The following is a 56,162-nucleotide window of genomic DNA, read 5'->3' on the forward strand; positions in this document are numbered from 1 at the left end:
ACCCGGCTCCACCAAGGGTCGTTTGGGTCAGGTTGACCAGCGTTTGCAGGGGAATCAACGTCGAATCGTTGGTGGCGGGGATGTTGATGCCCCGCGCATACTGGTAGATCTGGACGTGTTCGTTAATGGTCTGGGTTTTGTCAGGGACACCTACGCAGGCTTGCAGGTCCTCGCTGGTCATGCCCAGAACGGCCAGTTGGCCCTTGTGTGCAACGCGGGATGAGTAATAGCCACACCCCCCAAGAGCAAGAAGAGCACTTATGGTCAGGCACGGCATAAGGCGGGCAAATGGGGCGAAAAAACCGGGAAGAGGGCAGACAGACATGCCCTTCAGTCTCTGGTCCTTGCAGGGGTAATGTCAATATAGAGAATGGCCAGCCATGGCAGAGGCCATAAAAAAGGCAGGGGTGCGCCCCATAGCAGGGCCAGTGCGCCCAGTACGGCTCCACAGGCAAATCCGCCCCAGGCCAGTGCGGGCAACACAATGGCGCCAGGTGGCGGTGGTTCGGCCTTGCCAGCTTTGCAGCGTAAGGCAAAAGCGGCCGCCAGAGCAGATGCACATTTGAGCATGTTGCTGGTGATCACCACAGTCTGGATGGCGTTGCCCGAAAAACGGGCAATACTTTCCCCCTGCACAGCCATCAGGGCTGGGAGCAGTATCAGTTCGGCACTGCGCGCAAAACTGGAGAACTGCGTGACCTGCACCACAAGGAGCATGAACACCATAAGCTCAATGCCTCTGGCGGCACCCCAGCGCAGGCGGGCAAGGCTTGCACAGAAGGCCGTGCCAAAAAAAATGGCCAGTACGCAGGCCAGTAACGCTGCGTGGTGCCAGTTCCCATGTGCGAGAGAGGCAGAGAGGTGGGTGGTGTTGCCGGTCATGGCGCTGGCAAACAGGCCGCCCAGATGGGCAAAGCTGAGTGCATCAATATGCCCTGCCAGAATGCCAAGTACCAGAATGCGGCGGGCCGAGGTGGGTATGGGGGTTGTGATGGCAGGGGTATCTGGCATGGTGCTCGGGGGCTGGAGGGAAAGATTTGTGGGTATGGGGTGTGCGGGTGTGCAGCTGCATACTGCCCTATGGCGCAAAACTGTGTAAACTCCACCCAGCATGGGGGAGCCTGCCATGGTCCGGCAGGTGCGCCACAACGGTCAGCCCTTGCCGCGTGGTGGTTTTTTTCCGTATTTTGCTGCACGAACTGAGCAAGGAAACGATAAGAATGGTGGGATTCCGTCCTGTGTGTCTGGCGCTGGGCCTGTGTGCCATTGCTGGCATTCTACCTCCGGCCATGGCGGCCGAGCGGGAAGGGGCGCATCCTGCGCTGCGTATTCTCAAGGTCAAACCCGGTCCGGCTCCCATGACCGTGGCAACGGCTACCCCCGGGATTCTGGATTATGATGGTATTCCCACCGTGGAAAATACCAATGCCGCCAATGTGGGTGGGTTGATGTACTATTGTTACCATCACCATCTGGTAACCGATACGACGGTGCGTGCGCTGGGCCGCAAACTGGCGGAATGGCCCGCTATTCAGAACGACCCGGATTACGCATGGGGTGGAGCAGGCCAGCTCAGGATTGGTCCCCACCAGATGTTTGACCTTAAATCCCTTAATCATGACCAGCAGGCGGCAACCTGCTCGCGCTCTGCCCTGCGTGGACCCGATCTGCTTAAGGAAAAAAAGGACCGCTGAGTATCTGGCGGTATTGGTCGCACGGCCATGGGCACAATAATGCCAAGGCTTTAAAAACCATAATGCTGACACCAGATACAGCCATACAGGGAACAGGCCCGTAAAACATTGGGCCGGTCTGGAAGAGAAAAGAGACAAGCGTATGACACTGCACCGCGTGACAACACTGGGACTGGCAGGCTTTATGGCCGTAACGGTGGGAGCAACCGTTGTTCAGGCCGAACCGGGTGGGTGCCTTAAGTATGGTGCAGCAGGTGCTGTTGGGGGGCATCTGGCCAACCACCATGCCGTGCTGGGTGCCACCGCAGGGTGCATAACGGGCATGTACCGCAGGCACGAATACCGCAAGGAAGCCAAACAGAAGGCCAAACTGTACGATCAGGAACACCCCGGCGCAAAAGGTACCTACGAGCAAAAAGCCACGGCTTATGATGTGGAGCATTCCACAACACCCGGCAGCACCACGCCTCAGCCGGGCCAGCAGTCTGCTCAGCAGTCAGGCCCGCAGGCGGTGCCAGCCCAACCGCAGCAGGCCGCTCCCGCACAGGGTGAGGAACATCTGTAAAATTTTTTATATGCCCGATATAGGGTAGCAGGTGTGTGGAGGCACTTTTGCATGGCGCAAAGGTGCCTCTTTTTTGCTTAATGGGTCTGGTCAGGTGGTGGTGCTGATGCCTGCCTGCTGGACAGGGTTCTGACCGTATCCAGCACAAAACCACTGACGTACAGCATAATCCGCTCGAATTCTTCCTGTACATCCTCAAAAGTAAGGAGCTGGTTGCGAAGGAGAATGTGCATAATATGCGTATGGCAGTCCATATCGGGCGATGTGTCCAGCCATTCGGTTTCATTCAGGCGTCGGGCGTTGGCCTGACAGATTGTGAGCAAAACAATTTCCAGCGCAATGTGCCCACCCAGAACACGGCCAAATGGCTGGGCCGGGTTGTAAATGGTGGGAATAAGTGTTTCTGCGTTATAGGTCTCTTTGCAGTTTTCGTAATGAATTGAGTAATAAAGATATTCGGCAAAAGTAATTTTGGTGTAAATGCCCGTATCGCGCGCAGTCGCTTTGAGAAAGTTTTTATACAGGCAGGCGCTGACCTCAAATGGGAGTGTGCCGTTCAGATCGGCAAAGCGCTTTGCAACACTGAGAATACTGGCAACGCGCAGTTGTGCCCCTTTAAAGGCCCGCAGCGTGATGGCCAGAAGTTCCTCATGATTGATGCTGTGAATAATTGTGCGGAATTTTTGGCTTTGATCGTGGGTCAGTTCTACAAATTTATCATAAAATCTGGCTTTGGTCAGAATAAAAGGCCCTGAAAGATGGGTATTGGGCATGGTAGGGCTTTAGAGAATGGGGGCTGAAACAGAAAGAGTTTTAAAAACAAGGCGCACCATGGTGATAGCCTGAGTCCTTTTGCGTAAGGTATGCATAAAATACGCTCATGCTTGTTGCACAAAACCGTAAATTTTTCATTAACACTCACCGGCTGCGATTTGCACAAATCTTCAGTTGGTCAGGGGCAGGGCAGTTTTCCAAACCATTCTGGTGCTGGAACCGCCCTGTGCATATTTTATGCAAGCCGCAGGATGCACCATAAACCCCGCGCAATGGATGTTTATGGTGCATTATTTTTTAAAAAGTTTGCCGCAGATTTAAGGTTTTCCCATTTTTTGTTTGCAGGACAAGGGTGCCACCTTCAATACGCCAGGACTGCACATCTTTCAGCAGGCCGTTAAAGACGCTGGCAACGTGGTCATGCGCGCCGGGGCAGGCCATAAGTGTGCTTATGCCCGCCTGTGGTGCGCGGCTGACCGTGCCATTGCTACCAAAGACCAGCCCGCCAGCGTAGCGGTTGCAGCCATCCGAACCGGATATTTTTCCACTCTCGTTAATATCCAGCGTGGGAGTAAACATGTCTGCTGCGGGGTTTGGGTTTTCATCCGTAGCACTGTCATGGCTGTCGGGCAGAAAGTTGCCATTCTTCAGCTTATGGCCATCCAGTTCCGTGGCAATCCAGCGTGTGGCATTGAGCTGTGTCGGGGGTACAAGGTTGCCGCCGCACCCTTTGAGCGTGCGGCCCTGAGCAGTAATGTTCACGGTTTCTGTAAATTGCTGCCCGCTCATGCTGTCCTGGCAGGGGGTGGGGGTCATTGTTACGGTCATATCCGGGGCATCGTAATAACGGGTGTGGCCGCGGGTGTAGGCATGGCTGACTGTGCGCGTCAGGCGGGGGCCATCCGGTGTGGTCAGCGCCAGCGTGCCTGCTGCCATGCTAAAGTTCCAGAATGGCTCGTTCCCGCGTGCCTCGTACACGCTGGTATCATTGCCGGTTGCGGCAATGGGCTGAGGTTGCGTGGCACACCCCGCCACAAGGGCGAGCGCAGCGCCGGGAGCCAGAAAAGAACACATGCGTGGCAGGGCCATGGAGTGGCTCCTCATCTTGGTTGCAAACCTGTGCAGTATGGCGGTTTGGCGCGCAGGCACAACGGGTTTCTTTTTTTATGCGAACGGGCGGGTAAAGCCGGGGCGGGACTGTTCCTTCCCGCATGGGGGGATTAGAAGCAGGACATGATTATTCAGGGTTATAATTTTTTTTGCGATCTGCCGGAGGATGCGCGCTACGTGCGCAGCCCCCAGCCCGATGAACGCTTTATTGAAGAAAATATGGTGTTCATTCTGCCAGACAGGCTGCGCAAGTTCCGCAGGCATCTGTGGCATGTGCGCCGTAACCCCGGACCTGTGCATGTTTATGTGCCGTTGTTCAGGGTTAATACGGTTCTGGCATCGGAGCCGCTACCGGGTGGGTATGGTCCACCGCAGAACGTGTACCCATTTTATACCCACACCACCCGCAGGCGCGGGCGGGCGCTGGATTATTATGTGCTGTTTATTTTTAGGGACAAAGATTCCTTCGTCCGCTGCCAAAGTGCCGTGGAACTGGCTGGCCCGCAGGAATAATGCTGCGGGCCAGTGTTATACCCCTCAGGGTTTGCTGGCTGGGGCAGCCGCAAGCGCTTGTGGCGCGGGAATACGGATTTTGGCCTGCCGGGCCTCTTCCATGGGGAGGGGAGTATTGCTGGTGGCGGTTACACCGTTGTGGTGCAGCACAAAGGCTACAAGCGCTGCCGTGTCCTGCGGGGGCAGGGTGCCGGGGGCCATAAGGGGCATGGCGTGGGTAATGTACCCTGCCAGCCGGTCCAGCGGCGTGTTGGCCCAGCGCGCCATGAAGTAATTGCCCAGATCTGGCACATCGTGCCCGCCTTCAAGGTCAGCACCGTGGCACATGGCACAGGCCCCGGCGTAAATTTGCGCGCCGTGGGTGACCTGCTCTGCCGAAAACGTGACAGACGGCCCATTATTCCCCCGATTGCTGGCATGGGTGGCAGTGTATGGCGCTGCCCATGCCGCACTGGCTGGGGCAAGGCCCGCCAGTGTGCAGACCATAAGGGCTGTGGCCGCACGCAGGTGCGGGAGGGGGGAGAGGAAAAACGTCATCATACCGCCCTTACCCGTTACGTGGCTGAAAGCGGGCAAAAAGATCCCCAATAATGGCAATGGCTTTTTCCGCCTCCGCACGGTCGGGATGTTCAAAGCTGTTGCCCACGCCATCCATTTCTCCCAGTCCGTTCATGTCATAGCCCTGAATCATTACGCCATCGGATTTGGAGATCATGGCTGCACCCCGGTATTCCACCGCGTATAGGGCATCAGGCTGGGGAGGGAGCCAGCTTGTCTGGCCCCGGACGGGAATAAGGGATTTATCATTCCACAGGTCACGTGCCGCATAACCGGGGCAGTTGATAACCACCCGCTCCGGCAGGTCCGCCAGATCGGATGGGCTATGGAACTCGCGGATAACAATACGCCCCCCCGCCTGATAGAATTCCGAGAGCAGCAGATGACCATAAGCGCCAAAATTATAAATCATCAGCGGGGTACGCCGGGCATATGCCACGGGGAAGGGGTTATCCGCCCCGGCCAGCAGTTCCGCTGCTGGAATAATGTCGCTGATCTGGCTAGCGTATATTGCAAACTCGGCACTATTTTGGGGGGCACCCGTTGTTGCAAATGAGCCTTTGGCCGGGTCCACCTGTTCTGGTGCGTGGTCGGCGGCGTCCAGTGGCGTATCGGATAAGGTGTAGTTATCCCTGAAGTCGATCGGGTTGCCCGGCAGGCCCAGATAGTCGCGGTAAGTCTGCCAGGAGTAACGGGCCATCTGCTCCCATGTTTTGGCAAACCCCGGTCCGGCCTGCTGGGTGAGCGCAATGCGGGAATCCGGAGTCCAGCTTCCGTTGGCGCGCACGGAACGGGTGTGGGGGAGCAGATCGCGGGTGTAAATGGTGACGTCAAATCCGGCGCGCTGTGCGGTCAGGGCGGAGGTCAGGCCAATAATGCCACAACCAATAACTGCCACCTTGCGTTCCAGCGTTGCTGCTGCGTGCCCAACAGCCATATGCGCCGACCCCCAGGAGAGCGACCACCCACTGCCGCCATGGCCGTAATTGTGCACAACGGTTTTGCCCGCCACATGCTCCACTTCCAGCCGGGGGCCAGCAGGGCGGAAGGGCCGTAAACAGACCTTGATGTCCGTAATCTGGTCTGCATGGGCCCGAATGGGAACAAGGCGGGGAATGGTGCCATGCAGGGCCGTGCGTCCAAGGGCTGCGGAGGCTTCGGGCACGGATGCCCAGCCACGGCGCGTAGCGCCCACGATCCCGGCTGCCAGAGAGGCCGCAAACAGGTCTCTACGTTTCAAGCTGCGTATTCCTAATTGTGTTTCAACTGGCGGATAAGCCCCATAGCATAGGGGAGTTTGGGATGCACGCGCTACCCCTATGGGCAAAACGTTCAAAACCGCTCCGATCGTGTGGGAGGAGGCGGGTTTAAGCCTTTTTGGGGGCCAGCAGATGTTCCGCCGCTGCGGTAATGGCCGCATGAGCGGAGGAAAAAATTGTACCAGAACCGTAAAGAACTGTTGCAATCATCAGGTTAACCGGCAGGCCAAACTCTTCCACCACAAGCCCGTGCTCATCAACCCATGTCGGGCGGTGGTCCACGGTTATGCGCGTCAGTGTTCCACCGCAGTCTTTGACCCGGTCGCGGTATGGGGCCGTGGGTGCATTTGTGCAGACATAGCCAAATATGGGCAGGCCGCGTGCGTGGGCATAGCCAATTTCAAAGGCGGTGCCGTCATCTACATTGGGGCCGCGGAAAGGGGACAGGTTGGCAATAACTGCCTGACTGCGCGCAATCAGGTCCATGTTGGCGTGGGCAATGGCGGCGGCAAAAGCCTGTGGGGTGGCGTATGCCTGCGGGTCCAGCTGGGTATCCAGGGGGTAAAGCCCGTTCAGCCCTGCAAGTGCGCAGTCAGTCACCAGATGCGCACCATGCTCCCGGCCATTCTGGCGGAACACGTCTGGGCCAGCCAGATAAACGGCAGGGCCTTGTACTGCGTGCTGGTCGGTCGAGGGGAGGGGCATGGGGGGCTCATATAATCAGGTGGGAGCAGTTCTGAGAGTAGGGTTGGCAGATTTCAGGTCGGTTGTCAGGTGGTCGCCATGTGGCGGAGCGGAATTGTTTTTTGCCACCTCTCGGTCTTTGGCAATGGGGTGGTGCTTTTTTTGCTTATGGGGGATCAGGCAAAAGCGCGGTATCGTTGGAGCATAGACAAGGCCAGATGACAAACCGGAGCCGCCCAGACCATGCTGCACAGTTTTCAGTCCACCCGTGGGATGGTGACATCCCCGCATCATCTGGCCAGCCAGAGTGGTTTGGCCATTTTAAAAAAAGGCGGCACAGCGCTGGAAGCCGTTACCGCTATGGCTGCCACGCTGTGTGCGGTTTATCCCCACATGACCGGCATGGGGGGGGATGCATTCTGGCTTGTTTCATACCCCGATGGGCGAACGGAAGTGCTGGAAGCCTGTGGGGCTGCGGCGCTGCACGCCAGTGCGCACGACTATACGCAGGCCGGGCACAAAAGTGTGCCGTGGCGTGGTGGCTGGGCTGCCAATACCATGGCGGGTGCGGTTTCGGGCTGGCAGGCTGCCTTGCAGCGCAGCGCCACCTTACAACCCGGTTTGCCACTGGAAGCCGTGTTGGAAGATGCCATATGGTATGCCCGGAATGGTTACGCACTGACCCGGAGTGAAGCCTCCCTGCTGGCAGAAAAACAGGCAGAGCTGTTGGGTAATGCCGACTTTGCCGCCGCTTATGCACCACACGGAGTGTTGCCCTGTGCCGGGGATATTCGCAAAAACCCGGCACTGGCCGAAACCTTGCAAAGTCTGGTGCGGCATGGGCTGGACAGTTTTTATGCAGGCGAGGTCGGGCGCAAACTTGTGGCGGACCTCAGCCGCGCGGGTAGTCCGCTCCGTGCGGAGGATTTTGCCCACCATACGGTTGCAACGCCTGCGGCACTGCATGTGCGTGCGGGTGGGGCAACGGTGTACAATACGCCCCCACCCACACAGGGTGTTGCCTCTCTGGCTATTCTCAAACTGTTTGAACAGCTCAATGTGCAGGAGGTGGATGGCTTTGCCTATGTTCATGCTCTGGTGGAAGCGACCAAACACGCTTTTCTCTTCCGTAATGCACATGTGGGTGACCCCCGTTGGATGACGGAAGATGCACAGGCCTTTTTGGATGATGATGTCCGCTTTCATGCCATGGCTGCACAAATAGATCCGCACCGTGCCATGCCGTGGCCTGCCCCATCCCAGATGGGGGATACCACATGGATGGGAGCCGTGGATTCTGCTGGTGTGGCGGTCAGTATGATCCAGAGCCTGTATTTTGAATTCGGGTCTGGCGTGTTTTTACCCCAGACAGGGGTGCTGTGGCAGAACCGGGGGGCCTCCTTCCAATTGGAGGAAGGGGCGTGGAACGCCTTTGTGCCCGGCCGCAAGCCTTTCCATACCCTTAACCCCGCCCTTGCCCGTTTTGATGATGGGCGGGTCATGGTTTACGGCACCATGGGGGGGGAAGGGCAGCCGCAAACGCAGGCGGCCGTGTTTACACGGTATGCCCTGTTTGGCGTGCCCGTGCAGCAGGCCGTAACCGCCCCCCGCTGGCTGCTGGGGCGAACATGGGGGAGCAACAGCCATTCGCTCAAGCTGGAAAGCCGGTTTGATGCAGGCGTTATGGCGCGGCTGGAGCAGGCCGGGCATGAGGTGGAGCGCGTAGCCCCCTTTACCAGCATGATGGGCCATGCAGGTGCAGTAGTACGCCACGCCAATGGCCTGTTTGAAGGCGCGGCAGACCCACGGAGCGATGGATGTGTGGCGGCGTTTTGATGCCGCGGCGCACAAAGGTTCTGAATGGAGCAGCGGAGTGGACCTGCGTAAGACATTTGCAGGAGTAATGACGGCCTTATGCACAGGCCCGAACATTGTGTTGGAAGTGTTATTATCGCAAATTGGCAATTAATAGAAATTTTAGAATTATTATTATAAATCATTGCGTTATGTTTATTTATGGCAGTGCACGCTGGCATGTGCTATCATGCCAGCGTGCTTGGCAGCACGTTTGAAACAAGGCGGTCCCTATGTCGGGTGGCCTGCCGAATATAATACCCGGACCTATGGTTCAGCGGTGAACAGAGATTCCTGTTTGCTGTTCTGGAAATAGGCAGGGCGTGAGTTCACCTTGTTTCACACGCTGCCAACCGCCCGACGCCAGGAGGTGTCGGCTGATCAAACACGTCCTTGGCAGGACGATGAAACATGGTGAATAATGATGCTTCAAAATGTGGCGAAACCACCACCTCTGGTTGTGCCAATTAAGGAACAAAACGTAAACGAACAACCATTTGGCACCTACCCCCCAACCAGAATACAGCAATGGATACGCAAGGTATTTTTTGGCACACCCTTTGGATATATGAGCCTTCGACGCCCCTTTATCGAGCGGTTCAAGCGGGACTGCAAAGGTCCTGTTGATTCATATCTGTTTGGGTTCAGGGTCCGGTTTTACCCCAAGGATAATCAGACGGATGCCAAGTCAGCCGTCTGTGGCACGTGTTACAATGCCAAAGAGTGGCGCTGGGTCGCCAAATATCTGCCTGTTGGTGGCGTTTTTGTGGATATTGGTGCCAACATGGGCTTCTTTTCCCTGTTTTCGGCCACCAGAAAAGCCAGACTTGTCGCTATTGAACCACAGCCCGCTTTGTTCAAACGTCTTTCAGCCAACTTGGCATTTAACAACATTGAAGCATATCTGGTGGAGGCGGCCGTAGGGGAGAAGGAGGAAAACGGCACCTTGGTACAAACCAATCTGGATTATGGCAGTGGCAGAATGGGGCAGGGGGAAGGTGAGACGGTCAGTATCAGGCCATTACTGGATATTCTGGCTGATGCTGGTGTGAAGCACATTGATATGTTGAAAATTGATATAGAAGGATATGAGGATCGGGCGTTGCTGCCTTTTCTGGATAAGGCGCACGAAAGCTTGTTACCCGGATATATTATCATGGAGTATTCCGAGCGCGATTGTTGGCATTCAGACCTTATGGGCAGGCTGAAACAGGCTGGTTACAGTAAAAAAGCCCGTAGTCGCGGCAATATTCTGTTATCACGCAAATAGCAAAGCACGCAGGTAAACTGGCAGGGCAGGAGGCGCGTGCCTCCTGCCTGTATGAAAAATTTATGCAGGATCAACATTTTTTTCATATGCCATTTTACCATTGACCCATGTTGCACGGATGGCTCGGTCATCGCCTAGCACCATCAGGGTAAACAGGCGTTCGCTCAGGCTGGTGCAGCGTGCGTTACGCTGGGCCATAAGTGGTGTGGCATTGGGGTCCATTACACACAGGTCGGCCTCCATGCCCGGTGCAATATGGCCGATCTGGTCGTGCAGATGCAGGGCGCGCGCAGCCCCCGCTGTTGCCAGCCAGAGTGCCTGCGCGGCAGAAAGGCGCGTATCCCCCGCCATCAGAGACACCTTGTAGGCTTCCCCCATTGTGGCCAGCAGCGAGAGCGATGTGCCTGCTCCAATATCTGTCCCCAGTGCAACATGCACAGGGCGGTCGGGGTTGAGCGCATCAAATAGGCGGAAGGCCCCACTCCCGAGGAACAGGTTGGATGTGGGGCAGTGGGCGAGTGTGCAGCCGGAGTGGTGGCAATGCGCAAAGTCGTGCTCGCTCATGTGGATGGCATGGCCAAATATGGCGCGCGGCCCGTCCAGCCCGGCTTTTGCGTACACATCCAGGTAGGATGTATTGTTGGGGAACAGGCTGCGCACGGCTGCCATTTCGTCCAGATTTTCAGCCAGATGGGTCTGCATGAACAGGCCGGGCGTGCCGTGCAGCAGATCGCCTGCCAGTTCAAGCTGTTCTGGCGTGCTGGTTATGGCAAAGCGGGGAGTAACCGCATAAAGCTGGCGCTCCCTGCCATGCCAGCGTTTGATCAGGGCGGCAGACTGGTCGTACCCGCTTTGGGCGGTATCTTGCAGATCAGGGGGGCAGTTGCGGTCCATAAGTACCTTGCCCGCAATCATGCGTGTGCCAAGGCGGGCAGATTCTTCAAAAAACGCATCGACCGACTGGGGGTGTACCGTGCAATAGACTGCGGCAGTTGTGGTGCCATTGCGCAGCAGTTCGGCCAAAAACAGGCGTGCAGTCTGGCGGGCCACGTTTATGTTGGCAAATTCCGCCTCGGTAGGAAAAATATACTGCTCCAGCCAGGGCAGGAGCTGCTCCCCCCACGATGCAATGGCCGAAATCTGGGGGTAATGCACATGCGCGTCTATAAAACCGGCGCTAATCAGGCAGTCTTTGTAATGGGTTACGGGTGTATTGTCCCCCAGCAGGCCATGCAGGGCGGAATAAGCACCACAGTGCGTAATGTGCCCATGCTCCATAATAATCAGCCCGTCTTCTTCCAGCACCAGCGCATCTTGTGTTGGCACGTCAAACGGGTTGGCGCAGAAGGTTACGTAGCTGCCGCGGATGGCGCGGCGGTCATGGAGGTCGGGCATGGTATTATGGGGCTTTCCGGCAGTTAGAACTGTTCGGCAAAAAAGTTTTCAATTTCGGTAATAATAAACCGCGCCGCAGTGGAGAGCTGGCGCGAGCGGTCCACGCACAACGCGAGTGTAAGCGGGGGCAGCTTGCGGTTGGTAATGGGGGTAAAGGCAAGCTGGCCTTTCTGCACCTCATCATACGCATCCAGATAACTCAGAATACCAACACCGGCCCCTTCGAGCACCATGGATTTGATCATCTGGATATTGTCCGCTTTGGCCACGGTTGCGACTTTTACCCCTGTTTCCGCTTCCAGCACGCCAATGGGGCGCCATAGGGCCAGTGGCGGGGCAGGGACGATCATCGGGTATTCCGCCGCAAGGCTGAAGCGTGCTTCCTCAAGCCCGGCAATCTCGTGCGAGGGAAGGCAGACAAAGCCGAGGGGAATTTCCTTATGCGTCCGCACACTCAGCTCACGCATGTGGCCGGGGTTGAACATAAGCGCAAAATCCGCATGTCCCTTAACCAGCAGTTCGCCCATATCGTGGCTTTTGCGCACATGCACACTGACCATAATGCCGGGGTGTGTCTGGCGGAGCCGGCCCAGAAGGGTGGGTAAAAACCCTTTGGTCAGCGCATCGGGGATAAGAATATCCGTGGCCCCCTGCCGCAGCCCTTTAAGGTTATCAAGCTGTGTTTGCAGGGCGTTCAGGTCCCGTGACCAGCGACGGCAGGAGGTCAGGAGCAGTTCCCCCGCAGTTGTCAGGCGCAGGCCAGATGGCAGGCGCTCAAAAAGCTGGGTGCCGAGAATTTTTTCCCCCTGCAACACCTGTCGGTCTATGGCGGAGGCGGCAATGTGCAGCTCGTCCGAGGCTTTTCTAATGGAACCATGCTGGGCTACGGCCATAAAATAGCGCAGGAAGCGGGAGAAAACGGGCATCAGCTTTTGCTCTCTTTTTGCGAACGCGTCATGCTGAATTAAGTCATATACAAGAACGATACGTGTGTGAAACAGTAAGTCTGATTTTATTTGGCGCGATCAGGAACCACACAGGATTCCCGATGTGCATAATGTGGACTGATAGACAGGTATGGAACAGCTTAACAGACGCGTCCGGGACGATCTTGCCAAAATCCAGTTTGCTTCGGGTAACTGGTGCATACCCCATACGCACGATGGTAAAAATGTGCTGGATGTTGCCATTATTGGCGGCGGGCAGGGTGGTCTTGCTACGTGTTTTGGGCTGCGTCGGCGCGGCATTACCAACACATGTATTTTTGACATGGCCCCCAAAGGGGCGGAAGGGCCGTGGATTACCTTTGCCCGTATGCTCACCCTGCGTACCCCCAAACATGTTACCGGGCCAGACCTTGGTATTCCCAGCTTAACCCCCCAATCCTGGTACGAAGCCAGATACGGGGTGGAGGCATGGCGCACGCTGGATAAAATATCCCGTCAGGACTGGCAGGACTACCTGGACTGGCTGCGGGATGTGCTGGAACTGCCCGTTAAGAACGAACATCGTCTGGCCGACATTGCATGGGAGGATGGTCTGCTCAGGCTTACATTTGCGGGTGCAGGTGGGGCCGAGCATGTTGTGTGGGCGCGCCGCGTTGTGCTGGCTACAGGGATTGAAGGCGGCGGTGCATGGCATGTGCCGGACTTTGTTACCAAGGTTCTGCCAAAAAGCCGCTATGCCCATACCTGCGAGCAGATTGATTTTGAGGCGCTTCGTGGCAAACGCATTGGGGTGCTTGGAGCGGGTGCTTCCGCGTTTGATAATGCGGCAACCGCACTCGAACACGGTGCCGCCAGCGTGGACCTGTGCCTGCGCCGCAAGCAGATCCCCACCGTTAACCCTTATCGCTGGATGGAAAATGCGGGCTTTCTCAGCTATCTGTCCGATCTGCCAGATCTTTTGCGCTGGCGGTTCATGCACAAGATTTACGACCTGAACCAGCCTCCCCCGCAGGATACGTTCTGGCGTTGCCGCAAGCACCCGAATTTTGCCTATCACCCCGGTACACCGTGGCAGTCCGTGCGGGAGGAAAACGGGGCCGTGGTTGTAACCACCCCACAGGGCGAGATGGTGTTTGACTTCCTGATTATTGGCACCGGGTTTGTAATTGATCTTGCCCAGCGGCCGGAACTGGCGCGTGTGGCCAACCGCATTGCCTTGTGGAAAGACCGGTTTGCCCCTCCGGCGGAGGAGCAGAGCACCCTGCTGGGCAGCCACCCATACCTTAGCCCCGCATTCCAGTTCCAGCCGCTGGACAAGGCTGACCCACTGGCCCCTATGCTTGCGTGTATTTACAACTTTACGTTTTCGGCCATGCCAAGCATGGGGCTTTCCGGTGCATCCATTAGCGGAATGCGCTTTGGGGTGGAAAAACTGACAACCTGCATCGGGCGCAGCCTGTTCGTGCAGGATGGCGCACTGCACCTGCAAAGCCTGCTGGACTATAACGTGGACGAGCTGATCAGCTTTGATCCACCGCAACAGGCCTGAAACAAGCGTAAAACGGGATAACAATGAACCAGACCTACCCGCGTGACATGATTGGTTATGGCGCCACCCCGCCAGAGGCACACTGGCCCGGTGGTGCGCGTATTGCCGTGCAGTTCGTCATTAACTACGAAGAAGGGGCGGAAAACTGCATCCTGCACGGGGATCGCGGGTCTGAGGCTTTTTTGTCCGAGATGGTCGGCACCAGCGCGCTGGTGGGTGCGCGCTGTATGCAAATGGAAAGCCTGTACGAGTATGGGAGCCGCGCCGGGTTCTGGCGGCTGCACCGGCTGTTTGCAAAAGCTGGTCTGCCAGTTACAGTTTTTGGTGTTGCCATGGCTCTGGCCCGCAACCCCGCAGCGGTTGCGGCTATGCAGGCCAGCGGGTGGGAGATTGCAACCCATGGCCTGCGCTGGATTGATTATCAGACGATTCCCGAGGAGGTGGAGCGCGCCCACATGCGCGAGGCCATAGCCCTGCACACACAGGTTACGGGAGCCGCGCCTCTGGGCTGGTATCAGGGCCGTACCAGCCCCAACACGGCCCGTCTGGTGGTAGAGGAAGGCTGCTTTTTATACGATGCGGATTCCTACGCGGATGACCTGCCCTATTACGACCGGCGTTACGGCAAACCACAGTTGATTGTGCCCTATACGCTGGATGTGAATGACATGAAATTTGCCGCCCTCAACGGTTTTACCGAGGGGGAGCAGTTCTACCGCTATCTGCGCGATACTTTTGATATGCTCTACCGTGAAGGCGGGCGTATGATGTCCATTGGCCTGCATTGCCGTCTGGCAGGCAAACCCGCGCGTGCTCTGACCGTGGCCCGCTTTTTGGAGCATGTGCAAAAACATGCGGATGCATGGGTTGCCACCCGGGCCGATATTGCCCGCCACTGGCTGGAGGTGCACCCCGCATGAGCAGAACTCTGGCAGACGTTAATGCCATGTCGGTTACCGACTTTGTGGCCGAGTTTGGTGGGGTTTATGAGCACTCTCCATGGGTTGCGCTCAAAGCCGCCCAGAGCAGGCCATTTGCGGATGTTGATCGGATGTGTGAGGCATTTTCCGCAGCGATGCACAGCGCAGATCCTGCCGAGCAGATAGCCCTTGTGCGGGCCCACCCCGAACTTGGGCACCGCCTTGGTGTTGATCCCGGCCTGACCGAGGCATCCGCGCAGGAGCAGGGCGGGGCGGGGTTAAACCGGCTGACACCGGAGGAATATGCGCATTTCCGTGCATTGAATGATGCCTACCACCAGAAGTTTGGCATGCCGTTTGTCATTTGTGTGCGCAAGGTTGGGGGGCAGGCCAAACAGGTTATTGCTCAAGCCATGGCGCAGCGGCTTGCCAGTACGCCCGAGGCAGAACTGGCCGAAGCCCTGACCCAGATTGACGCAATAGCCGCATTCCGTTTGCACGATAAGGTGATGGTATGAGTTCCCTTTCCACCCACGTTCTCAACACGGTCTCTGGCCGCCCTGCTGCGGGGGTGGTGTTCCGCCTGTTTGGCCCGCAGGGGCTTGTGTTTGCCGGACAGACAGATGCGGATGGTCGCTGCCCGGACCTGCGGGCACTGGAGCTGACGGCTGGAGCATACCGGCTTGAGTTTGAGGTGGCGGCGTATTTTTGCCAGCAGGGCACGCCGCTGGCTGAACCACCTTTTTTGGATGTCGTGCCTATTCATTTTGGTCTTGGCGGCAGCGGGCATGTTCATGTGCCCCTGCTGGTCGCCCCATATGCCTATTCGACCTACAGGGGGAGCTGACGCGTGCAACCAGCCAGCGACAAGCCACACACCGTTCATCCCGTAGATCAGGTTCTTCCGGTCTGGAAGCTCGGGTTCTACGGTCTGCAACATGTGCTTACCTTTTACGCTGCCGCCGTTATTGTGCCGGTTCTGCTGGCAGGCGCCATGGGGCTGCCCCGTGCGGCTCTGGAACATCTGATCGAGGCTGATCTGTTTACCTGCGGTATTGCCTCCTTCATCCAGTCTGCGGGGCTTGGGCGTTATATTGGGGTCAAGCTGCCTTTGTTGCAGGGGGTCACCTTTGTGGCCGTTACACCCATGATTGCCATAGGTGTTGCGGCTGGCGGTGGCGTGCAGGGGTTGCCACAGATTTTTGGCGCGGTGATTGCTGGCGGGGTGTTCACCTTTCTGGCGGCACCGTGGTTTGGCAGGCTGGTCAAGTTTTTTCCACCCGTAGTAACGGGGTCTGTTATTCTGGTCATTGGCCTTGCGTTGTTGCCCGTCGCTGCGAACGATATTGTTAACGGCCATGGCACCGGGGTTATGCAAAATCCGGTTAACATGCGCAATGTGGCCTATGGTCTGGGCACATTGGTCTGTATTTTGTTCATCCAGCGTATGTTCAAGGGGTTTGTTGCCAGTATTGCCGTGTTGTTCGGGCTGGTAGCTGGCACATTAACGGCGTGGTTTTTGGGGGATGCCAGCTTCAGTGGTGTGCTGTCCGCCCCATGGGTTACGGTTGCGCAGCCTTTTTACTTTGGTATGCCCACATTCCATGTGGTGCCGGTGTTGTCCATGCTGGTGGTGATGATCATTACCATGCTGGAGACCACGGGCGATGTGTTTGCGACTGGCTCCATAGTCAAAAAGAACATTACATCCGAAGATATTACGCGGGCGATCAGGGCAGATGGTCTGGCAACCATGATTGGCGGTGTGCTCAACTCCTTCCCCTACACCTGTATTGCCGAGAACGTGGGCCTTGTGCGGCTTACACGTGTAACCAGCCGCTGGGTGGTGGTGGCAGCCGCGTTTATTATGATGGGGCTTGGCTGCCTGCCCAAACTGGCTGCCATTATTGCAAGCGTACCCCTGCCTGTGTTGGGGGGAGCAGCTCTGGCCATGTTTGCCGCAGTGGCTGTGGTGGGGATTCAAACACTGGTTAAGGTGGATTTTGATAACCTGAACAACACGGTTATTGTTGGCACCAGCATTGGTCTGAGTATGCTGGCAACAGCCCAGCCGCATATTGCTGATCATTTTCCAGCATGGATGCAGGTTATTTTTGGCAGCGGTATTACGCTGGGGGCCATGTCTGCCATTCTGCTGCATCTGGTATTCAACTTTGGCAATCTGTGTTCCACGCAGCAACCAGTCGAACAGGATGCGGTAATACTGGAAACCCCGGTCTGGAATGTGGTGAGCACGCAGGGCCAGTCCCCCGTGGTGGGGGGGCAGACCGGGCATACCCAGCCCGAGTAACCCTCCCGTATTCGCATGATCGGTGCCCATTCAGCACAAAAACGTAAGCCCGGAGGGCATGTATGCGCCAGCACATCCGCTTTTATGTGGGAGATACGCTCCACCGTCTGTCTGACCTGCCGCCAGACTTAACCCTGTTGGACTGGCTGCGCGAGCAGCAGGGCCGCACAGGGACCAAGGAAGGCTGTAACGAAGGCGATTGCGGAGCCTGCACGGTTCTGGTCGGTCGGCTGGAGCAGGGGCGTGTGGTCTGGTGTGCGGTTAATGCCTGTATCCAGCTTGTCTGGATGCTGGATGGTGCGCAGCTTTTAACCGTGGAGGACCTGCGCGGGGCCAATGGCCAGTTGCACCCGGTGCAGCAGGCCATGGTGGACGAACATGGCTCGCAATGTGGGTTCTGCACGCCGGGGTTTGTTATGTCCATGGTTGCGTTGTCCACCCAGGTGGATCTTGCCGCTCTGGAGGGTACGCTGGATGAGGAGCGCATTATAAACGAGGCTCTGGCAGGTAATCTGTGCCGCTGCACGGGTTATGCTCCCATTGTCCGCGCAATGAAGAAAGCCGCTACCTATTGTGCCAGTAATGGCGAGCCCATTCACGCACGGATGCAGGAGTTCATAACCCGCCTGCATCATTTGCAGGATGGAGCAACGGTGGAACTGCGTAGCCCCGCAGGTCGGGTAACGCTCCCCGCCAGTACGGATGCACTTGCCGCCGCCTATGCACAGGACCCTGCCGCCGTGCTGGTCGCAGGGGGGACGGATGTAGGGCTGTGGATTACCAAAAGGTTGCGCCAGCTCCCCCATATTATCGCCGTAAGGTCCGTGCAGGAACTCCACCAGATTGAAACACGCCCCGATGGAGCGCTGTGGATTGGAGCCGCCGTAACCTATACTCAGGCCATGCCTTTTCTGGTTAGCCATTTACCCGCAGCGGCAGATGCGTTGCGGCGCATTGGCTCCACGCAGGTGCGTAATGCTGCCACAGTATGCGGGAATATTGGAAATGGTTCGCCCATTGGCGATGGTCCGCCCATTTTTATTGCTGCTGGGGCAGAGCTGCATTTGCGCTGCGCACAGGAGCGCCGGGTTATTCCGCTTGAGGCGTTCTTTCTGGCGTATGGCAAGCAGGATATTCGCCCCGGTGAGTTCATAGAGGGCGTGTGTATTCCCCCTCAGGCACCGGGTAGCGTGTGTGGGGTTTACAAGGTGTCCAAACGCTTCGATCAGGATATTTCCGCCGTGCTTGGAGCTTTTAGGCTGGTTATGGCCGAGGATGGCACCATACAAGAGGCCCGCCTGGCTTACGGTGGCATGGCGGGTATTCCCTGCCGTGCCAAAAAGGCCGAGGCAGCCTTGCTGGGGCAAAAAAGAACACAAGCCACCCTGCGTGCCGCGCAGGCTGCGGTAAAGGAGGATTTTACTCCACTATCGGACATGCGTGCCAGTGCATGGTACCGCACAACCGTTGCGGCCAACCTTCTGGCCCGCCTGTTTGACCCCGATGCCCGCCATGCCCCATCCGGTGCCCCCACATTGCAGAACTGGCAGGAGCTTGCACATGGTTGACCCGCACCGCACCGCTGGGCACCAGACGCCCGCTCAGCCGGACCTTGCAGGCACACAGCCCGCCAGTGTGCAACAGGGGGGAGAACCCGCTGTCGTTGGCGGTGCATCCTCTTCCTTGCGGCACGAAAGCGCACATCTGCACGTGGCGGGGGGCGCGCGCTATGTGGATGATATGCCTCTTCCCGCAGGGGCTGTGCATGTTGCCCTTGGCTTGAGCAGCAAAGCCCATGCGCGGATCAAACACATGGGGCTGGACGCGGTTGCCGCTTACCCCGGTGTTATCTGTGTGCTGACCGCCAAAGATATTCCCGGCCACAACCAGATCAGCCCGGTAGGTGCGGGGGATGAGCCGCTGCTGGCTGAGGATGAAGTGTTTTTTTGTGGCCAGCCGCTCTTTGCGGTTGTTGCACAAACACGCCACGCCGCCCGCCACGCCGCCGTACTGGCGCAGGTGGAATACGAGGATTTGCCAGCAGTGCTGACCGTAGAGCAGGCCCGTGCGCAGGGGAGTGCTCTGGTCTGCCGTTCACTGGAAATGACGCGTGGCAACGCGCAGCAGGCTCTGGCGCAGGCACCATGCAAACTGGCAGGCCAGCTGGTTGTGGGCGGGCAGGAGCATTTTTATCTGGAAGGGCAGGCAGCCCTGGCATGGCCGGGGGAAGATGGGGAGATGCGCGTCTGCTCCTCCACCCAGCATCCAACGGAAACCCAGCACATGGTGGCGCATGTTCTGGACTGCCCCAATAACCTTGTAACCGTGGAAGTGCGGCGCATGGGCGGCGGTTTTGGGGGGAAGGAAACACAGGCCAACATAGTCGCCTGCCTGGCAGCCCTTGCCGCCACCCATACTGGCCGCCCCGCCAAACTACGCCTTGACCGGGATGACGATATGCTGGTCACAGGTAAACGCCATGACTTTGTTATCGATTACAGCGTTGGTTTTGATAAGCAGGGTCAGGTTCTGGGGGTGGATATGGAGCTGGCCGCCCGGTGTGGGTGGTCGGCCGATCTGTCTGGCCCGGTGACTGATCGCGCCATGTTCCACGCGGATAACGCCTATTACTACCCAGATGTGCGCCTGCGCTCCATGCCCCTGCGGACCAACACGCAGTCCAATACTGCATTCCGGGGGTTTGGTGGCCCGCAGGGGGCGGCAGCAGCAGAACGGATTATGGAGGAAATAGCCTTTGCAACAGGGCTGGACCCGCTGGATGTCAGGTTGCGCAATGTATATGGCACAACCGAGCGGAATGTAACGCCGTACCATATGACCGTGGAGGATTCCATTGCCGGGGAGGTCATGACCCAACTGGCGGAGGACTGTGATTACCGTAAACGCCGTGAGCAAATAAGGGCCTTTAACAGAACAAGCCCCCATATGCGGCGGGGTATTGCGTTAACGCCTGTCAAGTTTGGTATTTCTTTTACCGCCACACATTTTAATCAGGCGGGGGCATTGGTGCATGTTTACACGGATGGCTCCGTGCAGGTGAACCATGGTGGCACGGAAATGGGGCAGGGGCTGCACACCAAAATGGTGCAGATTGCCATGCGGGAATTCGGATTGCCGCAGGACCGGGTGCGTATTACCGCCACAACCACAGGCAAAGTCCCGAATACGTCCGCAACGGCGGCTTCCAGTGGTGCGGATCTGAACGGCATGGCCGTGCTGGCGGCGGTAAGAACAATCAAGGACCGTCTGGTCGCTTTTGCCGCAACGCACTGGCAGGTTCCCCCAGAGCAGGTGCGCTTTATTGCGGCAGGTGTTGGTGTGGGGGAGGCGCTGGTGCCTTTTGCCACACTGGTCAATGCGGCGTATATGGCGCGTGTTTCCCTGTCCTCCACAGGTTTTTACAAAACTCCCAAAATTTCGTGGGATGCAGCAACCGGGCGTGGGCGACCGTTCTATTACTTTGCTTACGGTGCTGCCTGTGCGGAGGTGGCGGTGGACCTGCTAACAGGGGAAAACCGCATAGAGCGGGTGGATATCCTGCATGATGCGGGGCAGTCCCTTAACCCGGATATTGATATTGGCCAGATTGAGGGAGGCTTTGTGCAGGGAGCTGGCTGGCTGACCATGGAGGAACTCTTCTGGGATGCCGCAGGCCGTTTGCGCACCCATACCCCCAGCACCTACAAAATCCCTGCCTGCTCTGACCGTCCCCGTATTTTTAACGTCAGACTTTTGCAAAATGCTCCCAACAGGGAGGATACGATCTTTCGGTCCAAGGCGGTTGGCGAACCACCTTTTGTGCATGGTCTGGCTGTGCTGCATGGTATTTCTGACGCATTGGCCAGTCTGGATGAGTACCGAACATGCCCGCGGCTGAACGCCCCGGCAACACCCGAACAGATTTTGCGTGTGGCCGAGCGGCTGCGCCAGCATGGCGGGGTAAAGGATGAACAGGCTTAGTCTTAAAGACCTGCTGCACCAATGGTGGCAGACACAGCAGACGCTTGTCGTGGCGCGGGTGACCTTGACCCGGGGGTCCACCCCGCGGGAGCAGGGTGCGTTTATGCTGGTAGGCCAGCACGTGCAGGCCGGTACGGTTGGGGGGGGCGCGCTGGAACTGGCGTGTGAGGAGTATGCCCGTGCCATGCTGGTCTCGGGCGAGCAGGTTTGCGAACAGCAGGTTGTGCTGGGTGGCGCCAACGTCAGCCAGTGTTGCGGTGGACGTGTGGCTGTGCGGCTGGAGGTTCTGACCCCGCCATTATGTCAGGAACTGGAGCGCCAGTTGGCCGTGGAACATGCCGGGCGTCCAAGCCTGTTTTTGTTCGGGGCCGGGCATGTCGGGCGTGCGCTGGCCCGTGCGCTGGCACCTTTGCCGCTCCACCTTGTGTGGGTGGACCCGCGTGCACATGAGTTTGGGCCTGTGCCCGATGGCGTGGATGTGCGTGTGACGGCAGGGTGGGAAAACGTGCTGGAAACCGCACCACAGGGGGCAGGGGTTTTGGTGCTGACGCCCTCGCACACACTGGATGCCCTGATTGTGGAAGCAGCACTCCAGCAGCCCGGTTTGGTTTATGTCGGGCTGATCGGTTCGCTGACCAAACGCTTGCGGTTTGAAAAATCCTTGCGCGAGGTGGGCGTTCTGCCACATCAGCTGGAAAAGCTGATCTGCCCCATAGGGGATCGGGGCGTTCGTGATAAACGCCCCGAGGTGATTGCAGCCCTTGTTGCTGCCGAGGTGGTGGAGAAGCTGCTCCATCCCACCTTACAGGCACATGGTTCTACAGCGCAGGAGGATGGTCCACCCCTTGCGCTACAGGGATAACCGGCAAAATAAGGGCAGAAGGATGTTGGCGGTCATGGAGAATGGTTTGTGTGGCTGCAAGCATCCGCGTGGATTGGCCAAATGCTTCGCCCGTGTTGGGGTTGGGTGCAAACTGCGGATAATCACTGGACGAAATTTCCAGCCGGATACTGTGACCTTTTAAAAACAGGTTGCTGGTTGGCCAGACCTTGATCCGGTATTCATAGACGGCACCGGGCGTAATCAGTTCAGGGGTGGAAAGCGAATTGCGGAAGCGTGCGACCTGAATACCGTTGTTCAGGTTAATGGCTGTGCCATCGGGGGCAACATCCACCAGTTTGGCTGTAAAATCGGTATCTGTGGCGGTGGATGCGGCAAACAGGTCAACTGTAATGGGGCCAGTAATCGCCAGCGGGGCTTCCAGTGGTTTGCTGGTATAAACCAGTATATCGGGCCGTTGTTCAACCTGAGACTGATCATACTGCCCTTGTGGCCCAAAGCTCCATTCGCAGCAGGAATGGCCACCTACGCTGGGCACGGGGTTGTGTGGGTCATAGACAAAACTGTCGGTTTTGGCGCGGGCGTGTTTGTCCTGTGTGTTGGGCGTAAGGCTGCCATCCCCCATAACGGAGGAAGCGCTGCGACCGCTACCCAAATACCATTTCTGGTATTGTGTGCCAGCCAGTGGCCAGGAGCTTGCGGTGTGCCAGCGGTTTTCGCCCATGGTAAAGTAATCCACCTGTGGGCCGGTTTGCACTCCGTTGTTCTGGCCTTTTAAAAAATGGTCAAACCATAGCAGCATCAGTTCGTTAACCGGGCTGTTGGCAACTGGCCCCAGAGCCTTAAGCCGCGGGCTTTCGCTGGAATCCGGTCGGCCCCAGCCAATATGGTCCCACGGACCAATAACAATGCGCTGGTTGGCACGGGCCATGGCGGACCCACCCTGGGTTTGCATGCCATTAAAGTTTTCCAAAGCGCCACTCAGGAAGGAATCATACCATCCGTCAAATGCCAGTACAGGCACCGTTACTTTTGGATAACGGGACTTAATGTCAAACGCCTGCCAGTAAGCATCGGATGTGGGGTGGTTGATGGCATCGTAAAAATACGGAGCAACATTTTTACCGTTGACCGTAAAGGGGGTAAATGTAGCGTATGGGAGTTGCCGCATAAGTGCGGCTGCATTGTGCCCCTGCGCGGCAAGTTCTGCCGCCAGCTTTTTGTCTCCCCGGTTTTCGGCTGCGGAGGAGGCAATATCTTCCATCATCCATGGTTCAATAAAAGCCAGGCGGAAGGCGCCATCCTCATAGGTCCAGCCATCGCCATAATCCGATGCGGTGTTGGAAGGCACAATGGTGGCAAGCGATGGTGGTGTGGCGGTTGCTGCCAGCCATTGCGTTGCTCCCACATAGGAGGAACCATACATGCCTACCTTGCCCGTGGAACCGGGCAGGCGTGCGGCCCATTCTACCGTATCGTATCCATCATTCCGGTCATTGCGATATTCGTAGAAAACACCATCAGATTTCCCCTGCCCACGAATATCCTGCACCACCACAATATAGCAGTGCGATGCAAACCAGCCGGGGGACTGGAAGCGCGAAGGGTCTGTTTGTGCTGCACTCTTTCCGTACTGGGTGCGCATAAGAATGACCGGGACTTTTTCCTGCGTTTTGGGGGTGTACACATCTGCCCGCAGCACAACCCCGTCGCGCATGGTGGCGGCAACATCAGTTTTTTTACTGACCGGGCAGCTCCCGCGCCCCACATTGTCGGGTAATGTGCCCGCATGGGCAGACCCGGCTGTAAGGGCAGTTAGACCGCAACCGAGGAAAAGCAGAAACCGGCGCATGGATACTCTTTCGTTACACGATATCGGTAACGCAATGATTGGCCCTGAAGGCCCAAAGAGCAACCGTTAATTTTAATCCGGGATTGCACCTGTGCCAGAAACGGAGGGGTTACAGGCTGCCTGTCAGGCAGCCTGCTGTGTGGCTGGCAAAGGGCAGCGCCCTGCAAGTCCTGCCTGTTCCAGCTTGCGGGCAAGGCTAAACAATGCGGCCTCCCGCCCGGGGGCAGCAACAAGTTGCAGACCAAGCGGGAGGGTGTTTGTGTTCAGGAGCGGCAGGCACAGCACAGGCAGGCCGGGCAGGCTGAGCGGCTGTGTATACAGGCCCAGATTGGCGCGGGCGGATGCAGGTTTTCCATCCACAATAATGGTTGGTGCATCCAGCAATGGGGCTTCGCACATGACTGCGGGGGCAATCAGCACATCCACCTGTTCAAACAAAGCATGGACCTGCCCGCGGAACCAGCGGCGGAAGCGCTGGGCCTGCACATACGTGCTTGCGGGCAGCATGGCTCCTGCAAGCAGCCGGTCCCGCGTAGCGGGGTCGTAGTCCTGTGCAACGCTACGCAGGCGGGGCAGGTGCAGTGTGCCCCCTTCTGCTGCGGTAATCAGGAAGGAAGCCGCACGGGCTGTGGGTGTTTGTGGGAGTTCCACCGTGCCGGACAGGCCCAGATACCGGCATACCCGGTTTATGGCCGCTGCCAGAGCAGGGGAGAGGTTCTGGGCAAACCAGCCGCCAAGGCAGGCGGTACGCAGGGTTTGTGGTTCTGGCTCAGGGGAGGTGTCCGCCATAATATGGAAGGCGGTTTTGAGGTCATCCAGAGTGCTGGCAAAATGCCCCACTACGTCCAGACTGGCGGAAAAAGGATAAGCCCCTTCACGCGGGAGCAGACCCATGGTGGGCTTAAGCCCCCACACACCGCAAAGGGATGCTGGCACCCGAATGGAACCGTTGGTATCCGTTCCCAGTGTAAGGGGGAGCAGACCAGCGGCAACGGCTGCGGCAGACCCACCGGAGGACCCACCGGCCATGCGGCTTGGATCGTGCGGGTTGCGGGTTATGCCGTAATGGGCGTTGTCGGTTGCAAAACCGTAGGCAAACTCATCCATGTTGAGCGTTGCCACAGGTATGGCCCCTGCGGCGCGCAGGCGTGCAACAATGGCGGCATCCTGCGCAGCAGGGGGCACATTCCGGAGCACAATGGACCCTGCGGTGGTCACATGGCCCTGAATATCAAACAGATCCTTGACCCCAAAGGGCACACCAGCCAGGGGGGGGAGTTCTTCCTTGCGGGCAAGTCTGGCATCCACCGCATGGGCCTGCTGCATGGCCTGTTCGGCAAACAGGTGGGTTACGCTGCCAATGCTGCTGTCATACTGGTGGATGGTGGCAAGCACGGCCTGCATAACGGAAGCTGCACTGCGTTTGCCACTGCGAATGTCCTGCGCAATGGTCTGGGCGCTGGCAAAGCGGGTCATGGCGTGTACTCCCCTGCGGGTTCGCATGTATCAGGGAGCGGAAAATCCCTTATAAGGGCAGCATAGTTTTGTAATAATCTGGTGTTGTTAATAACGCCCGCCATACATGGTGGAGGGAGTTCCAGTTCCATGGCGGCGGCACGGGCAGCAACAAGAACTTCATCAGAGAAGGGAGGCGAGGTCATGGCGGGCTCCTTTCCTTACAGCGTTGGGCGTTCGGTTTCTGGCTGTTCGGCCATGATGGACACATGGGCGGCCAGAATCTTCCAGCCATTGGGAGTGTTAATCCACGTCTGCATCTGCCTGCCTGTACGGGTGGAACCGTCACGGCGGAATTCCAGACTGACAACCCCGGCTTCTGTGCCAAGTGGGGTTATGGTGCGGCGCAGAACCGTACGGGGGGGCGACCCTCCCGCGCGGTTGCGGCGGAATGCGGCAATTTCTGCCGCGCCATAAAGGTTTTCCCCTATGCCATACCGCACGGTCTGCGGTCCCTGCCAGAACAGGGCATCCAGCGCATCCACGTTGTTCTGCGCCAACGCATGTTCGTACTGGTCGGAGCAGCGTGTCAGTTCGTGGATGGTCTGGGCGTTGTCCAGTTGCATGGTTTTTTGCCGTCCTTTTGTTTACGGCCGGTTGCTTATGGCCAGTCCGCCAAGGCAGCATCCACGGCTGCACCACGGGGCAGGGAATGGCCCTGTGCCGCAAGGCAGGCCTCCAGTGCGCCCAGTGTAAGCAGCACCTTATGCTTGACTGCGTTGTACCCCATGGTGCCAATCCGCCAGATGCGGCCTGCCAGTGGGCCAAAAGCCGTGCCGATTTCTATGCCAAAATCATCGCGCATACGGGTGCGTATGGCCTCGCCATCCACACCATCGGGGATCCACACGCCGGTTACATTGGCCATACGATGCGCATCATCACCAAAAATGCGCAGGTTCATGGCGCACAGGCCAGCAATCAGGCACGAACTGGCCTGTGTGTGCCGGTCAAAGCGGGCCTGTAGTCCTTCTTCCAGCACAATGCGGGCTGCCTCACGCGCGCCGTAGAGCATTGTTGTGGCCTCGGTATGGTGGTTGAGGCGCTTTTCCGACCAGTAATCCATGACCATGGCCAGATCAAAGTAGTTGGATAAAATGCGGGCGCGGCTGCCGTTTGTTGCATCCGCCCCCCGAATGCCCGCCTCCACATGGCGGCGGGCCATAATATGCTCGGCTGCCCGGTCGGATATGGTGATGGGGGCGGAACCTGGCGGTCCTCCCATACATTTTTGCAACCCGCCGGAAACCACATCAATCCCCCACACATCCGTGCTTACGGCCATGCCACCCAATGTTGCGGTAACATCGGTATAGGAAAGAACGTTATATTTCCGGCAAAGTTCACCCACTCCCTCAAGGGGCTGGGCCATGGTGGTGGACGTATCACCATGGATGCAGGCAAACACTTTGGGCTTGTGGGTTTTCAGGGCGTCCTCGATCTGTGCCAGCGTTGCCACTTCGCCCCACGGTAGGTCGAGCGAACAGATCTGTGCACCAATCCGCTCCGCTATCTCGGACAGCAGCAGCCCAAAACGCCCGGCACGGACAAGAAGAATTTTATCTCCCGGTTCCACGAGCGAGACCAGAGCGGCTTCAATACCCGCACGGGCGGTGCCGTCCACCAGAAAGGTCCACTGGTTCCCGGTCATAAAAATCTGTCGGTACAGAGCCATGGTTTCGTTCATGTACTCTGTCATTTCCGGGTCAAACTGCCCCAGCATGTCTGCGGACATGGCACGTAGCACCCGTGGGTGTGCGTTAATGGGGCCGGGGCCCATCAACATACGCTGGGGCGGGTCAATCTGCCGGAAAAAAGTGGAACTCATGCAGAAAACTCCGTTGGTTCTTGGGCCGGACTGGCGGCAAGGGTGCGTATAAAATCGAGCATGACCAGAAGGGCCTGCTGGGCATCATCATGCCTTACGGCTTCTGCCGGGTTGTGGCTGATCCCTTCTTTGCAACGTATGAACACCATGCAAACGGGTGTCAGTGCGGCCATAACCATGGCATCGTGCCCTGCGCCACTGACCAGCCTGCGTGCGGTGTGGCCGGTTACGCGTGCAACCGATGTGGCCAACCGTTCTGTCAGGTCCGGGTCGCACGGGGTTGGGGGCAGGTCGTTCTGGCGTTCAAGTGCAAGCGTTATGCCTCGCTGCTGCGCAATCGTATGCAGGGCGGCGCAGATTTCGGCTGCCGCTTTATCTCGCACCTGCGCGGTACCTGCACGAATATCGAGGCTGAAGGTGGCTTGTCCCGGCACAACGTTGCTGGCACCCGGGCCTACACACAACTGGCCGACTGTTGCCACAAGGTCTTCTGGTCCGCTGGCGCCAATCCGTTCTATTGCGGCAATGGCCTGAGCGGCGGCAGCCAGCGCATCCTTGCGCAAGGACATGGGCATGGTGCCCGCATGACCTGCCACCCCCTGCATGGAAACCTTAAAGCGGTACTGTGCGGCAATGGCCGTAACCACGCCTACCCCCATGTTGGCGGCCTCCAGCACGGGGCCTTGCTCAATGTGGGCTTCCATATAAGCCAGAACCTGCTGGGGTTTGTAGGCAGCCTCCAGGTAACGGGCGGGGTCCAGTCCGTTACTGTGCAGCACATCGCGCAGGGTTGTGCCGTTGGCATCGACCGTGTCCAGCGGCAGAGCATCCAGTGTGCCAGCAACTGCACGGGATGTGAGCATGGAGGTGGGAAAGCGTGACCCTTCCTCATCCCCAAAACCAATAACTTCCAGAGCAAAAGGCAGCCGTAAGCCCTGTGCCGCAAAGTGAGCCACCACCTCTATGCCCAGCATGACCCCCAACATGCCATCGTACCGGCCCGCGTTACGCACACTATCCAGATGCGATCCAATAAGGAGTGCGGGTGCGCCCGGTGTCTGTCCTTCGTAGCGGCCAATCAGGTTGCCTGCGGCATCCATGCGGCTGGTCATGCCGGCTTCGTGCATCCATTGGGCGACCTGTGTGCAGGTTGCCTTGTAGGCATCGGACAGATAAGCGCGGAAAAGGCCATCCTGCGTATCGGAAAAAGGGTGTGCGCCAAGCTGGTCACACCGCTTGACCGCGCGGGAGTCCGTGGGTAGGGCCTCTGGTTGGCCGTGCAGGGAGGGCAAAAGCGTGGAGATTGTTTTCGTCCTTACGCAAGGGCCGGATGGGGTGCCACAAAATGAAATCTGGCGTTGTGTGGGAATTATAGACGGGTTTGGTCCGTTCTCCCAAAAGCAAAAAAAGCAATTTCGTATTGCAAAATTGAGCGCGGCCCCCGTGCTGAAAAAAGCAATGGAAAAGTGCTTTTTTTTATTTTGTGAGAAAGGGCAGGGGCAATTATATATCGGAATCGTATCGTTTTGGGCGATGTTCAGAGTTAACCCCCACAAGGCAGTTCAAGGGGCAGCTCATAGCGAATAATGCCTGATTTGCCGCTTTATCCCCTGTCCCTTCTTCTGTGTTTGGGAGACTACGCCATGCCTTCCCGATTTTTTACCATGCGCCGGTCTACTGGTTCCGTGCTGACGCATAGGCAGCGTTTTGCGACCTTGACCTGCCTTGCCAGTGTGGCTGGGTTTTGTGCCAACATGCCCGGGCAGGTTTTTGCCGCTGCGGCAGGCCAGAGCGCACCGCTTGCAGGCAAGGTGGGCCATGCCCCAGCCAGAACCACAGCCGGGCATACGCGTGGTAAAGCGGCTAACAGCTCCCTTCAGTCTTCCCGTGCGGAAGAAATTTCGGTTGCATCCAACCGTACGGCCCGTTCAGGTGGTGGCGGTATGATGCGGCAGGAAGTGGCCCCCCATGCCGTGCAGACCGTGGGCAAAGACTACATTAACATGCGTAGCCCCACATCCACGGCACTGGATCTGGTCAAGAACCTGCCCAGCCTGAACATTATGGCACCGGATGCAGCGGGGATGCAGGGTGGGTCCATTCAGTCCCGCGGGCTAACGGATCTGGATATGGCGCTTATGGTGGATGGCGCACCAGCGGCAGCAGCCAAATACATGACCGAAGATATTGATTCGGAAAATCTGGATGAAGTGAGCGTAACACCCGGTAGTGCCGCGCGTGACCTGCCGACCATGTCCGCTGCGGGCGGGGTCATGAATTCGCGCACGCATCTGCCATCCGAAAAATTTGGCGGGATGGTCGATTTTTCTTACGGGACCAACAACCTCTCCCGCGAGTTCATTCGTCTGGAATCGGGCGAGATCGGGCATACCGGGGTTAAAAGTTATTTCTCCTTCTCCAATACGCATGACCGGAGCTGGATGGGGGCAGGCACCAACCAGCGTAAACATATTGATTTTGGCGTGCGCAAGGACTGGGAGAACGGGTCAAACGCCCATCTGTTCCTCTCCTGGAACTCCGAAGATTTTGTGATCGACAATTACCCGACGGAAGAGCAGTTCTATAAGTACAAACACACGGGTGAGGGATATGGCCGTTCTGCACAGTCCTCAAATGTTAACTACTGGAAGAACAACAACGACCACTGGAACCAGATTTTTCTGACAGCTCCGGTGCATGTGGTTCTGCCTAAAAAATTGACCTTTGATATCCAGCCCTACTTCAGCTTTGGTCAGGGGTGGGATGCCTCTCCGGGCGGGGTTGTGGGCGACAACAATGCCGTGACAGGGGCCCCCATAACAGCCACCTATAACAGCACGGGCACTGCGGTGCCGAATGGCACCAACCTGACCAATTACTTTTTGGAAAACGAGGCCCGTCAGGTCGGTGCCGTGGCCAAGCTGGGGTATGATATTGATAAACACAACCACCTGAGCTTTGGGTACTGGTACGAGAATAACCAGACCATCCAGTCCTACCCCACGGCAACGGTTATGGCCGATGGTGCGGCCTCTGGCCCCACATCCAGTGCGCATACCGTGGGTGGTTCCGTATATGGGCAGACCGCAGGGTACGAGCTGCACTCCCTGTTTATCCAGAACCAGTCGCGCTATCTGGATAACCGCCTGCTGATCAATGCTGGTTTCAAGTTTGTCATGTCCAATGCGTGGAACAAGGGCTGGCTGGGTAACAGCGCCAACACGCTCTCCGGTGCGGGTAACAGTTCGCGCAAAAATACAACCGAACCACTGCCCCAGCTCTCCATTAGCTACCAGATTGATAAAAACAGCCAGATCTACGTCAATGCGGAAGGGGACTACCGCCAGCCGAGTGCAACGGACATGGGGTGGATGAACGCAGGCGGTCCAATGCTGAAAAACCAGTATTCCATCAAGGAAGAACTGGGTTATCGCTACCACAACAAATATGTCATGATCGATATGTCACTGTTCAACTACAATGTAAGAAACCGCATTGTGGACCAGTATGTGGGGATGAACAGCTTTAGCCCCATGTCTATCGGTAGCCAGACCATGCGTGGGTTTGACTTTATGATTGCGGGCACATCCATCCATGGGTTCAGCCCCTATGCCTCCATTGAATACCTGCACGCCACGCAGGATAGCAATGTGATGGATACGAATGCCGCAACTCCGTACCTGATTCACTCCAAGGGTACGCAGGCCATTATGGCCCCACGGATTATGGCAAACTTTGGTCTGACCTATACTTACAAAGGATTTTTTGCAAACGGTGCAATCCACTACACGGGGCCGCAGTCTGTTTCCATTGCAAACGACCAGCGTATTCCGGGGTATGTGACCAACACGCTCTCCCTTGGCTATCATTTCAAACCGTTTGGTTTCCTCAAATCTCCGACGTTCAAGCTTAACTTCACCAACCTGACAGGTTCCATTGTGCGGACTGGTGCCATGGGGGCTGTCTTTAGCCGGAATGATGTCAACTCCCACCCTGTGTGGAGTGGCAGCAGTGCTGGTGCAGTTGGCACAGGTAACTCGTTTATGGTTGAACCACGCTTTACCATGGTTGGTTCCGTCTCCACTTCGTTCTGATTACTGGTTACAGCACCCGGTATGGCCGGGTGCTACAGGAGTTTGCATGTCACGCCGCACGTTGCTCAGGAACATAACCAGACTGGTGTGTATGGATGATTCACGCACCGAGCTGGACCATGCGTGGGTTCTGGTGGAAGGGCGGCAGATTATGGCATTAGGGGGGCGGGATGTTGCGCCGCCTTCCAATGTTGACCATGTGGTGGACCTGCATGGTCATGTTGTGTTGCCGGGCATGGTTAACACGCACCATCATATGTACCAGTCGCTTACGCGGGTTATTCCGCAGGCGCAGGATGCCTCCCTGTTTGGCTGGCTTAAAACGCTCTACCCGATCTGGGCAGGGCTTACGCCGGAAATGGTGCAGGTTTCCACCCGCACTGCCATGGCGGAACTCCTGCTTTCTGGCTGCACAACAACAAGCGACCATCTGTATCTTTTCCCTAACGGATGCAGGCTGGATGACCAGATTGAGGCAGCATTCAGCATGGGAATGCGCTTCCATGCCTGCCGTGGTGCCATGAGCGTGGGGGAGAGCAGCGGTGGCCTTCCCCCCGATGCGCTGGTGGAGCGCGAAGCGGATATTCTGCACGATACCCAACGTCTGATAGAAACGTACCATGACCCCGAACCACTGGCGATGTTACGGGTTGCCGGGGCACCCTGCTCACCTTTTTCGGTCAGTCGGGAGCTTATGCGTGACATGGCGGAACTGGCGCGTGCAACAGGCACCATGCTGCACACCCATCTGGCGGAAAATGACCACGATGTCAGCTACAGCCGCGAGCGTTTTGGGCAGACCCCGGCCGAATATGCACAGGATCTGGGCTGGGTTGGGCCACATGTCTGGCACGCGCATTGCGTTAAGCTGGATGCGGACGGCATGGAGCAGTTTGGCCGGACTGGCACAGGTGTTGCCCATTGCCCCTGTTCCAACATGCGTCTGGCCTCTGGTATCGCGCCGGTAAGGCAGATGCAGGCTGCGGGTGTGCGTGTGGGGTTGGGGGTTGATGGTTCAGCCTCCAACGATGGTGCCAGCCTGCTGGGCGAAACCCGGCAGGCCATGCTGCTTTCCCGCCTGCTGCCTGAAACTGCGCAGACGCCGGGCATGATGAGTGCGCGCGATGCGCTGGCTCTGGCAACGCGGGGTGGAGCGGCCGTGCTGGGGCGTGATGATATCGGGCAGATTGCCGTGGGCATGGCTGCCGATATTGTTGCGTTTGACGTGCGGGGGCTGGCCCATGCCGGTGCTCAGACCGACCCGGTTGCCGCTCTGGTGTTCTGTTCGCCAGCTCAGGTTTCCATGAGTATGGTTAATGGAAATATTCTTGTACAGGACGGGTATTTTACCCGTTTGGACCTGCATGGTCTGGTTGGCAGGCATAACCAGTTGGCCGCCAGATTATGCGCGGGTGCCTAATGGCTGGGAATATCTGTTTTTAAGAAAAAAAGGAACCGTTCAAAACCTCTCCCGTTTTGTAAGGAGGCTTACATAACAACACCGGAGAGGTTGAGTATGACGCGCAAATTCCATTTTCTTTTTCTGGGTGCAGCACTTTTGGCAACCCCGGCCTTGGCGCAGAATAATGGTCGTGGCGCACCAACGGCTGATTCCGCCGCTTCTCAGGTAGGGCAGGCACCGCCCGCAGCATTGGATGAGCACGGTAAACACGTGGAGCCATCCCAAAAACTGTGGAATAATCCACGAACAGTCGCCGAACAGCCCGGCACCCAGCCCCCTGCCAATGATAAGCCCGCCAACGCAGCAAAAAGTGCCCAGCAGTCCTTAACAGGGGACCACGCTTACCAGCCCGAACATTATAAAGGGACGGAGCATTCCACCCAAAACCAGCCACATAACTAGACTATGCTGACCTGTGCTGAGCGGACTGGTGATAAGCTGCCCATGGTAGTCAGTCTGTTGCATATGCCCGCGACTCTTCTGGCGGGGCGCTGGGCATATGGGGCGTTAAAAAACAGGGTAGGGGTCAAGCAGAGGGGTTTTCCCCCTGATGGGGATGCAGGGTCTTCTGGAGTTGTTCCATATCCAACCCGTTTTCCCACCGGGCGACCACAATGGTTGCCACGGCGTTGCCCACAAGATTGGTCAGTGAGCGACACTCGGACATAAACCGGTCAATACCCAGAATAAGAGCCATACCGCCAACAGGCACGCTCGGCACAACAGACAGGGTGGCGGCAAGTGTAATAAAGCCTGCTCCGGTAACCCCGGCAGCCCCTTTGGAGCTGACCATAGCCACAAGCAACAGGGCAAGCTGCTCGCCAAAACCAAGATGCACATCCGTGGCCTGTGCAATAAACAGGGCGGCAAGAGTCATGTAGATGTTGGTACCATCAAGGTTAAACGAATATCCCATAGGTACCACAAGCCCGACAATGCCGGGTTTGCAGCCAGCATGTTCCAGTTTGCCAATAAGACCTGGCAGGGCAGATTCGGATGAGCTGGTGCCAAGAACAATCAGCAGTTCTTCTTTTAAGAACATCAGAAGCCGCAAAATGCTAAAGCCTGCCAAACGGGCTACCACTCCCAGAATAACCAGCACAAAAATGGCGGCGGTCAGGTAGAAGGTCAGCACCAGCCCAATCAGATGCACAATGGAGCCAAGCCCGAACCTGCCCACCGTAAACGCCATGGCACCAAATGCTCCGACCGGGGCCAGATACATAACCAGCCGGACCACGCCAAAGACCATTTCTGTCAGGTTGCGGAACAGGGTCAGCACGCTTTCCCCCGCTTGACCCATCTGGGCCAGGCTGACCCCAAAAAGAATGGCAACCAGCAAAACCTGCAAAATCTCGCCCGAGGTAAAGGCCCCTGCCGTGGTGGAGGGAATGATCTGGAGCAGAAAGTCGGTAAAGGAGTGGCCATGTGCAGCCTGCACAAACTGCTCGACCGATGCGTTATCCAGACTTTGTGGGTGAATGTGCATTCCCGCGCCGGGGCGTACAATGTTGGCAACAATCATGCCCACGGCCAGCGCCAGTGTGGAAAAACACAAAAAATACAGCATGGCTTTGCCTGCAACGCGGCCCGTCTGTTTGAGGTCCGCCATGCCAGCAATGCCCGTGCTGACGGTTAGAAAAATAACCGGCGCAATGACCATTTTGATCAGTTTGACAAACCCGTCCCCCAGCGGTTTGAGCAGGGTCGCCACAGATGGAAAGAGGGCACCAACAAGAATACCAGCCGCCACGGCGACCAGAACCTGCAAATAAAGGAACCGTTGATGAGAACTGGAAAGAGGGGCTGTGGAGGGAAGCACGCTGGTTATCTTTCTGTTTTTATTGGTCTTGATTAAGCGTCCACAATCGGCGTTGGCAAAAAGTATTCTGTTATATCAAGCCTTTCATGTGTAAGCGGGGCGTAGGCTACCCCTACTTGTTGCAGGTTGGAAAGGGTTGCTCCCGCGCATTGGGTATGAAAAACACAACACTGTTGCGTGTCTGCCTCTCTTACGCACAGGCGTGGAGGGCCTCCGGGTGTGTGTTGCCATTCCGGTAGGACCGGGCGCGGTGCGTAAAAATGCGTAGGGCAATGTGGATAAAGGGAGCGGGTGAATGCGCCGGATCTGTGTTTTTTGTGGTTCAAGTGCAGGGCGCGGGTCCACTTACCTCCATGCAGCCGAACAGTTGGGCCTGCTTATGGCGCAACGGGGCATAGGGCTGGTGTATGGCGGAGCATCCGTTGGGCTTATGGGCGCTGTGGCCAATGCGGTGCTGGCTGGTGGTGGGCAGGTTACCGGGGTTATTCCGCAGGCACTGGTTGAGCGCGAAGTCGCGCACCATGGGTTGGAAGACCTGCGGGTCGTTGGCTCCATGCATGAGCGCAAAGCCCTTATGGCGGATCTGTCCGATGCGTTTATTGCCTTGCCCGGTGGAATTGGCACGTTGGAAGAACTGTTTGAGGTATGGACATGGACGCAACTGGGCAACCACGCCAAACCCTGCGGTGTGCTGAACGTGAATGGGTTTTACAGCAGTCTGGGCATGTTCTTGGACCATGTGGTCGCCGAAGGGTTCCTCAAACCCGTGCACAGGAGCATGTTGCAGGTTGCACAGGACCCAGCGGCCCTGCTGGATGGGCTGGCAACATGGCAGCCCCCGCAGGAAACAAAATGGATTGCGCGCAACGAGCGGTAAATCTTGTTGCAGTAACGAACCAACGAGCGGTGCGTATTTATTAAGAATATGATGTAAAAGGAATTTTTCTTTCATAATATCTTAACGCAACTTTGAGTAAAAAAGCTTTTATCCTGCGGCATCTTTTTCTGCGCAGGGTGCTTTTATGTCAGATACTATGCTGAGTCCTCCGGTTGGAGGGCGTCCGAATATGCGTAAAGGGGAGCATCAGGCTTTCCGCATGTTCTTTTTGGGAGTGATTGCAGCAGCTCTGGCGTTTGTTGGTTACAGCGTGCTGGCTGACCTGCACGCTGTTGGGACCAGTGGCATTGCAACCGGGGCCTTTGCCCTGCTGGCTCTGGCGTTGCTGATTGCACTGGGCTTTGAGTTTGTGAACGGTTTTCATGATACGGCCAATGCGGTCGCAACCGTTATTTACACCAATAGTCTGCCGCCGCTGGTTGCGGTGGTGTGGTCGGGTATGTGGAACCTGCTTGGGGTGCTTACGTCCTCCGGTGCTGTGGCTTACAGTGTTGTTACACTGCTGCCCGTGGAGCTTATTCTGCAGGTTGGCAGCGGCGCAGGCCATGCCATGATTTTTGCCCTGCTGCTGTCCGCCATTGTGTGGAACCTGGCAACATGGGCGCTTGGTATTCCCAATAGCTCATCCCATGCGCTGGTGGGCTCCATTCTGGGTGTGGGTCTGGCAAACCAGCTTATGTCCCCTTCAGGCAGTGCGCTGTATGGCGTGGACTGGATGCAGGTTAAAAAGGTGTTTTCCGCCCTGCTGTTCAGCCCGCTGTGTGGTTTTGTGCTGGCTGCCGGTCTGTTTATTGTGCTGCGGTTTGTTGTGCGTAATGCTGCCCTCTACCGTGCGCCAGATGGCGATGCACCGCCTCCGCTGTGGATCCGTGGTCTGCTTATTGGCACCTGCACGGGTGTATCCTTCTTCCACGGCAGCAATGACGGGCAGAAGGGTATGGGCCTGATCATGCTGATCCTGATTGGTGCAGCCCCAACCGCTTACGCCCTGAACCGCGCGATGCCTGACAGCATGATGCCCGGCTTTGTGGAAACAGCACAGCAGGCCGCCCATGTGTTTGATGTGCACGCCCAGCCCATGCTCAAGCAGCCTACAGCGGAAGAAGCCCGTGCGCAGGTAACCGATGCCCTGCGTGTTAAATCCATAGCTCGCCCAGAAGTGTATGCTGCCCTGTCTGTCCTCTCGGCAGATATTGCGCAGTCCGTAAGTGGTTACCACTCCTTGCACGAAATTCCGGCGGCAACCGTGCCAAACGTGCGCACGGACATGTATCTGGTGGCGGAGGCCATTCACAACATGGGCAATGCAACCTCTTTCTCTGCTGAGGAAGATGGCGAACTGGCCTCGTTTATGAAGCAGCTTAACGCAGGCACCCGCTTTATTCCCGTGTGGGTTAAAATTGCCGTTGCTCTGGCACTGGGGCTTGGCACCATGGTGGGCTGGAAGCGCATTGTGGTAACCGTGGGCGAAAAAATTGGCAAAACCCACCTGACCTACGCTCAGGGCGCTTCGGCCGAACTGGTTGCCATGGGCACCATTGGTCTGGCCGAAGGGTATGGTCTGCCGGTTTCCACCACGCATATTCTCTCCAGTGGTGTGGCTGGCACAATGGCTGCTGGTGGGGGTGGTTTGCAGTGGAGCACACTGCGCGCCATGGGTATGGCATGGATTACCACCCTGCCTGCCGCCATGCTGATCAGCGGCGTGCTGTATGTGGTGTTCCGCCATATTTTTTAAAAACATCAGGTCTGGCGTGGCATTAAGCCCCGCCAGACCCTGTTTTTTCCAAACTGCGAAGGCAAGATCATGTCCGATGCTAATGTGAACAGCCTTTCTGCTGCCGAGCGTGAACGTGAGCGTATGCGGCAGGAGATCATTGATGATCTTGATGAAGAGATCGAACTCGAATTGCAGGATGAAGGACTGGGGGGTGAATCCTCACCATCTGACCGGAGCTTCCGCCACACCTATTTTAGCGAACTGGTACGCCTGCAAGGTGAACTGGTGCGTTTGCAGGATTGGGTGAAAGATACAGGCCACCGGCTGGTCGTTCTGTTTGAAGGGCGCGATGCAGCGGGTAAGGGCGGGGCAATCAAACGTATTACCCAGCGGCTTAACCCCCGTATCTGCCGTGTGGCAGCATTGCCAGCCCCTACGGACCGTGAAAAAACACAATGGTATTTCCAGCGTTATGTGGCCCAGTTGCCCGCAGCGGGGGAAATCGTTCTGTTTGACCGGAGCTGGTACAACCGCGCAGGCGTGGAACGGGTTATGGGGTTCTGCTCGGATGAGGAATATGAAGAGTTTTTCCGTTCCGTGCCGGAGTTTGAGCGCATGTTGGTGCGCAGTGGTATCCAGCTTGTAAAATACTGGTTCTCCATCACGGATGATGAGCAGGAAGCCCGGTTCCGCGCCCGTATGGAAGACCCGCTCAAACAGTGGAAACTCAGCCCGATGGACCTGGAAAGTCGTCGCCGCTGGGAAGCCTATACCAAGGCGAAGGAAACCATGCTGGAACGCTCCAGCATTCCCGAAGCACCATGGTGGGTTGTACAGGCGGTGGACAAAAAGCGTGCACGCCTGAACTGCATTAACCACCTTCTGGCGCAGGTTCCTTACCAGTCGGTTACCCGGCCAGAGGTTGAACTTCCTCCGCGCGTGTACCATGCTGACTATGAACGCCAGCCCACGCCAGAAGACATGATTATTCCAGAAATTTACTAAGACTGTTCAAGATCCTCCCTGCCACGCAGGGAGGATGCAAAACAGGTTTCAACGGCTTCTATCAAGGCCCGTCCGCTGGCTTCGTCCCGTTTGGGGGCGGTAAAATCAGGTCCAAGCCGAATGCGGTAGCGCATGGGCAGTGGCGGACGTTTTAAAAAAGGCCATCCCTGCGACAGGTAGGGCGAGGCTGTTTCTATCAACACAACCTGCACATCCGCGCGCGTACGTTGGGCAATGGCGGCAAACCCCGGTTGCATGGCACCCGGTTCTGCCCCCGCGCGTGAGCGTGTTCCTTCGGGGAACAGCAGGAGCTGGCAGTTTTCCTGCAAAGCCTGAGATGCAGGGCCAATAATTTTCAACAACGTATCATGCCGCACGTAACCTGCGGTGCGCAACGTACTTCCCAAAACGCCACGTTCCCATATGGAGGCTTTGGTCACGCACACCATATGGGGCAGGGCGGAGGCCAGAATAAGACAATCCAGGCGGGAGGGATGGTTGGCAACCAGCACAAGGTTACGGCGCTGGGCAACGGTGCTAAGGGCTGCCATGTCGCAGTCCAGAATGCCTGCGGCATGGAGGTAACGTACAGCAACGCGGGCCATCATGCACAACCAGCGCCGCGCAACCCGCCTGCGCCTTACCCCATCGGGGAGAATGCGGCGGATGATGCCGGAGCCCGCATCCAGCACCACAAAGACAAGCCCCGTGACCAGCAGGGAGACATAAAAGCGCACCGAGGCGCTTATGGAGGAAAGCAGCGGCATGGTGGTATGGAGCGGACCTGCTGGAATATCAAACGAGAGGGTCGGGAAAAAAACGTGGTCAGGGAGCGGGCTGCTCGGTTGCCATTATCTGGCGCAGACTGGCTACCATAGAAGATTGGTCTGCCTTGGCGTCAATTGTGCCACGGTAGCGGGTCTGCGGGTCCATGACCACAAACCGGGGGGACATACGCATGGCATATTCCCATTCGGGGTCGGCAACTTTTTCAACCGGTGCCTGGTATTCCTTGGCCAGATCAGCCAGTGCAAACGGGGCGGCTGTGCCTGCAACAACTCGTGGGCCTATGCTTTCGCCATACTGGCGCAGGCGTTCGGCATCATCACGGTCGGGGTCCAGACTGACAAAAATAATAACCATGCTACGCTTGCCAGGATCCACCGCGTCCATTGCGGCGGACATGGTGTGCAGGGCGGGGGAGCAGGCATCTTCCCCGCAATGGGTGGCACCAAAGAGCACCACCATCCAGCGGCCCTGAAAACTCTTGTCCGTCATGGTGCCGGTGGTGGAATCCATCAGGCGGAAGGAACCGCCAACCGGGTTCCCGTAGGAGTTGAGGCTAATGCTGTGTTTGAGCGCCACACTGGTGGCAACAAATGCACCGGCCCCGGCAAGGGTGAGAATACCCAGACTGATCAGGGCTACGCGTTTTCCTGCTGGGGTCATGGGTTAGTGTGCCTCCGCCCAGTTCTGGGCAATGCCTGTTTCTACCACCAGTGGCACGGATAGCTGTGCCGCTGCTTCCATAATTTTTTTTGCTTCAGCGGCTACCGCTTCTGCCTGAGTCTCTTCCACTTCAAACAGCAGTTCGTCATGGACCTGGAGCAACATGCGTGCCTCTCCCAGACCTGCGGCGGTCAGGGCGTGGGGCAGGCGTACCATGGCGCGTTTAATAATGTCTGCAGCGCCTCCCTGTAAGGGAGCGTTAATGGCCTGTCTTTCTGCGTATTGGCGGCGGACAGCACTTTTTTCGTGAATGCCCGGTACGTAGCAGCGTCTGCCAAAGGGCGTTAGCACATAGCCATTGGCACGCGCTTCCTCCTTGATCCGCTCCATATAGTCCCGAATGCCGGGGTAGCGTGCAAAATAGGCGTCTATGTAACTTCTGGCCTCGCCTGCGGGAATGCCAAGCTGTTTGCCCAGCCCAAAGGCGGAAATACCGTAAATAATACCAAAGTTAATGGCCTTGGCGCGGCGGCGGGTCAGGGCATCCATACCTTCGATCGGTATGTTGAACACTTCGGATGCGGTGCGGGCATGAATGTCCTGCCCAAGTTCAAAGGCCTCGCGCAGGGTGGGAATATTGGCCACATCGGCCAGCAGCCGCAATTCGATCTGGGAATAGTCAGCCGAGATCAGCCTGCGCCCTGCGGGGGCTACAAATGCCTGACGGATGCGTGTTCCTTCTTCCGTGCGTACAGGAATGTTCTGCAGGTTGGGGTCGGAGGAAGACAGGCGACCCGTGGTGGTTATGGCCATCTGGAAGGAGGTGTGTACGCGGCTTTCCTTGCTGGTCTGTTTAAGCAGGGAGTCCGTGTAGGTGGATTTAAGCTTGGCCAGTTGCCGCCATTCCAGCACACGGACCGGCAGGTCGTGGCCTTGGTCGGCAAGGTCCTGCAATACGGAGGAATCCGTGCTCCATGCACCTGCCTTGCCGCGTTTGCCCCCTTTAAGGCCCATCTCGTCAAACAGGATTTCGCCTAACTGGCGGGGGGAGGCAATGTTGAACTCCCGGCCAGCGGCACTGTAGATGCCCTGTTCCATGTTTTTCATGCGGCTTTCAAAATCCGCGGACAGGCGGGTCAGTTCTGCACGGTCCACCGCAATGCCACATTTTTCCATACTGGCCAGAACCTGCACCAGCGGACGTTCGACCTGCTCGTACAGGGCCAGAGCCTTGTTGGTGCGCAGCGTGGGGTGCAGAACATGCCATAGGCGCAGGGTTACGTCCGCATCTTCTGCCGCGTAGGTGGTGGCTTTTTCCACCGGTACCTGTGCAAAGGGGATGCGGTTGCGGCCCGTGCCGGTCATGGCGTCGTACGGTATGGGGGTGTGGTTAAGGTGCAGGGCAGAGAGTTCGTCCATGCCCTGCCCATGCAGCCCCGCCGACTGGCTGTAGGAAATCAGCATCGTATCATCCACCGGGGCAATGGTGGCATGGTCTATGCCCGCGCGGTCGAGCACCAGCAGGTCGAATTTGGCGTTCTGGAAAATTTTGAGCACACTGGCATCCACCAGCAGGGGGCGGAGCAGGTCCAGTGCCTGTGCGGTATCCAGCTGCTCCCCTGTTGGAGCCTCCAGCGTGCCTTCATGCCGGAGGGGAACGTAGCAGGCTTTGCCCGGTGCCGTAGCAAGCGAGAACCCCAGAATATTGGCCGCTAGCGGGTCCAGCCCATCGGTTTCCGTATCGACCGCACACAGGCCAGCTTCCTGTGCGGTGCTGACCCATTTTTGCAGGGCTTCTGCCGTGCGGATTGTTTCGTACCCTTCGTAGGGTGCGCTCAGCAGGTTGGCTGGGCCGGTGGCATGGGTGGGGCTGGCTGCGGCTGCGGGGGTACTATGCCCATTTGCACTGGCATGGGCAGAGGCGCGGGCGGCACGGTGGGCATGGGCACCAGCAGGGTTGCCCATGCCCATGCGTGAGAGCACGGAGCGGAATCCCATGCTGTCCAGCCAGTCGGCCAGTTGCAGCTTGTCCGGCTCGCGCGTGGTCAGCTCTTCTACCGGCATGGGCAGGGGCACATCTGTTGCCAGCGTGACCAGCTGGAGCGACAGGCGTGCCGCCTGTGCATGTTCGATTAGCATATCCCGCTTTTTGGATTTTTTCATGTCCGGGGCGGCGTTCAGCACATTTTCCAGTGTGCCGAACTCGTTAATCAGGGCAGAGGCCGTTTTGGGGCCAATGCCGGGTATGCCGGGCACATTATCCGTTGGGTCGCCCATAAGAGCCTGCACATCGACCACTTTTTCGGGCGGAACACCAAACTTTTTTTCCACTTCCGCCGGGCCAATGGGGGTCTGTTTGATGGGGTCAAGCATACACACGCCGGGGCCGACAAGCTGCATCAGATCCTTGTCGGAGGAAATTATGGTGCAGGTGCCCCCCATTTTGCGAATGGCTACTGCGTAAGAGGCAATCAGGTCGTCTGCCTCCCAGCCCGGCAGTTCTATACCGGGTACGTTAAAAGCCTGCGTTGCATCGCGGATCAGGCCAAACTGGGGGCGCAGGTCCTCGGGTGGTTCGGGGCGGTGGGCTTTGTATTCGGGGTAAATATCGGAGCGGAAGGTCTGGCGGCTTGCATCAAACAGCACGGCCAGATGTGTTCCCACATGTTCGCGCAGCAGGCGGGCCAGCATATTGGTAAAGCCATATACCGCATTGACCGGCACCCCCTCGGGGCTGGTCATGGGGGGGAGGGCATGAAAAGCGCGGAAAATAAAGCCGCTGCCATCCACAAGAACCAGATGCGGCGTGTCTGTCATGGCGGGGGGACCCGTGTGCAAAAAGAGGCGAACAAAAAACCAAACATGTGTTGGGGATATGCCGCTTGGGGCGGTCTGTCCAGCATGTCGGCCTGAGAGGGGGGCTGATTAAAAAACACCCCAGCTTGGCCGGGGTGTTGGTCTTGGTCGATGGATGCCAGGTTTTAAGCGACCGTGCTGATCCAGTTGTGGGGGTCTGCTGCACGCCCGAACTGAATATCGCACAGGTTCTGGCGCAGCTTTGCCGTGACCTCACCTACCTTGTTGTTGTTGATGATGCAGCTGTCCGTTTTGCTTTTGAACGCACCGATGGGGGAAACAACAGCAGCCGTGCCGCAGGCAAACACTTCCTTGAGTTTGCCTGACTTGGCATCGGCAAAAAGCTGGTCGAGTGCGTAGCGTTCTTCCTTTACGGTCAACCCGCTATCCCGCGCGAGGGTTAGCAGACTATCCCGCGTAATGCCGTGCAGAATGGTCCCACCGTCCAGCGGGGGGGTGAGCAGGGTGCCATCTTCAAACACCATCATCACGTTCATGCCGCCCATTTCTTCCAGCCAGCGGCGTTCTTCCGCATCCAAAAACAGGACCTGCTGGCAGTCGTGGTGTTTGCCTTCCATCTGTGCTGTCAGGCTTGCGGCATAGTTGCCACCACATTTGGCTGTGCCGGTGCCCCCGCGGGAGGCGCGCACGGTTTCGGTTTCCACCCAGACGGAAACGGGGCCTGCATCCTTGGAAAAATATTCCCCGGCAGCGCAGGCAATGACAATGAATTTGAACTCGGATGCGGGTTTGACCCCAAGGGCCGCTTCTGTCGCAATCATGAACGGGCGGATGTAAAGCGTGCCAACATCGGGTGCGGGAACCCAGTCACGGTCAATTTTGACCAGTTGGGTTACGGCTTCCAAAAACAGGTCTTCAGGCAGTTGCGCCATGGCCATGCGTTCGGCCGATTTTTGGAACCGGCGGGCATTGGCCTCGGGGCGGAAGAGCTGCACGCCACCATTGGGGGCGCGGTAGGCCTTCATACCTTCAAAAATTTCCTGCGCGTAGTGCAGCACGGAGGCAGCGGGGTCGAGCATAAGGGGCTGGCGGGGCAGAATTTCCGCCGAATGCCAACCTCTGCCTTCCGTATAGGTGACAACAGCCATATGATCGGTAAAAGCACGGCCAAAACCGGGGTTGGCTATCAGGCTTTCACGCTCGGCGGCGGGGGTGCCATCCGTTTTGCGGGTGATCTTGAAGGCAATGTTGTCAGATGCGGTGGTCATGGGGTTCTCGCGTCTCCGCGGCGCTGGTATGGGGACCAGTGGCCTGGTTGCTCCGATATACGGTTTTTATTCTGTTGTTCAGGTACGCCAGAACGTAGCCTGACCGGATGGTCCGGTTGTGGCCTTTCCTATCATGTTCGTGGTGTCTGTGCCAGACAGGTGCAAACTCGGGCGTATGTGGCTCGTTCCTGTGTGTTGTGCGGTACAGGCAGGGCTGCCCCTCCGTGCCGGTTGTCAGGTTTTTTTACAAGGCGTCATAAAGTAATGCCCTACTCCTCCATTCGGCAGGCTTACGCAACGCTGCCCTCCCGTTTTTATGCCCGCGTAGAGGCAATGCCCGTTGCGGCGCCTCATCTGATTGCATTGAACAGGCCGCTCGCTGCGGCACTGGGGTTGGATGCCGCATGGCTGGCAGGCCCGCAGGGGCTGGCCATGCTGGCGGGGAACCAGATGCCACCGGGCGTGGCCCCCTTGGCTACGGTGTATGCCGGGCATCAGTTTGGCCACTTCAGCCCTCGTTTGGGGGACGGTCGCGCCCTGCTGCTGGGCGATGTGCAGGACCAGCAGGGCCATGTAAGGGAGATCCAGCTCAAAGGTTCCGGCCCAACGCCGTTTGCCCGCAGGGGGGATGGCCGGGCAGCCCTTGGCCCCGTTCTGCGCGAATACCTGCTGAGCGAGAGCATGGCCGCACTGGGCATTCCCACAACCCGTGCCTTGGCAGCCGTGCAAACGGGTGAGCGTGTTTACCGTGAAACACCGTTACCCGGCGCCATTATGGTGCGCGTGGCCCGGAGCCATATCCGTGTTGGCACGTTCCAGTTCTTTGCCGCTACGCAGGATGTGGCGGGGTTGCGTGTTCTGGCCGACTTTGCCATTGCACGGCTTTACCCCCATGTCGCGCAGGATACCCAGCCCTATGCTGCGTTCCTGCAGGCCGTTGTGGCAGCGCAGGCCGAGCTTGTGGCCCGGTGGATGCTGGTTGGCTTTATTCATGGTGTGATGAACACGGATAATATGGCCATATCGGGCGAGACCATAGATTATGGCCCCTGTGCTTTTATGGATGCCTACCATCCGGCAACCGTGTTCAGCTTTATTGATGAGCGCGGGCGCTATGCCTACACCAACCAGCCGACCATAGCCCTGTGGAATCTGACCCGGCTGGCCGAAGCCCTGCTGCCCCTGCTGGCAGAGGACGAAGAGGCCGCATTGCGCAATGCCCAACAGGCGCTGGCGGGGTTTAATGCGCGTTTTCATGCGGTTTACTTTGCGGGAATGCGCGCAAAACTGGGATTGGTGGGGGAGCAGGAGACGGACGAAACCCTGTTCCAGACCCTTCTTGACCTGATGACGCAGGAAAAGGCGGACATGACCAACACGTTCCGTGGGTTAAGTCAGGCCCGCGTGTTGCAGGGGGCGGAGGCTCCCACAGGTCTGCCAGAAAGCTTTGGGCCATGGCTGACCCGGTGGCGTACCCGGCTGATGCAGGAGGGAGGGGAGGATTGGGCTGCGCGGGCGCAGGCCATGCGGCAGGTCAATCCATGCTACATTCCCCGCAACCATAAGGTGGAAGCCATGATCAGGGCCGCCGTGGAGCAGCAGGATTACACCCGGTTCCACGAGATGCTGCACCTGCTGGCCACCCCTTATGTGGAGCAGCCGGGCATGGCGCAGTATGCCACACCACCCAGCCCGGAGGAGCAGGTCCGCTATACCTTTTGTGGCACGTAAGGGGGGAAGGGCTACACCACCCCAGTCGTGCTGATAAAATATTGCCCGTTCTGCCCCACATCCACCCGTGCATGAATGCGGTACACGGTGCGAAGCCGGTCAGGGGTAAGAATATCCGCCGGTTTGCCGCAGGCCAGAATATGGCCATTGTGCAAAAGGCAGGCCAGATCGCACTGGTTGAGTGCGGTGTTCAGGTCATGCAGCACAAGAATGGTAACCAGATTGCGCTGTGCTGTCTCGCGCCGGAGCAGGGCCATAACGGTCTGCTGGTAATAGGGGTCCAGCGCACTAAGCGGCTCATCCAGCAGCAGGGCCTCCGGTTTGCGGCCAAGGGCCTGCGCCAGCCCCGCCAGTTGCCGTTGCCCGCCAGAGAGCGTGTGCAGGCTGTGTGTGGCCAAATGGGCAATGCCTACATGGTGCAGGCAGGTCATTGCGGCCTCTATGTTTGCGGTGCTGGTCGCACCGGATGGGCCAGTGGCGTGGCGGGCAGCCAGCATGGCATCCAGCACACTCAACCGTACGGGTTCGGGCAGGGTCTGTGGCAGGTACAGGCAGCGTTGCGCACGCTGGGCCAGTGGCAGGGTGGTAAGGTCCACCCCATCCAGCGTTATGCGGCCTGTTGCACGGAGCAGCCCGCCCATGGCGCGCAGCAGAGTGGATTTGCCGCTGCCATTGGGGCCAAGTATGGCGCAGACCGCACCGTGGGGGAATGGTCCGGCATGAACATCCACCAGCACCGGCTTGCGGCCGTAACGGACGTTTAGCTCTTTGGCGACCAAACCTTCCGCCGGATGGGTCAAGGCCGGTCCCCCTCAGCACGTAAAACAATGATGAGAAAAAACGGAATGCCCACCAGTGCGGTTACAATACCTGTGGGTACAACCACACCCGGCACAAGCTGGCGCGCCACCAGAGCCGCCATGGAAAGAATAAAGGCACCACTTAACAGGCTTGCAGGCAGGTAAAAGCGGTGGTCTTCCCCCACAAGGCGGCGGGCAATATGGGGGGCAACCAGCCCAATAAAGCCAATTACCCCAACAAAGGCCACGGCTAGTGCACATAAAAGACTAATACGCAGCAGGGCTGCACGGCGCAGGCGGGGAACATCCACACCAAGGCTTGCGGCTCGCTCCTCACCCATGCGCAGGGTTGTCAGGGGCCATGCAGCCCTGAACGAAAGCGGGACAATAAATGCCAATGCGCCAGCAAGCAGGCCAAGAGTTCCCCAGGAAGCACGGGTCAGGCTGCCAAGGGTCCAGAACACCAGATTTTGCAGGGCATCCTCGTTCGCCACAAACTGCATGAGCGCGACCAGCGCCTGAAACGAAAAAACAAGTGCGACCCCGCACAGAATAACCGTGCCCGTACCTGCATGGCGCAGCCGTATCAGCATATCCAGAATCCATACGGATAGTGCCGAGCAGACAAATGCGCTCCCTGCTATCAGCCACATGTCCGGTACGTGGGGCATGTGCCAGTCCAGCACAATGGCCAGCGATGCGCCAAAAGCCCCCGCGGCAGAAAGGCCAAGGGTAAAGGGGCTGGCCAGCGGATTGGCCAGAATGGTCTGCATTTCTGCCCCTGCCAGTCCCAGAGCCCCGCCCACGCAGGCAGCCATAAGCGCATAGGGCAGGCGGATCTGCCATACGATTAGGCTGGTCTGCTCATCCACGCTGGAAGGGGCAAAAACCGTGCGCAGTATGGTGGCAGGGGACAACCCCGCAGGCCCCACGGCGCAGTCAGCCAGAATGGAGAGAACCAGCGCCACACCCAGCGCACCCAGCACAAGGCTGCGGTGGCGCATGGCGGTCTGGTAGCTTTGCACAAGGGCGGCGTGGTGGAGGGTCATGGTCGCGCACTATCCCGCCGTATATGGATCAGGGCAAGGGGCTTGGTGGACTGTGGGGGCAAATGCCATACGCCTCTGGCTTGACGCCTGCCCTATGAGCGGGCTTTGTAAGCGCACTTCCACCCCATGAGCGTGAGTGAGACAGACGGGTTTTGGCACAGACAGTTCCAGCACAGGGCGGGGAGGGAGCCGAATTTGCGCCCTCTCATGGCGCCACGCTTGCCTTTACGGTGGATGCGGCTCAGGCAGGGGAGCGGGTTGACCGTTTTTTGTCCTCCTGCCCTGGGGCACCATCGCGCTCGCGCATTAAAGGGCTGATCGAAGGCGGGCAACTGCTGTGTAACGGCGCGGTCCTGCGCGAACCTGCCATGCCCGTCAAACCCGGTATGGTGCTTGTGCTGGACCTGCCCGCAGCAGCCCCCGCCACGCCGCAGGGCGAAGCCATGGATTTTCAGGTCCTGTATGAGGATGATGACCTGATTGTGCTGGATAAGCCCGCAGGTCTTGTGGTCCACCCCGCACCGGGGAACGAGACAGGGACACTGGTTAACGGCCTGATCGCCCATTGCGGTAACAGCCTGCAAGGTATTGGGGGGGAGCGCCGCCCCGGCATTGTGCACCGGCTGGATAAGGATACATCGGGTGTTATGGTGGTGGCCAAAACGGAAAAGGCACATCTGGCCTTGTCCGAGGATTTTGCCGCCCGCCGCATAGACCGCGCCTATCTGGCCTTCTGCTGGGGGGTGCCAACCCCCGCAGAAGGGGATTACGAAGGCGCGATCGGCCGCGACAAGCGCGATCGCAAACGCATGGCGCTGGTCACCCATGGTGGTAAGTGGGCGCTAACCCACTACCGTACGCTCAGGGTGTTCAGTGCTGCCGCAGCACTGGTTGCCTGCAAGCTGGCAACAGGGCGAACGCACCAGATTCGGGTGCATTTTTCGGCCAATGCACACCCGCTTATGGGGGATCCTCTGTATTTGCGGCGTGTGCCAGCCGCTGCGCGCGGGTTGCCGCCTGTTGCCAGAGCCGCAGGGCTGGACTTTCCGCGTCAGGCATTGCACGCGGCCCGTTTGGGCTTTACCCACCCCAGAACCGGCGAAAAACTGCTGTTTGAAACCCCCATGCCAGCAGACATGCAGGAACTGGAGCAGGCGCTGAACGATTCGGAGTAAGCCGAGTCTGTGCCGGATTACGGGTGAATGGAGTTAAAAGAGGACCGCTCAGGTCCCTTAACTGTGGCAGTTTAGCTACCATGCGCACCTGTTTTCTTGACAGGGTGCATTTTTCGGGCGCACCTTCTTGTTCCATACCGCTCAATTTTCCGTAAAGCGGGAAGGGGCTTTTGGCATCTGCTGCTCATGCCGAGGGCAAGTGCAAAGGCTGTCATATTTTTCCATCGGGTTCTGGAGCTCGCCGCTGCAAATATGGATGCGCCTGTTGACGGAACAGGAACCAAACGCATCCGTGGGAGTTTCCAGCTCAGGAAGGAGTACTCAAATCATGGCCTCCGTCATTGATGTTGGGCCTGAAGGCAATCTTTCAAGGTACCTTCAGGAAATTCGCAAGTATCCTCTGCTCACACCAGAAGAAGAACTCTCTCTCTCCCGCAAATGGCGCGAGAAGGGGGACGTCAACGCAGCGCATCGGCTGGTGACCTCCCACCTGCGTCTGGTTGCCAAAATTGCCATGGGCTACCGTGGTTATGGGTTGCCCATCAACGAGCTGATCAGTGAAGGCAACGTGGGGATGATGCAGGCTGTCCGCCGCTTTGACCCCGAAAAAGGCTTCCGTCTGGCAACCTATGCCATGTGGTGGATCCGCGCTGCTATTCAGGAATATATTCTGCATAGCTGGTCTTTGGTCAAAATGGGCACCACGGCTGCCCAGAAAAAGCTGTTCTTCAACCTGCGCCGCCTTAAAGGCCAGATGCAGGCAATTGATGATGGTGATCTCAAACCAGAACAGGTGAACAAGATTGCCACAACGCTTGGTGTGTCCGAGCAGGATGTGGTGGATATGAACCGCCGCATGGCAGCACCCGACCACAGCCTGAATGCGCCGCTCAAGGCGGATCAGGAAAGTGAGTGGCAGGACCGTCTGGTTGATGATCAGGTCAATCAGGAAGATGTTTACGCCGAAAACGAAGAAATGTCGGGCCGCAAGGCATTGCTTGCTACCGCGCTGGAGACGTTGAATGAGCGTGAACGCCGCATTTTTACCGAACGCAGACTAAAAGACGACCCGGCAACACTGGAAGAACTCGCCCATGACTATGGCATCTCCCGCGAACGGGTACGCCAGATAGAAGTGCGTGCGTTTGAAAAGGTGCAGGAAGCGATGAAGAAAGAAGTCGCAGCGCGCCGGAGCGCTACTTTGGGGGAGTAAATTCCCCCCAAGGAGCCCCCCGTAAAGGGGGCTAAACCCTGACCGCTACAGCTCAGGCGTGTGCCACGTCCTGCACAAAAAAGGTTGCATCCGTGCGGCCATTCCAGCTTTCTGCCCGCAGGTAGCCTGCCAGATGCACGGGTGGGCGTGTTGTATCTTCCAGCACTGCGGCAAGGGGGTTGCCTTCCGCCTTGAACAGAAGAGCCTTGAGCTTGCTGCCATTGCTGGCGCGAACAAGGACCCGCAGGGTATTACCATCCCGCCCAATCCGGTCTGTGCGTACAATATTGGCATTGGGCAGGGCTATAAGAGGCTCCGGGTTGCCTGCCCCAAAGGGGGCCAGAGCCGCCATGTCTGTTGCCAGTTCTGCGGTGGCTCCGGTCACGGCCACAACAGCATCAATCGTCAGGTTAACCGTTGGGGGGAGTGCAGCCGCCTGTGGCAGACGGGTGTTGAGGAAGGTGTGGAACTCCTCAAGCCGGTCGGCTTCAAGCGAGAAACCGGCCGCCATGGCGTGCCCCCCGCCTGTTTTGAGAATTCCAGCCTGCCGTGCCGCAATAATTACGGTGCCAAGGTCCAGCCCCGGAACAGAGCGACCCGACCCCTTTATACTGCCGTCCTCCTGCTGGGCACCAACAAGAGTGGGGCGGTTAAAGCGTTCTTTTATGCGCCCCGCCACAATGCCCACAACCCCGGGGTGCCAGTCTTTGCTGGCCAGCAGAATAACGCCATGACCGGCCTCTTTCTGCTCTGCGGCCTGCTCCATGGCACGGTCCAGAATATCGGCTTCCACATCCTGCCTGCGGCGGTTGACGGCATCCAGTCGCTCGGCCATCTGGCGGGCCTCGTGCTGGTCGGGGCAGCGGAGCAGGCGCAGCCCCAAGGCTGCCTCGGCAATGCGGCCTCCGGCATTAATGCGTGGCCCCAGTGCAAACCCGCAGGAAAAAGCATCTGGCGCTTTGGTGACCCCCGCAATGTCCAGCAGGGCGGCAACGCCTACACGCTGGCGGGCGGCCATAATTTTAAGCCCTTCCGATACAAACAGGCGGTTCACCCCCTGTAAGGGCATAACATCGCACACCGTAGCCAGTGCTACGAGGTCCAGCAAAGGACGCAGGTCAGGTTCGGGCTGGGTGCTGTTAAAAAAACCGTTCTGGCGCAGGGTCCGTCTGGTTGCCACAGTTGCCAGAAAACTCAGGGCCGCTGCACAGATATGGCCAAGACCGGACCCGCAATCCACCCGATTGGGGTTAACGGTGGCCAGAATGTCTGGCAGGGCATCTTCCGACTTATGGTGGTCCAGCACCACCACGTCTGCCTTACCGGCAAGCTGGTTAAGAATGGCGGCGGAGGCCGTGCCACAATCCACGCAGATCAGCAGCTTTGCTCCCTGCGCGACCAGATTGTCCAGTGCGGGCAGGTTGGGTCCATACCCTTCGGTCATCCGGTCGGGAATATGGGTGAGAACGGAGCAGCCAAGATGTTCAAAAAAAGCGGCCAGTACGGCACTGGCGCAGGCTCCATCCACGTCATAATCGCCAAAAATGCCAATGGTTTCCCCCGCCTGTACGGCCTGGGCCATGCGGGCGGCGGCCTTGTCCATATCTGTCAGGGTGGACGGGTCGGGCATGAGTGCGCGCAAGGTAGGCGCCAGAAAATGCGGGGCATGTTCAGGGCTGACCCCACGCATGGCCAGCAGACGCCCAACAATTTCGGGGATACCGAGTTGCTGGGCCAGTGCTGCGCCAAGGCGGTTTGTCGTCGGGTCGTCGGCTCCCTCCCGCCATGACCAGCGCCGCCCGTTTACGCTGTGCTCCACATTGAGCACAGCAGGTGTGGTGGCAGAGGGCATGGATGGGGCCTCTGGCAGAGGTGTCGGGAGCATGGGGTTAAAAAACGACCGTTATTGCGGCGTCCATGTTTTGGTTTTGAAGTTGTGGTGGCCTTCAATAAAGCGGGACGTACCGGATTTGGAGCGCATGACCAAAGAATGCGTTACGGCTTGATGCGGATACTGCCGCACACCCCTTAGCAGCGCACCGGTGGTCACTCCGGTGGCGGAGAACAGCACCGAACCCGCAGCCATATCGTGCAGGTCCAGCTTGCGGTCCGGGTTTTTGCCGGGGTTCATCTTCTGGGCACGGGCGCGCTGGGCATCATCTTCAAACAGCAGGCGACCCTGCATCTGCCCTTCCACGCAGCGTACGGCAGCAGCCGTCAGCACCCCTTCTGGCGCACCGCCGGAACCGACGTAAATATCGACCTGGCTGCTGTCCAGGCAGGCGGCAATACCACCCGCCACGTCGCCATCGCTCAGCAGGCGCACACGGGCACCGGCTGCACGGGCGCGGGCAATCATTTCCTCATGCCGTTCGCGGTCCAATGTGCACAGCAGCAGGTCCTGCACGTTTTTGCCACGGGCTTTGGCAAGGTTCTTCAGGTTGGTTTCGATCGAGTTTTCAAGATCCACAACGCCTGCGGGCAGGTTGGGGCCAACCACGATCTTGTCCATGTACACATCGGGTGCGTGCAAAAAATTGCCGCGTTCGGCCAGCGCCACAACCGTAATGGCGTTTGGCATATCCTTGGCGCACAGGTTGGTGCCTTCCAGCGGGTCTACGGCAATGTCCATGGCTGGGCCGCCGGACCCCACTTTTTCACCAATGTAGAGCATGGGCGCTTCGTCCATTTCGCCCTCGCCAATGACCACGGTGCCATCAATGGCAACGGTGTCAAATGCTGTGCGCATGGCTTCCACCGCAGCGGCGTCCGCATCGTTCTTGCGGCCACGGCCCGTCCAGCGGGCAGAGGCAAGGGCCGCTGCTTCTGTTACACGCACCAGCTCAAGGGCCAGATTGCGGTCAGAAACAACGAAGGGAGAGGGGCCAATGGAATCAGACATGAGAAAGCGGGGTCCTTAATTGCACAATCGATTATAAGGCGGATGGGGCTGGCTGAGCGGATCTCAGGCAGCTTCGATCCGGATAACGACTGTGGAGTCTGTTACAACGCTCAGGGCATCAATCCGTGCGACGGCATCCTGCATAGCGGCCTCCGATGTCTGATGTGTGACCAGAACAAGGGGAACATAAGGCGTGCTATCATTTTCCGCCGGATGCTGGAGCATACTGCGCAGGGATACGCCGCAGTCGCGCAGCACGGCGGAAATGTCGGCAATAACGCCGGGGCGATCTTCCACCATCAGGCGCAGGTAAAAAGCACCCTGACCACTGGATAGGGGGCAGGCCCGCAGGGCAGGCTGCGTGTTGGTTTGCACACCCCACACCGCAATGGTGTGCCCACGTGCAATATCCACCAGATCAGCCGTGACCGCGCTGGCAGTGGGGCCAGCACCGGCTCCACGCCCTTCGATCATGATCCGGCCAACAAATTCGCCTTCGGCCACAACGGCGTTGAACACACCATCCACCTGCGCAAGGGGCGCGTTCTGCGGGACAAGGCAGGGGGTTACGCGTGCCTGCAACCCGGCATCGGTCATGCTGGCAAGGCCAAGCAGCTTAATGCGGTAGCCAAGGGCGCGGGCAAAGGTCTGGTCAATCGCGCCAATACGGCGGATGCCCTCCACATGCACACTGTCAAATGCAACGGGCTGACCAAAGGCCAGACCGGCCAGAATGGTCAGCTTGTGTGCGGCATCCAGCCCGTCCACATCGGTGGAGGGATCAGCTTCCGCGTAGCCCAGATCCTGCGCATCCTTCAGCACGGTTGCAAAATCCTTGCCGGTTTCGCGCATGACCGTGAGGATGTAATTGCAGGTGCCGTTTAAAATACCGCCTACGCGGAGCAGACGGTCTGCCGCCAGTCCTTCACGCACGGTTTTAATGGCGGGAATGCCGCCTGCCACCGCGGCTTCAAACAGCAGGGGGGCATTGTTGGCTGCACTCAACTGGGCAAGGGTGGAGCCATGCAGGGCCAGCAGGGCCTTGTTGGCCGTCACAACCGGTTTGCCAGCTTTAAGGGCGGCTTCCACCACGGCGCGTGCCGTACCTTCTGCCCCGCCAATCAGTTCCACCACCACGTCCACATCGGGGTCACTGACCAGATCTGCTGCGTTCTCATACCAACGTAGGGCGGAAACATCCACGCCACGGTCACGCGTACGATCTCGCGCGCTGACGGCGACCACCTCCAGCGGGCGGCCTGCGCGGGCGCTCAGCAAATCTGCATTGGCGCGTAAAAGACGGATAACGCCAGCGCCAACCGTGCCAAGCCCGGCAATGCCGAGACGAAGGGGAGAAGAAGAGGAACAGGATGTCACGGTACAACAGACTCCGGTTTTTGGGCTGGGTTGGAAGAGGGAGGGGCCTTAACGCCATGGGCTGCCATAAAGCCCTTGATCGAGCGCAGCGCCTGCCGCAGGCGGTGGGTATTTTCAACCAGCCCGATGCGGACGTGGTCATCGCCATATTCGCCAAAGCCCAGACCGGGAGCGACCGCAACTCCGGCCTCTTCGAGCAGAAGTTTGGAGAAGGCAACACTTCCCATTTCGCGGAAGGGTTCGGGAATGGGGGCCCACGCAAACATGGACCCTTCTGGCGAGGGCACGTCCCACCCGGCGGAGTGCAGACCCTTGATCAGCACGTCCCGCCGTTCCTTATACAGGTTACGCAGGTCGGCCACGCAGTCCTGCGGTCCGTTCAGGGCGGTTACGGCAGCAACCTGAATGGGGGTGAACGCCCCGTAATCCAGATAGGATTTAATACGGGTCAGAGCCGCGATCAGCCGTTCGTTCCCTGCGGCAAAGCCCACGCGCCAGCCTGCCATGGAATAGGTCTTGGACAGGGAGGTAAATTCCACCGCAATATCCCGCGCTCCCGGTACGGCAAGAATGGACGGCGGCACCACATCCCCAAAGTAGATTTCCGCGTAGGCAAGGTCGGATAGAATCCAGATTTCCTCGCGCCGGGCAAAAGCGACCAGTTCCTTGTAAAAATCCAGATCAGCCAGATACGCCGTGGGGTTGGAGGGGAAGTTGACAATCAGCGCCGTGGGTTTGGGCACGGAGTGGCGCACGGCGCGGTGGAGCGCGCGCAGCATGTCCTCGTTCGGGGTTGCGGGGATCGAGCGGACGGATGCCCCCGCAATAATAAACCCGAACTGGTGGATGGGGTAGGAAGGATTGGGCACCAGAATGGTATCGCCCGGGCTGGTAATGGCGGAGGCCAGATTGGCCAGCCCTTCCTTGGAGCCAAGGGTTACAATAACTTCGCTGTCAGGGTTGAGCTTTACGTTAAAGCGCCGGTCATAGTAGCCAGCAACCGCCTTGCGCAGGCCGGGAATGCCGCGGCTGACCGAATAGCGGTGCGAGCGTGGGTCGTTTACCGTCTCGACCAGCTTGCTCACAATATGCGGCGGAGTGGGGGTATCGGGGTTGCCCATGCCAAGGTCAATAATATCCTCACCCCGTGCGCGCGCTGCTGCCTTGGCCTGATTGACAGAGGCAAATACATAAGGCGGCAGGCGGCGGATGCGATGGAACTCTTCGGTCATGGACTCTGGGTGCTCTAAAAAGGTGAGAGGCGATGCCCCTCCCAGGGTGAAGGGAGAGAGCATAGTAATCGCCAAAATGGAACAGGCAACTCCTCTGGACACAAAACCGCTGTGCGGGGGTAAATTTAACCCACCGCACGGCCGCAGGGTGTCCGCTGGCGTAGCCTTAGGGGACGATCACTTTGGCCCCCGTTCCAAACGCATCGCCACGGACGGTTATGGTGGGGGCAGGCACCCCGCGCTTGGAAAGTTCGGAGGCAAGGCGTTTTGCGCGCAGCAGCCCCAGCCGCACGGCATCGGACTGGTCCTGCGCACTCAGGGAGGCTGCATCCCCAAAACCGCGAATGACCAGCGGGCCGTTCGGCCTTTTGCGCACAATCTTGTCTAACTCCCCTTCCTGCCCGGAGGAGAGCTGGTCGGACTGAGGCACAAAATGAAAGGCCACACCCTTGATGTCCGTCAGGTCATAGTTGGGGTGAACGCCATCAGGGATGTGGGCATCGGTTGGCACATCAAAGCCGGGGAAGGTCGGTGCCGTAGGCGGCTCTTGCGGTACTTGTGGAATATCCTCGGGGCGTATTTCGGGAATGGTCGCTTTTTCATGCACTTCTGGCATGGCGACCTCCGCCTCGTTGGCCGGGGTGCTGGTATTCTCTTTATGGCTGGCTTTTGTGGGCGTAGCACTTGGTGCAGGTGCAGGTGCAGGTGCAGGTGCAGGTGCAGGTGCA

Annotated in this window: 49 protein-coding genes and 1 pseudogene (1 of these 50 cut by a window edge); 23 read left to right on the forward strand and 27 right to left on the reverse strand. The window is 58.1% G+C overall.

Translation table 11 applies throughout. From position 1 onward, the window contains the following. Both Absy_RS05035 and Absy_RS05040 read right to left on the reverse strand, forming a co-directional pair. Positions 1 to 325, reverse strand: the 5' portion of a protein-coding gene (locus Absy_RS05035; RefSeq protein ID WP_048853649.1) for a hypothetical protein. Its footprint begins 305 nt before the window's first position; only the first 325 of its 630 coding nucleotides appear in the window; the start codon lies at positions 323 to 325; its stop codon lies beyond the left edge, outside the window. Between the two features lie 5 nt (positions 326 to 330). Beyond that, entirely contained in the window at positions 331 to 1,011 is a 681-nt protein-coding gene (locus tag Absy_RS05040) for a YoaK family protein (RefSeq protein ID WP_048853697.1), read from the reverse strand. Between the two features lie 209 nt (positions 1,012 to 1,220). On the opposite strand from Absy_RS05040, the gene Absy_RS05045 reads away from it, so the two are divergent. Together Absy_RS05045 and Absy_RS05050 are read left to right on the forward strand one after the other, a co-directional pair. Beyond that, complete coding sequence (locus Absy_RS05045) at positions 1,221 to 1,694, forward strand: hypothetical protein (RefSeq protein ID WP_048853698.1); 474 nt, start codon at positions 1,221 to 1,223, stop codon at positions 1,692 to 1,694. Positions 1,695 to 1,836: 142 nt separating this feature from the next. Next, positions 1,837 to 2,259: a hypothetical protein gene (locus tag Absy_RS05050; protein WP_048853650.1), complete on the forward strand. Its 423-nt coding sequence runs from the start codon at positions 1,837 to 1,839 to the stop codon at positions 2,257 to 2,259. A gap of 77 nt (positions 2,260 to 2,336) precedes the next feature. Here Absy_RS05050 and Absy_RS05055 read toward each other — a convergent pair whose 3' ends face one another. Both Absy_RS05055 and Absy_RS05060 read right to left on the reverse strand, forming a co-directional pair. Next, a complete protein-coding gene (locus Absy_RS05055; RefSeq protein ID WP_048853651.1) occupies positions 2,337 to 3,032 on the reverse strand; it encodes a hypothetical protein in 696 nt (231 codons plus the stop codon). A 298-nt stretch (positions 3,033 to 3,330) separates the two neighbouring features. Next, positions 3,331 to 4,122 (reverse strand): META domain-containing protein, encoded by a 792-nt coding sequence (locus Absy_RS05060; RefSeq protein ID WP_245614740.1) that lies wholly within the window; start codon positions 4,120 to 4,122, stop codon positions 3,331 to 3,333. A 144-nt stretch (positions 4,123 to 4,266) separates the two neighbouring features. Between Absy_RS05060 and Absy_RS05065 the strand changes: the two genes are divergently transcribed. After that, the gene (locus Absy_RS05065) at positions 4,267 to 4,656 is read left to right on the forward strand and encodes a hypothetical protein (protein WP_048853652.1); all 390 of its coding nucleotides are present in this window, start codon (positions 4,267 to 4,269) and stop codon (positions 4,654 to 4,656) included. Positions 4,657 to 4,680: 24 nt separating this feature from the next. Here Absy_RS05065 and Absy_RS05070 read toward each other — a convergent pair whose 3' ends face one another. From Absy_RS05070 to Absy_RS05080, 3 genes are all read right to left on the reverse strand, one after another. Then, positions 4,681 to 5,196 carry a c-type cytochrome gene (locus tag Absy_RS05070; RefSeq protein ID WP_179287787.1) on the reverse strand — a complete coding sequence of 172 codons (516 nt, stop codon included), beginning with the start codon at positions 5,194 to 5,196 and terminating at the stop codon, positions 4,681 to 4,683. A 7-nt stretch (positions 5,197 to 5,203) separates the two neighbouring features. Next, positions 5,204 to 6,454: an FAD-dependent oxidoreductase gene (locus Absy_RS05075; RefSeq protein WP_048853653.1), complete on the reverse strand. Its 1,251-nt coding sequence runs from the start codon at positions 6,452 to 6,454 to the stop codon at positions 5,204 to 5,206. 127 nt (positions 6,455 to 6,581) lie between these two features. Beyond that, positions 6,582 to 7,178, reverse strand: a complete 597-nt coding sequence (locus tag Absy_RS05080) for a nucleoside 2-deoxyribosyltransferase (protein WP_052945703.1) — start codon at positions 7,176 to 7,178, stop codon at positions 6,582 to 6,584. Positions 7,179 to 7,400: 222 nt separating this feature from the next. Between Absy_RS05080 and Absy_RS05085 the strand changes: the two genes are divergently transcribed. Together Absy_RS05085 and Absy_RS05090 are read left to right on the forward strand one after the other, a co-directional pair. Beyond that, positions 7,401 to 8,993: a gamma-glutamyltransferase family protein gene (locus Absy_RS05085; protein ID WP_048853654.1), complete on the forward strand. Its 1,593-nt coding sequence runs from the start codon at positions 7,401 to 7,403 to the stop codon at positions 8,991 to 8,993. Between the two features lie 586 nt (positions 8,994 to 9,579). Further along, positions 9,580 to 10,281: an FkbM family methyltransferase gene (locus Absy_RS05090; protein ID WP_245614742.1), complete on the forward strand. Its 702-nt coding sequence runs from the start codon at positions 9,580 to 9,582 to the stop codon at positions 10,279 to 10,281. A gap of 60 nt (positions 10,282 to 10,341) precedes the next feature. On the opposite strand, the gene guaD is transcribed toward Absy_RS05090, so the two are convergent. Further along, positions 10,342 to 11,676 (reverse strand): guanine deaminase, encoded by a 1,335-nt coding sequence (guaD, locus tag Absy_RS05095; RefSeq protein ID WP_048853655.1) that lies wholly within the window; start codon positions 11,674 to 11,676, stop codon positions 10,342 to 10,344. A gap of 23 nt (positions 11,677 to 11,699) precedes the next feature. Further along, the gene (locus Absy_RS05100; protein ID WP_048853656.1) at positions 11,700 to 12,602 is read right to left on the reverse strand and encodes a LysR family transcriptional regulator; all 903 of its coding nucleotides are present in this window, start codon (positions 12,600 to 12,602) and stop codon (positions 11,700 to 11,702) included. Positions 12,603 to 12,753: 151 nt separating this feature from the next. On the opposite strand from Absy_RS05100, the gene Absy_RS05105 reads away from it, so the two are divergent. The 8 genes from Absy_RS05105 (at position 12,754) to xdhC (ending at position 22,246) form a co-directional block, all read left to right on the forward strand. Continuing rightward, on the forward strand, positions 12,754 to 14,172 hold the full coding sequence (locus tag Absy_RS05105; protein ID WP_048853657.1) for an NAD(P)-binding domain-containing protein: 1,419 nt from the start codon (positions 12,754 to 12,756) through the stop codon (positions 14,170 to 14,172). Positions 14,173 to 14,195: 23 nt separating this feature from the next. After that, positions 14,196 to 15,092 carry an allantoinase PuuE gene (puuE, locus tag Absy_RS05110; RefSeq protein ID WP_048853658.1) on the forward strand — a complete coding sequence of 299 codons (897 nt, stop codon included), beginning with the start codon at positions 14,196 to 14,198 and terminating at the stop codon, positions 15,090 to 15,092. Then, positions 15,089 to 15,610, forward strand: coding sequence for a 2-oxo-4-hydroxy-4-carboxy-5-ureidoimidazoline decarboxylase (uraD, locus tag Absy_RS05115; protein ID WP_048853659.1), 522 nt, complete (start codon positions 15,089 to 15,091; stop codon positions 15,608 to 15,610). Before puuE ends, uraD begins: the two co-directional genes overlap by 4 nt. Continuing rightward, positions 15,607 to 15,939, forward strand: coding sequence for a hydroxyisourate hydrolase (gene uraH / locus Absy_RS05120; protein WP_048853660.1), 333 nt, complete (start codon positions 15,607 to 15,609; stop codon positions 15,937 to 15,939). Before uraD ends, uraH begins: the two co-directional genes overlap by 4 nt. Positions 15,940 to 15,942: 3 nt before the next feature. Further along, positions 15,943 to 17,403 (forward strand): nucleobase:cation symporter-2 family protein, encoded by a 1,461-nt coding sequence (locus Absy_RS05125; RefSeq protein ID WP_048853661.1) that lies wholly within the window; start codon positions 15,943 to 15,945, stop codon positions 17,401 to 17,403. A 62-nt stretch (positions 17,404 to 17,465) separates the two neighbouring features. Next, positions 17,466 to 18,971 carry a xanthine dehydrogenase small subunit gene (gene xdhA, locus Absy_RS05130; protein WP_048853662.1) on the forward strand — a complete coding sequence of 502 codons (1,506 nt, stop codon included), beginning with the start codon at positions 17,466 to 17,468 and terminating at the stop codon, positions 18,969 to 18,971. Beyond that, positions 18,964 to 21,384, forward strand: a complete 2,421-nt coding sequence (gene xdhB / locus Absy_RS05135) for a xanthine dehydrogenase molybdopterin binding subunit (RefSeq protein ID WP_084596906.1) — start codon at positions 18,964 to 18,966, stop codon at positions 21,382 to 21,384. Before xdhA ends, xdhB begins: the two co-directional genes overlap by 8 nt. Next, positions 21,371 to 22,246, forward strand: a complete 876-nt coding sequence (gene xdhC, locus Absy_RS05140) for a xanthine dehydrogenase accessory protein XdhC (RefSeq protein WP_048853663.1) — start codon at positions 21,371 to 21,373, stop codon at positions 22,244 to 22,246. The genes xdhB and xdhC overlap by 14 nt, the downstream gene beginning before the upstream one ends. Here xdhC and Absy_RS05145 read toward each other — a convergent pair. The 6 genes from Absy_RS05145 to Absy_RS05170 form a co-directional block, all read right to left on the reverse strand. Then, positions 22,203 to 24,077 (reverse strand): CocE/NonD family hydrolase, encoded by a 1,875-nt coding sequence (locus Absy_RS05145; protein ID WP_048853664.1) that lies wholly within the window; start codon positions 24,075 to 24,077, stop codon positions 22,203 to 22,205. The genes xdhC and Absy_RS05145 overlap by 44 nt on opposite strands. A gap of 123 nt (positions 24,078 to 24,200) precedes the next feature. Beyond that, a complete protein-coding gene (locus tag Absy_RS05150; RefSeq protein ID WP_048853665.1) occupies positions 24,201 to 25,553 on the reverse strand; it encodes an AtzE family amidohydrolase in 1,353 nt (450 codons plus the stop codon). Then, positions 25,550 to 25,738: a DUF4089 domain-containing protein gene (locus Absy_RS05155; RefSeq protein ID WP_048853666.1), complete on the reverse strand. Its 189-nt coding sequence runs from the start codon at positions 25,736 to 25,738 to the stop codon at positions 25,550 to 25,552. Before Absy_RS05155 ends, Absy_RS05150 begins: the two co-directional genes overlap by 4 nt. 15 nt (positions 25,739 to 25,753) lie before the next feature. Beyond that, positions 25,754 to 26,158 carry an oxalurate catabolism protein HpxZ gene (gene hpxZ, locus Absy_RS05160; protein ID WP_048853667.1) on the reverse strand — a complete coding sequence of 135 codons (405 nt, stop codon included), beginning with the start codon at positions 26,156 to 26,158 and terminating at the stop codon, positions 25,754 to 25,756. Between the two features lie 35 nt (positions 26,159 to 26,193). Further along, on the reverse strand, positions 26,194 to 27,420 hold the full coding sequence (locus Absy_RS05165; RefSeq protein WP_048853668.1) for a pyridoxal-phosphate-dependent aminotransferase family protein: 1,227 nt from the start codon (positions 27,418 to 27,420) through the stop codon (positions 26,194 to 26,196). After that, positions 27,417 to 28,712, reverse strand: a complete 1,296-nt coding sequence (locus Absy_RS05170; protein WP_245614743.1) for an allantoate amidohydrolase — start codon at positions 28,710 to 28,712, stop codon at positions 27,417 to 27,419. The genes Absy_RS05165 and Absy_RS05170 overlap by 4 nt, the downstream gene beginning before the upstream one ends. A gap of 4 nt (positions 28,713 to 28,716) precedes the next feature. Here Absy_RS05170 and Absy_RS05175 point away from each other — a divergent pair, with 4 nt between their 5' ends. The 4 genes from Absy_RS05175 to Absy_RS05190 all read left to right on the forward strand — a co-directional run bounded on the left by Absy_RS05175 (position 28,717) and on the right by Absy_RS05190 (position 33,378). Continuing rightward, entirely contained in the window at positions 28,717 to 29,007 is a 291-nt protein-coding gene (locus Absy_RS05175; protein WP_052945704.1) for a hypothetical protein, read from the forward strand. A 56-nt stretch (positions 29,008 to 29,063) separates the two neighbouring features. Then, a complete protein-coding gene (locus tag Absy_RS05180) occupies positions 29,064 to 31,514 on the forward strand; it encodes a TonB-dependent receptor (protein WP_048853705.1) in 2,451 nt (816 codons plus the stop codon). A gap of 46 nt (positions 31,515 to 31,560) precedes the next feature. Next, positions 31,561 to 32,934 carry an 8-oxoguanine deaminase gene (locus tag Absy_RS05185; protein WP_084596908.1) on the forward strand — a complete coding sequence of 458 codons (1,374 nt, stop codon included), beginning with the start codon at positions 31,561 to 31,563 and terminating at the stop codon, positions 32,932 to 32,934. A 96-nt stretch (positions 32,935 to 33,030) separates the two neighbouring features. Next, positions 33,031 to 33,378, forward strand: coding sequence for a hypothetical protein (locus Absy_RS05190; protein ID WP_052945705.1), 348 nt, complete (start codon positions 33,031 to 33,033; stop codon positions 33,376 to 33,378). Positions 33,379 to 33,502: 124 nt separating this feature from the next. Here the strand turns inward: Absy_RS05190 and Absy_RS05195 are convergent, their stop codons facing one another. Then, on the reverse strand, positions 33,503 to 34,798 hold the full coding sequence (locus tag Absy_RS05195) for a dicarboxylate/amino acid:cation symporter (protein WP_048853670.1): 1,296 nt from the start codon (positions 34,796 to 34,798) through the stop codon (positions 33,503 to 33,505). Positions 34,799 to 35,093: 295 nt separating this feature from the next. On the opposite strand from Absy_RS05195, the gene Absy_RS05200 reads away from it, so the two are divergent. The 3 genes from Absy_RS05200 (at position 35,094) to ppk2 (ending at position 38,421) form a co-directional block, all read left to right on the forward strand. Further along, the gene (locus tag Absy_RS05200) at positions 35,094 to 35,675 is read left to right on the forward strand and encodes an LOG family protein (protein WP_048853671.1); all 582 of its coding nucleotides are present in this window, start codon (positions 35,094 to 35,096) and stop codon (positions 35,673 to 35,675) included. A gap of 145 nt (positions 35,676 to 35,820) precedes the next feature. Further along, a complete protein-coding gene (locus tag Absy_RS05205) occupies positions 35,821 to 37,434 on the forward strand; it encodes an inorganic phosphate transporter (protein ID WP_048853672.1) in 1,614 nt (537 codons plus the stop codon). 69 nt (positions 37,435 to 37,503) lie between these two features. Continuing rightward, positions 37,504 to 38,421, forward strand: a complete 918-nt coding sequence (ppk2, locus tag Absy_RS05210) for a polyphosphate kinase 2 (RefSeq protein ID WP_048853673.1) — start codon at positions 37,504 to 37,506, stop codon at positions 38,419 to 38,421. Here the strand turns inward: ppk2 and Absy_RS05215 are convergent. From Absy_RS05215 to Absy_RS05230, 4 genes are all read right to left on the reverse strand, one after another. Beyond that, the gene (locus tag Absy_RS05215) at positions 38,418 to 39,188 is read right to left on the reverse strand and encodes a lysophospholipid acyltransferase family protein (RefSeq protein ID WP_048853674.1); all 771 of its coding nucleotides are present in this window, start codon (positions 39,186 to 39,188) and stop codon (positions 38,418 to 38,420) included. The genes ppk2 and Absy_RS05215 overlap by 4 nt on opposite strands. A 58-nt stretch (positions 39,189 to 39,246) precedes the next feature. After that, the gene (locus Absy_RS05220) at positions 39,247 to 39,870 is read right to left on the reverse strand and encodes an SCO family protein (RefSeq protein WP_048853675.1); all 624 of its coding nucleotides are present in this window, start codon (positions 39,868 to 39,870) and stop codon (positions 39,247 to 39,249) included. Between the two features lie 3 nt (positions 39,871 to 39,873). Further along, entirely contained in the window at positions 39,874 to 42,687 is a 2,814-nt protein-coding gene (polA, locus tag Absy_RS05225) for a DNA polymerase I (RefSeq protein WP_048853676.1), read from the reverse strand. Between the two features lie 164 nt (positions 42,688 to 42,851). Continuing rightward, positions 42,852 to 43,955: a branched-chain amino acid aminotransferase gene (locus tag Absy_RS05230; RefSeq protein WP_048853677.1), complete on the reverse strand. Its 1,104-nt coding sequence runs from the start codon at positions 43,953 to 43,955 to the stop codon at positions 42,852 to 42,854. 264 nt (positions 43,956 to 44,219) lie between these two features. Between Absy_RS05230 and Absy_RS05235 the strand changes: the two genes are divergently transcribed. Beyond that, entirely contained in the window at positions 44,220 to 45,686 is a 1,467-nt protein-coding gene (locus Absy_RS05235) for a protein adenylyltransferase SelO (RefSeq protein WP_048853678.1), read from the forward strand. Between the two features lie 11 nt (positions 45,687 to 45,697). Here the strand turns inward: Absy_RS05235 and Absy_RS05240 are convergent, their stop codons facing one another. Both Absy_RS05240 and Absy_RS05245 read right to left on the reverse strand, forming a co-directional pair. After that, on the reverse strand, positions 45,698 to 46,486 hold the full coding sequence (locus tag Absy_RS05240; protein WP_048853679.1) for an ABC transporter ATP-binding protein: 789 nt from the start codon (positions 46,484 to 46,486) through the stop codon (positions 45,698 to 45,700). Continuing rightward, complete coding sequence (locus tag Absy_RS05245; RefSeq protein ID WP_048853680.1) at positions 46,483 to 47,535, reverse strand: FecCD family ABC transporter permease; 1,053 nt, start codon at positions 47,533 to 47,535, stop codon at positions 46,483 to 46,485. Before Absy_RS05245 ends, Absy_RS05240 begins: the two co-directional genes overlap by 4 nt. 230 nt (positions 47,536 to 47,765) lie before the next feature. Between Absy_RS05245 and Absy_RS05250 the strand changes: the two genes are divergently transcribed. After that, positions 47,766 to 48,710: an RluA family pseudouridine synthase gene (locus Absy_RS05250; RefSeq protein ID WP_048853707.1), complete on the forward strand. Its 945-nt coding sequence runs from the start codon at positions 47,766 to 47,768 to the stop codon at positions 48,708 to 48,710. A gap of 328 nt (positions 48,711 to 49,038) precedes the next feature. Beyond that, the gene (rpoH, locus tag Absy_RS05255; protein WP_048853681.1) at positions 49,039 to 49,923 is read left to right on the forward strand and encodes an RNA polymerase sigma factor RpoH; all 885 of its coding nucleotides are present in this window, start codon (positions 49,039 to 49,041) and stop codon (positions 49,921 to 49,923) included. Between the two features lie 52 nt (positions 49,924 to 49,975). Here the strand turns inward: rpoH and recJ are convergent, their stop codons facing one another. The 5 genes and pseudogenes from recJ to Absy_RS05280 form a co-directional block, all read right to left on the reverse strand. Further along, the gene (recJ, locus tag Absy_RS05260) at positions 49,976 to 51,808 is read right to left on the reverse strand and encodes a single-stranded-DNA-specific exonuclease RecJ (protein ID WP_048853682.1); all 1,833 of its coding nucleotides are present in this window, start codon (positions 51,806 to 51,808) and stop codon (positions 49,976 to 49,978) included. Positions 51,809 to 51,826: 18 nt separating this feature from the next. Further along, on the reverse strand, positions 51,827 to 52,825 hold the full coding sequence (glpX, locus tag Absy_RS05265) for a class II fructose-bisphosphatase (protein WP_048853683.1): 999 nt from the start codon (positions 52,823 to 52,825) through the stop codon (positions 51,827 to 51,829). Between the two features lie 63 nt (positions 52,826 to 52,888). Then, a complete protein-coding gene (locus tag Absy_RS05270; protein ID WP_048853684.1) occupies positions 52,889 to 54,202 on the reverse strand; it encodes a homoserine dehydrogenase in 1,314 nt (437 codons plus the stop codon). Next, positions 54,199 to 55,434, reverse strand: coding sequence for an LL-diaminopimelate aminotransferase (locus Absy_RS05275; RefSeq protein ID WP_048853685.1), 1,236 nt, complete (start codon positions 55,432 to 55,434; stop codon positions 54,199 to 54,201). The genes Absy_RS05270 and Absy_RS05275 overlap by 4 nt, the downstream gene beginning before the upstream one ends. Before the next feature lie 166 nt (positions 55,435 to 55,600). Further along, positions 55,601 to 56,162, reverse strand: a pseudogene (locus tag Absy_RS05280) (hypothetical protein); the annotation flags it as partial.

The organism is Acetobacter syzygii, from assembly GCF_000964225.1.
In the GTDB taxonomy this organism is placed as follows: Bacteria; Pseudomonadota; Alphaproteobacteria; order Acetobacterales; family Acetobacteraceae; genus Acetobacter; species Acetobacter syzygii.

Coding starts and splice junctions, on each gene's coding strand:
- Absy_RS05040 (WP_048853697.1), bottom strand. CDS start 1,011: ATGCCAGATACCCCTGCCATCACAACCCCCATACCCACCTCGGCCCGC.
- Absy_RS05045 (WP_048853698.1), top strand. CDS start 1,221: ATGGTGGGATTCCGTCCTGTGTGTCTGGCGCTGGGCCTGTGTGCCATT.
- Absy_RS05050 (WP_048853650.1), top strand. CDS start 1,837: ATGACACTGCACCGCGTGACAACACTGGGACTGGCAGGCTTTATGGCC.
- Absy_RS05055 (WP_048853651.1), bottom strand. CDS start 3,032: ATGCCCAATACCCATCTTTCAGGGCCTTTTATTCTGACCAAAGCCAGA.
- Absy_RS05060 (WP_245614740.1), bottom strand. CDS start 4,122: ATGGCCCTGCCACGCATGTGTTCTTTTCTGGCTCCCGGCGCTGCGCTC.
- Absy_RS05065 (WP_048853652.1), top strand. CDS start 4,267: ATGATTATTCAGGGTTATAATTTTTTTTGCGATCTGCCGGAGGATGCG.
- Absy_RS05070 (WP_179287787.1), bottom strand. CDS start 5,196: ATGATGACGTTTTTCCTCTCCCCCCTCCCGCACCTGCGTGCGGCCACA.
- Absy_RS05080 (WP_052945703.1), bottom strand. CDS start 7,178: ATGCCCCTCCCCTCGACCGACCAGCACGCAGTACAAGGCCCTGCCGTT.
- Absy_RS05085 (WP_048853654.1), top strand. CDS start 7,401: ATGCTGCACAGTTTTCAGTCCACCCGTGGGATGGTGACATCCCCGCAT.
- Absy_RS05090 (WP_245614742.1), top strand. CDS start 9,580: ATGAGCCTTCGACGCCCCTTTATCGAGCGGTTCAAGCGGGACTGCAAA.
- guaD (WP_048853655.1), bottom strand. CDS start 11,676: ATGCCCGACCTCCATGACCGCCGCGCCATCCGCGGCAGCTACGTAACC.
- Absy_RS05100 (WP_048853656.1), bottom strand. CDS start 12,602: ATGCCCGTTTTCTCCCGCTTCCTGCGCTATTTTATGGCCGTAGCCCAG.
- Absy_RS05105 (WP_048853657.1), top strand. CDS start 12,754: ATGGAACAGCTTAACAGACGCGTCCGGGACGATCTTGCCAAAATCCAG.
- puuE (WP_048853658.1), top strand. CDS start 14,196: ATGAACCAGACCTACCCGCGTGACATGATTGGTTATGGCGCCACCCCG.
- uraD (WP_048853659.1), top strand. CDS start 15,089: ATGAGCAGAACTCTGGCAGACGTTAATGCCATGTCGGTTACCGACTTT.
- uraH (WP_048853660.1), top strand. CDS start 15,607: ATGAGTTCCCTTTCCACCCACGTTCTCAACACGGTCTCTGGCCGCCCT.
- xdhA (WP_048853662.1), top strand. CDS start 17,466: ATGCGCCAGCACATCCGCTTTTATGTGGGAGATACGCTCCACCGTCTG.
- xdhB (WP_084596906.1), top strand. CDS start 18,964: ATGGTTGACCCGCACCGCACCGCTGGGCACCAGACGCCCGCTCAGCCG.
- xdhC (WP_048853663.1), top strand. CDS start 21,371: ATGAACAGGCTTAGTCTTAAAGACCTGCTGCACCAATGGTGGCAGACA.
- Absy_RS05145 (WP_048853664.1), bottom strand. CDS start 24,077: ATGCGCCGGTTTCTGCTTTTCCTCGGTTGCGGTCTAACTGCCCTTACA.
- Absy_RS05150 (WP_048853665.1), bottom strand. CDS start 25,553: ATGACCCGCTTTGCCAGCGCCCAGACCATTGCGCAGGACATTCGCAGT.
- Absy_RS05155 (WP_048853666.1), bottom strand. CDS start 25,738: ATGACCTCGCCTCCCTTCTCTGATGAAGTTCTTGTTGCTGCCCGTGCC.
- hpxZ (WP_048853667.1), bottom strand. CDS start 26,158: ATGCAACTGGACAACGCCCAGACCATCCACGAACTGACACGCTGCTCC.
- Absy_RS05165 (WP_048853668.1), bottom strand. CDS start 27,420: ATGAGTTCCACTTTTTTCCGGCAGATTGACCCGCCCCAGCGTATGTTG.
- Absy_RS05180 (WP_048853705.1), top strand. CDS start 29,064: ATGCCTTCCCGATTTTTTACCATGCGCCGGTCTACTGGTTCCGTGCTG.
- Absy_RS05185 (WP_084596908.1), top strand. CDS start 31,561: ATGTCACGCCGCACGTTGCTCAGGAACATAACCAGACTGGTGTGTATG.
- Absy_RS05190 (WP_052945705.1), top strand. CDS start 33,031: ATGACGCGCAAATTCCATTTTCTTTTTCTGGGTGCAGCACTTTTGGCA.
- Absy_RS05200 (WP_048853671.1), top strand. CDS start 35,094: ATGCGCCGGATCTGTGTTTTTTGTGGTTCAAGTGCAGGGCGCGGGTCC.
- Absy_RS05205 (WP_048853672.1), top strand. CDS start 35,821: ATGTCAGATACTATGCTGAGTCCTCCGGTTGGAGGGCGTCCGAATATG.
- ppk2 (WP_048853673.1), top strand. CDS start 37,504: ATGTCCGATGCTAATGTGAACAGCCTTTCTGCTGCCGAGCGTGAACGT.
- Absy_RS05215 (WP_048853674.1), bottom strand. CDS start 39,188: ATGCCGCTGCTTTCCTCCATAAGCGCCTCGGTGCGCTTTTATGTCTCC.
- Absy_RS05220 (WP_048853675.1), bottom strand. CDS start 39,870: ATGACCCCAGCAGGAAAACGCGTAGCCCTGATCAGTCTGGGTATTCTC.
- polA (WP_048853676.1), bottom strand. CDS start 42,687: ATGACAGACACGCCGCATCTGGTTCTTGTGGATGGCAGCGGCTTTATT.
- Absy_RS05230 (WP_048853677.1), bottom strand. CDS start 43,955: ATGACCACCGCATCTGACAACATTGCCTTCAAGATCACCCGCAAAACG.
- Absy_RS05235 (WP_048853678.1), top strand. CDS start 44,220: ATGCCCTACTCCTCCATTCGGCAGGCTTACGCAACGCTGCCCTCCCGT.
- Absy_RS05245 (WP_048853680.1), bottom strand. CDS start 47,535: ATGACCCTCCACCACGCCGCCCTTGTGCAAAGCTACCAGACCGCCATG.
- rpoH (WP_048853681.1), top strand. CDS start 49,039: ATGGCCTCCGTCATTGATGTTGGGCCTGAAGGCAATCTTTCAAGGTAC.
- recJ (WP_048853682.1), bottom strand. CDS start 51,808: ATGCTCCCGACACCTCTGCCAGAGGCCCCATCCATGCCCTCTGCCACC.
- glpX (WP_048853683.1), bottom strand. CDS start 52,825: ATGTCTGATTCCATTGGCCCCTCTCCCTTCGTTGTTTCTGACCGCAAT.
- Absy_RS05275 (WP_048853685.1), bottom strand. CDS start 55,434: ATGACCGAAGAGTTCCATCGCATCCGCCGCCTGCCGCCTTATGTATTT.